Source organism: Solicola agrisoli, assembly GCF_049059935.1.
Lineage (GTDB): Bacteria > Actinomycetota > Actinomycetes > Propionibacteriales > Nocardioidaceae > JAURVT01.
Map to the genome: position 1 here is coordinate 1 of NZ_JBMGQR010000007.1, position 57001 is coordinate 57001.

52 protein-coding genes (1 of these 52 cut by a window edge) are annotated in these 57001 nt (G+C 73.4%); 19 read left to right on the forward strand and 33 right to left on the reverse strand.

Going from position 1 to position 57001, the window contains the following annotated elements; genetic code table 11:
* Nucleotides 1-462, forward strand: a 462-nt coding sequence (locus ACI6PP_RS04140; protein ID WP_421109358.1) for a dihydrofolate reductase family protein, incomplete at its 5' end; no start/stop codon positions are given.
* A gap of 155 nt (nucleotides 463-617) precedes the next feature.
* On the opposite strand, the gene ACI6PP_RS04145 is transcribed toward ACI6PP_RS04140, so the two are convergent.
* Together ACI6PP_RS04145 and leuA are read right to left on the reverse strand one after the other, a co-directional pair.
* Nucleotides 618-1058, reverse strand: coding sequence for a VOC family protein (locus tag ACI6PP_RS04145; protein WP_421109360.1), 441 nt, complete (start codon nucleotides 1056-1058; stop codon nucleotides 618-620).
* 82 nt (nucleotides 1059-1140) lie between these two features.
* A complete protein-coding gene (leuA, locus tag ACI6PP_RS04150; RefSeq protein ID WP_421109361.1) occupies nucleotides 1141-2859 on the reverse strand; it encodes a 2-isopropylmalate synthase in 1719 nt (572 codons plus the stop codon).
* A gap of 260 nt (nucleotides 2860-3119) precedes the next feature.
* Here leuA and ACI6PP_RS04155 point away from each other — a divergent pair, with 260 nt between their 5' ends.
* Together ACI6PP_RS04155 and ACI6PP_RS04160 are read left to right on the forward strand one after the other, a co-directional pair.
* Entirely contained in the window at nucleotides 3120-4001 is an 882-nt protein-coding gene (locus ACI6PP_RS04155; RefSeq protein WP_421109363.1) for a septum formation family protein, read from the forward strand.
* An 81-nt stretch (nucleotides 4002-4082) separates the two neighbouring features.
* The gene (locus tag ACI6PP_RS04160) at nucleotides 4083-5018 is read left to right on the forward strand and encodes a septum formation family protein (protein ID WP_421109365.1); all 936 of its coding nucleotides are present in this window, start codon (nucleotides 4083-4085) and stop codon (nucleotides 5016-5018) included.
* Between the two features lie 164 nt (nucleotides 5019-5182).
* Here the strand turns inward: ACI6PP_RS04160 and era are convergent, their stop codons facing one another.
* From era to ACI6PP_RS04185, 5 genes are read right to left on the reverse strand one after another with little or no spacing between them, the layout of a single operon-like run.
* Complete coding sequence (era, locus tag ACI6PP_RS04165) at nucleotides 5183-6109, reverse strand: GTPase Era (RefSeq protein ID WP_421109366.1); 927 nt, start codon at nucleotides 6107-6109, stop codon at nucleotides 5183-5185.
* Complete coding sequence (locus ACI6PP_RS04170; protein WP_421109368.1) at nucleotides 6106-6453, reverse strand: cytidine deaminase; 348 nt, start codon at nucleotides 6451-6453, stop codon at nucleotides 6106-6108. Before ACI6PP_RS04170 ends, era begins: the two co-directional genes overlap by 4 nt.
* Nucleotides 6428-7750 (reverse strand): hemolysin family protein, encoded by a 1323-nt coding sequence (locus tag ACI6PP_RS04175; protein ID WP_421109370.1) that lies wholly within the window; start codon nucleotides 7748-7750, stop codon nucleotides 6428-6430. The genes ACI6PP_RS04170 and ACI6PP_RS04175 overlap by 26 nt, the downstream gene beginning before the upstream one ends.
* Entirely contained in the window at nucleotides 7750-8232 is a 483-nt protein-coding gene (ybeY, locus tag ACI6PP_RS04180) for an rRNA maturation RNase YbeY (RefSeq protein WP_421109371.1), read from the reverse strand. Before ybeY ends, ACI6PP_RS04175 begins: the two co-directional genes overlap by 1 nt.
* A complete protein-coding gene (locus tag ACI6PP_RS04185) occupies nucleotides 8210-9196 on the reverse strand; it encodes a PhoH family protein (RefSeq protein WP_421109372.1) in 987 nt (328 codons plus the stop codon). The genes ybeY and ACI6PP_RS04185 overlap by 23 nt, the downstream gene beginning before the upstream one ends.
* 136 nt (nucleotides 9197-9332) lie before the next feature.
* Between ACI6PP_RS04185 and ACI6PP_RS04190 the strand changes: the two genes are divergently transcribed.
* A complete protein-coding gene (locus tag ACI6PP_RS04190; protein ID WP_421109374.1) occupies nucleotides 9333-10511 on the forward strand; it encodes a hypothetical protein in 1179 nt (392 codons plus the stop codon).
* On the opposite strand, the gene dnaJ is transcribed toward ACI6PP_RS04190, so the two are convergent.
* Nucleotides 10499-11647 carry a molecular chaperone DnaJ gene (gene dnaJ, locus ACI6PP_RS04195; RefSeq protein WP_421109375.1) on the reverse strand — a complete coding sequence of 383 codons (1149 nt, stop codon included), beginning with the start codon at nucleotides 11645-11647 and terminating at the stop codon, nucleotides 10499-10501. The two genes, ACI6PP_RS04190 and dnaJ, sit on opposite strands and share 13 nt — an antisense overlap.
* Nucleotides 11648-11693: 46 nt before the next feature.
* Nucleotides 11694-12716, reverse strand: a complete 1023-nt coding sequence (hrcA, locus tag ACI6PP_RS04200) for a heat-inducible transcriptional repressor HrcA (protein ID WP_421109377.1) — start codon at nucleotides 12714-12716, stop codon at nucleotides 11694-11696.
* A gap of 94 nt (nucleotides 12717-12810) precedes the next feature.
* Here hrcA and ACI6PP_RS04205 point away from each other — a divergent pair, with 94 nt between their 5' ends.
* Nucleotides 12811-13530, forward strand: coding sequence for an MBL fold metallo-hydrolase (locus tag ACI6PP_RS04205; protein WP_421109378.1), 720 nt, complete (start codon nucleotides 12811-12813; stop codon nucleotides 13528-13530).
* 49 nt (nucleotides 13531-13579) lie between these two features.
* Entirely contained in the window at nucleotides 13580-14425 is an 846-nt protein-coding gene (locus ACI6PP_RS04210) for a DUF3097 domain-containing protein (RefSeq protein WP_421109380.1), read from the forward strand.
* 15 nt (nucleotides 14426-14440) lie between these two features.
* Here the strand turns inward: ACI6PP_RS04210 and hemW are convergent, their stop codons facing one another.
* The 5 genes from hemW to lepA form a co-directional block, all read right to left on the reverse strand.
* On the reverse strand, nucleotides 14441-15652 hold the full coding sequence (gene hemW / locus ACI6PP_RS04215; RefSeq protein ID WP_421109382.1) for a radical SAM family heme chaperone HemW: 1212 nt from the start codon (nucleotides 15650-15652) through the stop codon (nucleotides 14441-14443).
* Nucleotides 15653-15684: 32 nt separating this feature from the next.
* Nucleotides 15685-17526, reverse strand: a complete 1842-nt coding sequence (locus ACI6PP_RS04220; RefSeq protein ID WP_421109384.1) for an AMP-dependent synthetase/ligase — start codon at nucleotides 17524-17526, stop codon at nucleotides 15685-15687.
* Between the two features lie 104 nt (nucleotides 17527-17630).
* A complete protein-coding gene (locus ACI6PP_RS04225) occupies nucleotides 17631-18875 on the reverse strand; it encodes an MFS transporter (protein ID WP_421109386.1) in 1245 nt (414 codons plus the stop codon).
* The gene (locus ACI6PP_RS04230; RefSeq protein ID WP_421109388.1) at nucleotides 18875-19522 is read right to left on the reverse strand and encodes an MOSC domain-containing protein; all 648 of its coding nucleotides are present in this window, start codon (nucleotides 19520-19522) and stop codon (nucleotides 18875-18877) included. Before ACI6PP_RS04230 ends, ACI6PP_RS04225 begins: the two co-directional genes overlap by 1 nt.
* A 10-nt stretch (nucleotides 19523-19532) precedes the next feature.
* Nucleotides 19533-21401 carry a translation elongation factor 4 gene (gene lepA / locus ACI6PP_RS04235; protein WP_421109390.1) on the reverse strand — a complete coding sequence of 623 codons (1869 nt, stop codon included), beginning with the start codon at nucleotides 21399-21401 and terminating at the stop codon, nucleotides 19533-19535.
* A gap of 194 nt (nucleotides 21402-21595) precedes the next feature.
* Here lepA and rpsT point away from each other — a divergent pair, with 194 nt between their 5' ends.
* Together rpsT and ACI6PP_RS04245 are read left to right on the forward strand one after the other, a co-directional pair.
* Entirely contained in the window at nucleotides 21596-21856 is a 261-nt protein-coding gene (rpsT, locus tag ACI6PP_RS04240) for a 30S ribosomal protein S20 (protein WP_421109391.1), read from the forward strand.
* A 171-nt stretch (nucleotides 21857-22027) separates the two neighbouring features.
* Nucleotides 22028-22510 carry a DUF5666 domain-containing protein gene (locus tag ACI6PP_RS04245; protein WP_421109393.1) on the forward strand — a complete coding sequence of 161 codons (483 nt, stop codon included), beginning with the start codon at nucleotides 22028-22030 and terminating at the stop codon, nucleotides 22508-22510.
* Nucleotides 22511-22519: 9 nt separating this feature from the next.
* On the opposite strand, the gene holA is transcribed toward ACI6PP_RS04245, so the two are convergent.
* From holA to ACI6PP_RS04270, 5 genes are all read right to left on the reverse strand, one after another.
* Nucleotides 22520-23506: a DNA polymerase III subunit delta gene (holA, locus tag ACI6PP_RS04250; protein WP_421109395.1), complete on the reverse strand. Its 987-nt coding sequence runs from the start codon at nucleotides 23504-23506 to the stop codon at nucleotides 22520-22522.
* A gap of 27 nt (nucleotides 23507-23533) precedes the next feature.
* Nucleotides 23534-25825, reverse strand: coding sequence for a ComEC/Rec2 family competence protein (locus ACI6PP_RS04255; protein WP_421109397.1), 2292 nt, complete (start codon nucleotides 25823-25825; stop codon nucleotides 23534-23536).
* Entirely contained in the window at nucleotides 25822-26754 is a 933-nt protein-coding gene (locus ACI6PP_RS04260) for a ComEA family DNA-binding protein (protein WP_421109399.1), read from the reverse strand. The genes ACI6PP_RS04255 and ACI6PP_RS04260 overlap by 4 nt, the downstream gene beginning before the upstream one ends.
* 242 nt (nucleotides 26755-26996) lie before the next feature.
* Nucleotides 26997-27854 (reverse strand): DegV family protein, encoded by an 858-nt coding sequence (locus ACI6PP_RS04265; RefSeq protein ID WP_421109401.1) that lies wholly within the window; start codon nucleotides 27852-27854, stop codon nucleotides 26997-26999.
* A 9-nt stretch (nucleotides 27855-27863) separates the two neighbouring features.
* Nucleotides 27864-28466, reverse strand: coding sequence for a MerR family transcriptional regulator (locus ACI6PP_RS04270; protein ID WP_421109518.1), 603 nt, complete (start codon nucleotides 28464-28466; stop codon nucleotides 27864-27866).
* 96 nt (nucleotides 28467-28562) lie between these two features.
* On the opposite strand from ACI6PP_RS04270, the gene ACI6PP_RS04275 reads away from it, so the two are divergent.
* Nucleotides 28563-28976, forward strand: coding sequence for a hypothetical protein (locus ACI6PP_RS04275; protein ID WP_421109403.1), 414 nt, complete (start codon nucleotides 28563-28565; stop codon nucleotides 28974-28976).
* 40 nt (nucleotides 28977-29016) lie between these two features.
* Nucleotides 29017-29598 carry a dienelactone hydrolase family protein gene (locus ACI6PP_RS04280; protein WP_421109404.1) on the forward strand — a complete coding sequence of 194 codons (582 nt, stop codon included), beginning with the start codon at nucleotides 29017-29019 and terminating at the stop codon, nucleotides 29596-29598.
* 7 nt (nucleotides 29599-29605) lie between these two features.
* Here the strand turns inward: ACI6PP_RS04280 and ACI6PP_RS04285 are convergent, their stop codons facing one another.
* The 4 genes from ACI6PP_RS04285 to ACI6PP_RS04300 form a co-directional block, all read right to left on the reverse strand.
* Nucleotides 29606-30487 carry a phosphotransferase family protein gene (locus tag ACI6PP_RS04285; RefSeq protein WP_421109406.1) on the reverse strand — a complete coding sequence of 294 codons (882 nt, stop codon included), beginning with the start codon at nucleotides 30485-30487 and terminating at the stop codon, nucleotides 29606-29608.
* Nucleotides 30488-30489: 2 nt separating this feature from the next.
* Complete coding sequence (gene leuS, locus ACI6PP_RS04290; RefSeq protein ID WP_421109408.1) at nucleotides 30490-32952, reverse strand: leucine--tRNA ligase; 2463 nt, start codon at nucleotides 32950-32952, stop codon at nucleotides 30490-30492.
* Nucleotides 32953-33105: 153 nt separating this feature from the next.
* A complete protein-coding gene (locus tag ACI6PP_RS04295; RefSeq protein WP_421109409.1) occupies nucleotides 33106-33381 on the reverse strand; it encodes a hypothetical protein in 276 nt (91 codons plus the stop codon).
* Nucleotides 33382-33397: 16 nt separating this feature from the next.
* The gene (locus ACI6PP_RS04300) at nucleotides 33398-35092 is read right to left on the reverse strand and encodes a sodium:solute symporter family protein (protein ID WP_421109411.1); all 1695 of its coding nucleotides are present in this window, start codon (nucleotides 35090-35092) and stop codon (nucleotides 33398-33400) included.
* Nucleotides 35093-35230: 138 nt separating this feature from the next.
* Here ACI6PP_RS04300 and ACI6PP_RS04305 point away from each other — a divergent pair, with 138 nt between their 5' ends.
* The gene (locus ACI6PP_RS04305) at nucleotides 35231-36364 is read left to right on the forward strand and encodes a PQQ-dependent sugar dehydrogenase (RefSeq protein WP_421109413.1); all 1134 of its coding nucleotides are present in this window, start codon (nucleotides 35231-35233) and stop codon (nucleotides 36362-36364) included.
* 22 nt (nucleotides 36365-36386) lie between these two features.
* Nucleotides 36387-37343: a UDP-glucose 4-epimerase GalE gene (galE, locus tag ACI6PP_RS04310; protein WP_421109415.1), complete on the forward strand. Its 957-nt coding sequence runs from the start codon at nucleotides 36387-36389 to the stop codon at nucleotides 37341-37343.
* A 1-nt stretch (nucleotide 37344) separates the two neighbouring features.
* Here the strand turns inward: galE and ACI6PP_RS04315 are convergent, their stop codons facing one another.
* The 3 genes from ACI6PP_RS04315 to ACI6PP_RS04325 are packed head-to-tail and all read right to left on the reverse strand — an operon-like array spanning nucleotide 37345 to nucleotide 40603.
* Nucleotides 37345-38028, reverse strand: coding sequence for a potassium channel family protein (locus tag ACI6PP_RS04315; RefSeq protein ID WP_421109417.1), 684 nt, complete (start codon nucleotides 38026-38028; stop codon nucleotides 37345-37347).
* 44 nt (nucleotides 38029-38072) lie between these two features.
* A complete protein-coding gene (locus ACI6PP_RS04320; RefSeq protein ID WP_421109418.1) occupies nucleotides 38073-39428 on the reverse strand; it encodes a TrkH family potassium uptake protein in 1356 nt (451 codons plus the stop codon).
* 11 nt (nucleotides 39429-39439) lie between these two features.
* The gene (locus ACI6PP_RS04325; RefSeq protein WP_421109420.1) at nucleotides 39440-40603 is read right to left on the reverse strand and encodes a benzoate/H(+) symporter BenE family transporter; all 1164 of its coding nucleotides are present in this window, start codon (nucleotides 40601-40603) and stop codon (nucleotides 39440-39442) included.
* Between the two features lie 43 nt (nucleotides 40604-40646).
* Between ACI6PP_RS04325 and ACI6PP_RS04330 the strand changes: the two genes are divergently transcribed.
* Entirely contained in the window at nucleotides 40647-41183 is a 537-nt protein-coding gene (locus ACI6PP_RS04330; RefSeq protein WP_421109422.1) for a helix-turn-helix domain-containing protein, read from the forward strand.
* 79 nt (nucleotides 41184-41262) lie between these two features.
* Here the strand turns inward: ACI6PP_RS04330 and ACI6PP_RS04335 are convergent, their stop codons facing one another.
* From ACI6PP_RS04335 to ACI6PP_RS04365, 7 genes are read right to left on the reverse strand one after another with little or no spacing between them, the layout of a single operon-like run.
* The gene (locus ACI6PP_RS04335; RefSeq protein ID WP_421109424.1) at nucleotides 41263-43014 is read right to left on the reverse strand and encodes an ABC transporter ATP-binding protein; all 1752 of its coding nucleotides are present in this window, start codon (nucleotides 43012-43014) and stop codon (nucleotides 41263-41265) included.
* A complete protein-coding gene (locus ACI6PP_RS04340; protein WP_421109426.1) occupies nucleotides 43011-44699 on the reverse strand; it encodes an ABC transporter transmembrane domain-containing protein in 1689 nt (562 codons plus the stop codon). Before ACI6PP_RS04340 ends, ACI6PP_RS04335 begins: the two co-directional genes overlap by 4 nt.
* Nucleotides 44696-45556 (reverse strand): siderophore-interacting protein, encoded by an 861-nt coding sequence (locus tag ACI6PP_RS04345; RefSeq protein WP_421109428.1) that lies wholly within the window; start codon nucleotides 45554-45556, stop codon nucleotides 44696-44698. Before ACI6PP_RS04345 ends, ACI6PP_RS04340 begins: the two co-directional genes overlap by 4 nt.
* Nucleotides 45546-46382: an ABC transporter ATP-binding protein gene (locus ACI6PP_RS04350; protein WP_421109430.1), complete on the reverse strand. Its 837-nt coding sequence runs from the start codon at nucleotides 46380-46382 to the stop codon at nucleotides 45546-45548. Before ACI6PP_RS04350 ends, ACI6PP_RS04345 begins: the two co-directional genes overlap by 11 nt.
* Nucleotides 46383-46389: 7 nt before the next feature.
* A complete protein-coding gene (locus tag ACI6PP_RS04355; RefSeq protein WP_421109432.1) occupies nucleotides 46390-47463 on the reverse strand; it encodes a FecCD family ABC transporter permease in 1074 nt (357 codons plus the stop codon).
* A 3-nt stretch (nucleotides 47464-47466) separates the two neighbouring features.
* On the reverse strand, nucleotides 47467-48528 hold the full coding sequence (locus tag ACI6PP_RS04360; RefSeq protein ID WP_421109433.1) for a FecCD family ABC transporter permease: 1062 nt from the start codon (nucleotides 48526-48528) through the stop codon (nucleotides 47467-47469).
* Nucleotides 48529-48583: 55 nt separating this feature from the next.
* Nucleotides 48584-49447, reverse strand: a complete 864-nt coding sequence (locus tag ACI6PP_RS04365; RefSeq protein ID WP_421109434.1) for a siderophore-interacting protein — start codon at nucleotides 49445-49447, stop codon at nucleotides 48584-48586.
* 126 nt (nucleotides 49448-49573) lie between these two features.
* On the opposite strand from ACI6PP_RS04365, the gene ACI6PP_RS04370 reads away from it, so the two are divergent.
* The 6 genes from ACI6PP_RS04370 to ACI6PP_RS04395 all read left to right on the forward strand — a co-directional run.
* Nucleotides 49574-51535 carry a M13 family metallopeptidase gene (locus ACI6PP_RS04370; protein WP_421109436.1) on the forward strand — a complete coding sequence of 654 codons (1962 nt, stop codon included), beginning with the start codon at nucleotides 49574-49576 and terminating at the stop codon, nucleotides 51533-51535.
* Nucleotides 51532-53685 (forward strand): phage holin family protein, encoded by a 2154-nt coding sequence (locus ACI6PP_RS04375; protein WP_421109437.1) that lies wholly within the window; start codon nucleotides 51532-51534, stop codon nucleotides 53683-53685. Before ACI6PP_RS04370 ends, ACI6PP_RS04375 begins: the two co-directional genes overlap by 4 nt.
* On the forward strand, nucleotides 53682-54461 hold the full coding sequence (locus ACI6PP_RS04380) for an MBL fold metallo-hydrolase (RefSeq protein WP_421109438.1): 780 nt from the start codon (nucleotides 53682-53684) through the stop codon (nucleotides 54459-54461). Before ACI6PP_RS04375 ends, ACI6PP_RS04380 begins: the two co-directional genes overlap by 4 nt.
* The gene (locus ACI6PP_RS04385) at nucleotides 54458-55069 is read left to right on the forward strand and encodes a DedA family protein (RefSeq protein ID WP_421109439.1); all 612 of its coding nucleotides are present in this window, start codon (nucleotides 54458-54460) and stop codon (nucleotides 55067-55069) included. Before ACI6PP_RS04380 ends, ACI6PP_RS04385 begins: the two co-directional genes overlap by 4 nt.
* A gap of 156 nt (nucleotides 55070-55225) precedes the next feature.
* Nucleotides 55226-56512 carry an MFS transporter gene (locus ACI6PP_RS04390; protein ID WP_421109441.1) on the forward strand — a complete coding sequence of 429 codons (1287 nt, stop codon included), beginning with the start codon at nucleotides 55226-55228 and terminating at the stop codon, nucleotides 56510-56512.
* A gap of 4 nt (nucleotides 56513-56516) precedes the next feature.
* Nucleotides 56517-57001 carry the beginning of a glutathione S-transferase family protein gene (locus tag ACI6PP_RS04395; RefSeq protein ID WP_421109443.1) on the forward strand. It continues 523 nt past the right edge of the window, so only the first 485 of its 1008 coding nucleotides appear in the window; the start codon lies at nucleotides 56517-56519; its stop codon lies beyond the right edge, outside the window.

The window sequence follows — 57001 nt, forward strand, 5'->3', positions numbered from 1 at the left end:
CTCTCACGCGACATCGACGGGTCCGCGCCGTTCGGGTACGACGTGTTCCGCCCGACGGTGGGCGCCGTCGTCGTCGGCGCCACGACCACGCGGTGGGTGCTGCGCCAGGAGGGCGGCACCTGGCCATTCACCCTGCCCACCTGGGTGTTCACCCACGACACCGGGATGCGGGTCGAGGGTGGTGACGTCCGCGTGGTGAGCGGGGACGTCACCGACCACCACGCCGCGGTGGTCGAGTCGGCCGGTGACCTCGACGTGTGGCTGATGGGCGGCGGCGCGCTCGCCCGGCAGTACGTCGACGCGGGCCTGGTGGACGAGGTGGCCGTCCAGTACGCGCCCTGCACCCTCGGCGCCGGCGCCCCCGTCCTCCCCACCCGCTCGGAGTGGGAGCTCGTCGACCACGGCCGCAACGGCGACTTCCTGTGCGCGCGGTGGCGCCGCGCGAGCAACCTCTCGACGTAGCGCGCGATACCTCTCGCTGACGGGTGCCCGGTCCCGCTAGACCGCAGTACTGCGGGTCTGGGCGCGCGGTGGGCAAGGCGCGGCGACCGAAGCCGGGCGTTCTCTGCCCTGCGAGCGTCGCCGCAACGCAGCCACTGGGATGCCCAGGCCCGCAGTCAGTCGAGGCAGAACTCGTTGCCCTCGGGGTCCGACATGACGATGAACCCGATCTCGGACCGGGCGGGGTCGGGCTCGAACCGCTCGCGGCGCGTGGCGCCGAGGGCGACGAGGCGGTCGGACTCGGCCTCGAGGGCCGCCATCCGCTCGTCGCCGCGCAGGTCGGGGGCGCTGCGGACGTCGATGTGCACGCGGTTCTTGGCGGTCTTGTCCTCGGGGACCTTCTGGAAGAAGATCCGCGAGCCGCGGCCGTCGGGGTCGACGATGGCCGAGGCGCGGTTGCGCTCCTCCTGGGGCACGCCCCAGGCGTCGAGGGCGTCGTCCCACGTGGCGAAGCCCTCCGGCGGGCTCTGCACCTGGTAGCCGAGGACCTCCGCCCAGAACGCGGCCAGCGCCGCGGGGTCGTCGCAGTCGTACGTCACCTGGATGTCTCGTGCCATGTCGTCGATCCTGCACCACGTCGGTGACAGGAACCGCCCATGTCGGACTCCGAGACCGCGACGCCCCCGGCGCCGACCTGTGTCAGGGGATGGTCGTGACGGTGGCCCGGTTGGCCGCCGACACCACCGCGCGCAGCGACGCGACGACGATGTTGGCGTCGATGCCGACGCCCCACACGATCTCGTCGCCCACCTCGGCCTCGACGTACGCCGCGGCCTGGGCGTCGCCGCCGGCCGAGAGCGCGTGCTCGGAGTAGTCGAGCACCCGGATGTGCGCGCCGGCCGACCGCATGCCGTCGACGAACGCGGCCACCGGGCCGTTGCCCTCGCCCTTGAAGGACTGCGGCTCTCCGCGGACGGTGAGGTCGACGGTCATCTCGTCGCGGCCGTCGGCCGAGACCTGCGAGCGGACGCCCTCGAAGGTGTAGGCGTCGGCGCGGTCGAGGTACTCGCCACGGAACGCGGCCCAGATGGCGTCGCCGCTCATCTCGCCGGCCTCGCCCTCGGTGAGCTGCTGGACGACCCGGCTGAACTCGATCTGCAGGCGGCGCGGGAGGTCGAGGTGGTGCTCCGAGCGCAGCAGGTACGCGACGCCGCCCTTGCCCGACTGGCTGTTGACGCGGATGACCGCCTCGTAGGAGCGGCCGACGTCGTGCGGGTCGATCGGCAGGTAGGGGGCCTCCCAGTCGATCTCCGAGACCGGGACGCCCTGCTCGGCGGCACGGTGCTCGAGGTCCTCCAGGCCCTTCTTGATCGCGTCCTGGTGCGAGCCCGAGAACGCCGTGTAGACCAGGTCGCCCGCGTACGGGTGGCGCGGGTGCACGGGCAGTCCGGTGCAGTACTCGACGGTGCGACGGACCTCGTCGATGTCGGAGAAGTCGATCTGCGGGTCGATGCCCTGGCTGAACAGGTTCATGCCCAGGGTGACGAGGTCGACGTTGCCGGTGCGCTCGCCGTGGCCGAACAGGCAGCCCTCGACGCGGTCGGCGCCGGCCATCAGGGCGAGCTCGGTGGCGGCGACGGCGGTGCCGCGGTCGTTGTGCGGGTGCAGCGAGATCGCGGCGTGCTCGCGGCGGCTCAGGTGGCGTCCGAACCACTCGATCTGGTCGGCGTAGGTGTTGGGCGTGGCCATCTCGACGGTGGCGGGCAGGTTGAGGATGATCTCGCGGCCGGCCTCGGGCTGCCAGACGTCCATCACGGCCTCGCTGACCTCGAGCGAGAAGTCCAGCTCGGCGCCGGTGAAGATCTCGGGCGAGTACTGGTAGCCGAAGTCGGTGTCGGGCAGGTACTGCTCGGCGTGCTTCATCACCAGCTCGGTGCCGCGGACCGCGATGGCGCGGCACTCGTCGCGTCCGACCCCGAACACGACGCGGCGGAACAGCGGGGCGACGGCGTTGTACAGGTGCACGTTGGCGCGCGGGACGCCGACGAGCGACTGGATCGTGCGCTCGATCAGGTCCTCGCGGGCCTGGGTGAGCACCGAGATCGTCACGTCGTCGGGGATCAGGCCGTCCTCGACCAGGTGCCGGACGAACGCGAAGTCGGTCTCGCTGGCCGACGGGAAGCCGACCTCGATCTCCTTGTAGCCCATGCGGACCAGGAGGTCGAACATCCGGCGCTTGCGGGCCGGCGTCATCGGGTCGATCAGGGCCTGGTTGCCGTCGCGGAGGTCGGTGGACAGCCAGCGCGGCGCGGCGTCGATCGTCTGCGACGGCCAGGTGCGGTCGGGCAGGTCGATCGGCGGGAAGGCGCGGTAGCGACCGAACGGCATGGGGCTGGGCTGCTGCGGGGAGATGCTCATGTGCGTGTCCTCGTCGGGTTCGAGATGACGGTGGCCGAAGGATGCTCGGTGGCCGGACACAGGACGAACTCCGCGACGAGGGGGTCCGGCCTGGCTAGGCGGCGACCTCGGCGCGGCAGCGAAGGAGGAGGCTGTGCTGCAGCATGATGTCGGCCAACGTACCAGGACGGCTCCCGCGGCGCCCACGCTCCTCCTCGCCCGTCGCTCGCCGGCCGTCGGCCTGACGCGCCGGGGTGTGCGGGCGTCCCTACGATGGGACGGTGCCCAGCCACGCCGCCCGACCACGACGACGTCTGCTCCCCCTGGTGGTCGGCGTCCTCGTGGCCGCCCTGGTGGTCGTGGCGGCCGTCGCCTTCGGGCTCGCTCGTGGTGATGGGTCGGACCCGACGACGGCGCCCCGCACCTCCGCCCCGACGACTCCCCCGGCCACCGCGGCGCCGGCGCCGGCCGTCGACGCCTGCTACGCGCTGCCCGCCTCGGCGCTGCAGTCCGCGCACGACGAGACGCCCGCCGTCGCGTGCACGGCCGACCACACGTCCCAGACGTTCGCCGTCGGCACGCTGACCGACGCCGACCTCGGCGACCCCGACGACGTCGACACCGGGCTCCTCGCGCAGCGGGCGGACGCGCAGTGCCGTGCCGCGCTGCCGGCCCACGTCGGCGCCGACGCGAGGACGGTGGCGCTCTCACGGCTGCGCACCGCCTGGTTCGTGCCCACCGAGGAGGACATCGCGCTCGGGGCGCGCTGGCTGCGCTGCGACGTGGTGTCGCTGCGGGATGAGAGCTCGCTCGCGCAGCTCCCCGACTCGAGCGAGGCGATGCTCTCCACCGCCGACAAGCTGGAGCGCTGGCGCACCTGCGCGCAGGCCACGCTCGGCCAGCTGCAGGCCGGCCAGGGACAGCGGATGTGCGCGCTCGACCACAACTGGCGCACGGTCGGCACCCGCAAGGTCGGCGAGGCGGCCGACGCGTGGCCCGGCGACGCCGCCGTCCGCGGACGCGTGCTCGAGCGCTGCGAGTCGCAGGTGCGCGAGTACGTCGACGACCCCCTGGCCACCGTCACGGTCGGGTGGCTGCCGCCCACGCAGGCGCAGTGGGCCGAGGGTGCCCGCTACGGCCTGTGCTGGGCCGAGACCGACTGAGCGCGCTCGCCCCTCCGCGACCCCGCCAGCACCTACACTGACGCGGTCACGAGTCCGCTCCAACCGGGGGAGCCCATCTCCATGCGATCCATCCACGCACGCGCGCGTCGACCCTGGCCGCTGGCCGTCGTGTGCGTCCTCCTTCTCGTCCTCGCCGCCTGCGGCTCGGCCGAGAACGCCGCGCTCGACGCCGAGGACTCCGCGTCCACGTCCGAGCCCACCGACGAGCCGACCGACGAGCCCACGGACGAGCCGACGACCGAGACCACGACGCCTCCCACCACCGCCGCGCCGACCACGCCGGCGCCGCCCGCCGCGCCGACCGTCGGCCAGTGCCGCAACCTCAACGCGCTCGACGTCCGCGCGCGGATCGCGACGCTCACCACCGCCCCGATCGCGTGCAGCACCAGCCACAACGCCCAGACCTACAAGGTCGGCACCCTCACCAACGCCATCTCCTCGGCGATCAGCGGCGGCAACCGGGTGACGATCTTCGCGGCCGCCCGCCGCACCTGCGAGCTCGACCTCCCGGCCTACCTGGGCGTCGACGACGAACGGCAGAAGCAGTCGCAGTTCGACTTCGTCATCTCGGTGCCCACCTCGAGCGAGGTGGCCGCCGGCGCCAAGTGGGTCCGGTGCGACGTCGTGCTCAAGAACGGCCAGACCAAGGCCGAGCCGCTGCCCGGCGCGAACGCCAAGAACGCCCTGCGCGGGTCGAAGGGCAACCCCTACCTGCAGTGCATCCGCTCGAGCAACATCAACCAGGCCTCCGGCACCTTCCTGTGCCGCGACGCGCACAACTGGCGCTCGGTCACGGCGATCAAGCTCGGCGTCGGCAGCAAGCCCTGGCCCGGCACCTCCGAGCTCACCAGCTCGGTGCGCGGCCGCTGCTCCACCGCCGTGCGCCGCTACCTCGACACCAGCGGCTCGTTCCAGTACGGCTACATCCTCCCCACCCAGGACCTGTGGAAGTACGGCGACCGATGGGCCGTCTGCTTCGCCAAGACGAGGAAGTAGCGACAGCAACCACGGAGCCGATCCGTCTGTTCGACACTGTCGATCCGCCCCGCCGACCGACGGTCAGGCGGGAGGTTCCGAGCGGATCGATGGTGACGAACTGACGGATCGGCGCCGGAGCGGCGGCCAACCACCGGCCGACGACCGCTGGAGTCGGCAGGACCCTAGAACCCCAACCGGCGAAGCTGGCGGGGGTCGCGCTGCCAGTCCTTGGCGACCTTGACGTGGAGGTCGAGGTAGACCGGGGTGCCGAGGAGGCGCTCGATCTGCCGACGGGAGTCCGCGCCGATCTTCTTCAGCCGGGCCCCCTTGGCGCCGATGATGATGCCCTTCTGGCTGTCGCGCTCCACGAACAGGTGGGCGCGGATGTCGATCAGGGGCTTGTCGGCGGGGCGGTCCTCGCGGGGGCCCATCTCCTCGACGACGACGGCCAGCGAGTGCGGCAGCTCGTCGCGGACGCCCTCCAGCGCGGCCTCGCGGACCAGCTCGGCGACGAGGGTCTCCTCGGGCTCGTCGGTGAGGTGCCCCTCGGGGTACATCACCGGGCCCTCGGGCAGCGACCTGACGAGCAGGTCGGCGAGCAGCTGGACCTGGTCGCCGGAGTGCGCCGAGACCGGCACGACCTCCTGCCAGACGACGCCGAGCTCCTCGCCGAGCGCGGCGATCTGGCCGATGTGCTCGGCGAGACGGTCGGGCTTGACCAGGTCGGTCTTGGTGGCGATGGCGAAGACCGGCTTGCGACGCAGCTTGGCGACCTCGCCCACCAGGTAGCGGTCGCCGGGGCCGATCTTCTGGTCCGACGGCAGGCAGACCCCGACGACGTCGACCTCGGCCCAGGTGGTGCGCACGAGGTCGTTGAGGCGCTCGCCCAGCAGCGTGCGGGGCCGGTGCAGACCGGGGGTGTCGACGAGCACCAGCTGCGCGTCGTCGCGGTGCACCAGCCCGCGGATGGCGTGCCGGGTGGTCTGCGGGCGGGAGGACGTGATGGCCACCTTGTCGCCCACCAGCGCGTTGGTCAGCGTGGACTTGCCGGCGTTGGGGCGCCCGACGAAGCACGCGAAGCCGGACCGGAACCCCTGCGTGGCGCTCACGTGGTGACGACCTGCTGGGGCCGGCCGGCGGGGTCGGCGAGGAAGACGCGGACGTCGGTCCCGCCGAGGTCGCGGACGGCGGCGAGGTCGGTGTCGGTCACCGCGGTGGCCTCGGTGGCGACGGCGGCTGCCTCGAGCCCGGCGGCCCCGGACGAGACGGCCATCGCGACGGCCAGGCCGAGCGCGGAGATGCGCAGCGACTCCAGCTCGACGGTGGCGGCGGTGTAGGTGCGGCCGTCGGTGTCACGGACAGCGGCGCCCTCGGGGGCGGCCACGCGGGCCCGGGTGGCCCGGGCGAGCGTGAGGATCTTGACGTCCTCAGGACTGTCGGTCGGCTGCGACATGGCCCCACCGTACCGAGGCGGCGTCGGCGTCGGTGTCGTCGGCCCGGCTGACGCGCACCGTGCCGATGCGGTTGCGGCGTCCCGACGGCGACTCGGCCTCGAAGACGAGGCCGGCGATCTCGACGGTGCTGCCCGGGATGGGCACCTTGCCGAGGTACTTGGCCATCAGCCCGCCGACGGAGTCGACGTCGTCGTCGTGCACCGCGACCCCGACCACCTCCTCGAGGTCGTCGACGTCGAACCGGGCGCTGAGACGGACGCTGCCGCCCGACAGCCGCTCGACGTCGTCGGGCGGGGCGTCGTACTCGTCGGTGATCTCGCCGACGATCTCCTCCAGGACGTCCTCGATCGTCACCAGGCCGGCGGTGCCGCCGTACTCGTCGATGACCACGGCGACGTGCATGCGCTGGGCCTGCATCTCGCGGAGCAGCGCGTCGACGGGCTTGGAGTCGGGCACGTAGAAGCACGGACGCATGTAGGCCTCGACGCGCTCGGTGGTCTCGGACTCGTGGTTGTCGAAGACGCGCTTGGTGACGTCCTTGAGGTAGACCATGCCCACGATGTCGTCGAGGTTCTCGCCGGTGACCGGGATGCGGGAGTAGCCGCTGCGCAGCGCGAGCGACATCGCCTGGCGCAGCGTCTTGTGGTGCTCGACGAACACCATGTCGGTGCGCGGCACCATCACCTCGCGGACGCTGGTGTCGCCGAGCTCGAAGACCGAGTGGATCATCCGGCTCTCCCCGGACTCGATCAGCATGCTCGCCTCGGCACGGTCGACCAGCTCGCGCAGCTCGGCCTCGGACGCGAACGGTCCCTCCCGCAGGCCCTTGCCGGGCGTCAGCGCGTTGCCGAGCAGGATCAGCAGCCGCGGGACCGGCCCGAGCACGCGCGTCGCGGCCGCGACCGGGCCGGCCGAGAGCAGCGCGATGCGCTCGGAGTTCTGGAGCCCGAGGGTGCGGGGGCCGACACCGATGGCCACGTAGGAGACGACGACCATGATCCCGGCCGCGACGAGCACCCGCGCCCAGGTGTCCTCCACGAAGCCGGCGACGACGAACGCGACCAGGACCACCGAGGTGGTCTCGGCGACCATGCGCAGCAGCAGGACCGTGTTGATGTAGGGCGCCGGGTCGTCGAGCACCTGGCGCAGACGGGCCGCTCCCCCGCGTCCCTCGGCGGCGAGCTCGTCGGCGCGGGCCTTGGAGAACGCCGACAGCGCCGCGTCCGCGCTGGCCAGCAGGCCGGCGGCGAAGGCCAGCACGATGGCCGTGCCGGCCAGCCAGACGTCGCCGGACATCAGGAGCTCGCGGCCTCGACGTCCCCGCCCTCGCGGGCGACCTGCCACTCGCCGAGCAGCCGGTCCTGCAGGCCGAACATCTCGCGGTGCTCCTCGGGCTCGGCGTGGTCGTAGCCCAGGAGGTGCAGGATGCCGTGCACGGTGAGCAGCCTGATCTCGTCGATCGTCTCGCGCCCGAGCCCGGGAGCCTGCTGCTCGGCCACCTGCGGGCACAAGGCGATGTCGCCGAGGTAGCCCTCGGGCGCCTCGGCGTCGTCACGGCCCGGGCTGAGCTCGTCCATCGGGAACGACAGCACGTCGGTGGGGCCCTGCTTGCCCATCCACTGCTCGTTGAGCACCGTGATGGTGTCGGGCTCCACCAGGCGCAGGCACAGCTCGGTGGCCGGGTGCAGCCGCATGCGCCGCATGGTGAAGCGGCACAGGCGGGTCAGCTCCTCGACGTCGACCTGCGCACCGGACTCATTGAGTACGTCGACGTTCACCGGCGTCCTCGTAGGTGTCGTAGGCGGCCACGATGCGGCCGACGAGCTTGTGGCGGACGACGTCGGTGCTGGTGAGTCGGGCGAAGTGGATGTCGTCGACCTCGTCGAGGACGTTCTGCACCACCCGCAGGCCGGACGCCTTGGGGCTGGGGAGGTCGACCTGCGTGACGTCGCCGGTGACGACCATCTTGGAGCCGAAGCCCAGGCGGGTGAGGAACATCTTCATCTGCTCCTGCGAGGTGTTCTGCGCCTCGTCGAGGATGATGAACGCGTCGTTGAGCGTGCGGCCGCGCATGTAGGCCAGCGGTGCGACCTCGATGGTGCCCGCGGTGAGCAGCTTGGGGATCAGCTCGGGGTCGAGCATGTCGTGCAGCGCGTCGTAGAGCGGCCGCAGGTACGGGTCGATCTTCTCGCTCAGCGTGCCGGGCAGGAAGCCCAGGCTCTCGCCGGCCTCGACCGCCGGACGCGTGAGGATGATCCGGTTGACCTCCTTGGCCTGCAGCGCCTGCACGGCCTTGGCCATGGCCAGGTAGGTCTTGCCGGTGCCGGCGGGACCGATGCCGAAGACCACCGTGTGGCGGTCGATCGCGTCGACGTAGCGCTTCTGGTTCAGCGTCTTGGGGCGGATCGTGCGCCCGCGGTTGGACAGGATGTTCAGGCTGAGCACCTCGGCGGGGTGCTCCTTGGTCTCGGTGCGCAGCATCGACACCGACCGCTCGATGGTCTCGGGGCTGAGTCCCTGGCCCGTGCGGATGATGGTGACGAGCTCGTCCACGAGGCGCTCGACGAGTGCCGCCTCCGGTGCCGGGCCACGGACGGTGATCGTGTTGCCGCGGGCGTGGATCTGGGCGTCGAACGAGCCCTCGATGATCTTGAGGAACTCGTCGGCGGGGCCGAGCAGGGACACCATCTGGATGCTCGTGGGCACCGTGATCGTGTGCTGAGGCTGGTCGTCGGTAGTCATCGGCACCCCGAGGGGCTGTGCTCCTGTCGCGTCGGTACTGGTTCGTCCCCATCGTACGCGGGGCCGTCCGGCGCGGGTACCGACTTCTCCTGCATCTGGTGGTGCCCGTGGCACACGGACGGTGGATGATGCGTGCATGGACGCGTCGGGGGGGCGCCGCGGGACGTCGGGCCCGGGGTCGCAGGAGTGGCAGCGCTGGCTGCTGCGCGCGCAGTCCGGCGACGGCGCCGCGGCGGCCGTCCACGCCCGTCGCACGCTCGACCGCGTGGCCGACGCGACGGACGCCGACCCCGAGGACGCGTGCTGGGCGCTGTACCTCGCGGTCGTGGCCGCGATCGAGACGAGCGACCTGCGCGAGGCGCACCGGGCGGTCCGTGAGCTGATCATCGCCGCCGACTCCGCCGGCGAGGCATGCCCGGCGTGGCGCTGCCTGGCCGAGGCGCTGCGGGCCCTGGCCGGCGCCACGGCCCGCGACACCGCGGTCGCCTACGACCTGGCGATCGACGCGAGCCTGCGCTGCGAGGACCAGCTCGCCGACCGTCGGCACGACCTGCCGCCGCACCACCGCTTCCTGCTGGGCCACACCGGCGTGGCCCTGGCGGCCTGCTGGGTCGAGCTGGGCGTCCACGACCTCGCCGAGCGCTGGATCGACCGCGTCGACGTGCTCGCCTCGCACGACCCGATGCGCTACCTCGAGGCCACCGCCACCCGTCTGCTGGGCGAGCTGCTGGTGCAGGAGGGCTGCGTCTCGCGGCTGCAGGGCGACGACGAGATGGCGCGCTCGCACTTCTCGCGGTGCATCGAGACCTTCGGCGCGGTGCGCGACATGCTGCCGCGCGACCGCCGCTACGCCAGCTACCGCGAGCGCGCCGAGGTCAGCATGAGCGCCCTGGCGATGGCGAGCGGACGGCGTCGCGCCGCCGACCGTCAGCTGCTGGAGGACCACGTCGGGCTGCGCACACGTCGCGAGAACCGCTGGTCGGTCTCGTTCGCGCACGCGGGTCTGGCGATCGCCGCGGACCAGGAGGGCGACCTCGAGGCCGCCGGCCGTCACACCGCCGAGGCCGTCGGCGAGCAGGCGGGTGTGCCGATGAGCCCGATGGCGGTGTTCCTGCTCACCGAGCACGCCGCGGCGGCCACCCGGCTCTCACCGGCGACCCCGGCCACCACCGCCCAGTCGATGGTGATCGACACCTTCGTGGCCGAGTGGAGCAACCGCCGCGAGACCCGTCTGCGCGCCGGCCGCCGCCGCGAGCAGCGCGCCCGCGAGCTCCGCGTCAAGGCCGTCGACGGCCCCGACGGTCACCGAGAATGAAAGGCGTCGCGGAGGCGCCCGAAGACGCCCTTGTGGGGTGAGCTGAACTCGCCGGCGACGCGGTCCTCGCCGCGCATCTCGGCGAGCTGCTCGAGCAGGGTGCGCTGGGCGTCGTCGAGGCGCTCGGGGGTCTGGACAACGACGCGCACGCGCAGGTCGCCGCGGCCGCCGCTGCGCAGGCGCGGCACGCCGCGTCCACGCACCACCATCTGCTCGCCCGACTGGGTGCCGGCGGCGACGTCGAGCGGGATCGTGGCCTCGACGTCCTCGGCGCCGGTGTCGGCCTCGAGGGTGGGCAGGTCGATCCGGGTGCCGAGCGCCGCGGCCGTCATGGGCAGCGACACGTCGCAGAGCAGGTCGTCGCCGTCGCGGGTGAACAGCGCGTGGCGGGCCACCTCGACCTCGACGTACAGGTCGCCGGGAGGACCGCCGCCGGGGCCGACCTCGCCCTCGCCGGCGAGCTGCACCCGGGTGCCGTCGTCGACGCCGGCGGGGATCTTGACCGACAGGGTGCGGCGCGAGCGGACGCGGCCGTCGCCGGAGCACTCCTGGCACGGGTTGGGGATGACGCTGCCGTAGCCCTGGCAGGTGGGGCACGGGCGGGCCGTGCGGATGTCGCCGAGGAACGAGCGCTGCACGTGCTGGACCTCGCCGCGGCCCTGGCAGGTGCCGCAGGTGACGGGCTGCGAGCCCTCGCGGGCACCGCTGCCCTCGCAGGTGCTGCAGAGGACGGCGGTGTGCACCGTGAGGTCGCGGGCGACGCCGAACGCCGCTTCGGACAGCTCGATGCTCAGCCGGATCAGGGCGTCCTGGCCCCGGCGGCTGCGGGTGCGCGGGCCCCGCTGGTTGCCGCCCTGGCCGAAGAAGGCGTCCATGATGTCGTTGAAGTTGAAGCCCTGGCCGGCGCCGGCGTACCCGCCGCCGCCGAACGGGTCGCCACCGCGGTCGTACATGGCGCGCTTCTCGGGGTCGGCGAGCACCTCGTACGCCATGCCGACGGCCTTGAACTGGTCCGGGTCGGCGTCGGGGTTGACGTCGGGGTGGAGGGTGCGCGCCTTGCGGCGGTAGGCCTTCTTGATCTCCTCGGGCGTGGCCTCGCGGCCGACCCCGAGCAGCTCGTAGTAGTCCTGCGTCATGCCTGCGCTCTCGTGAGGGGGTGGAGGAGGGTGGTCGAGGGTGTGGTCACGACGTGCTCAGCGTGTGACCGACGTAGCGGGCGACGGCGCGCACGGCGGCCATCGTCCCGGGGTAGTCCATGCGGGTGGGCCCGACGACGCCCAGGGTGGCGAGGGACTCGCCGGGCGCGCCGTAGCCGCTCGCGACCACCGAGGTGGTGGAGAGGTCGTGGTAGGGCACCTCGCTGCCGATGCGCACCGTCAGCAGGCTGGGCGACGACGCCTCGCCGAGCAGCTTCAGCAGCACGACGTGCTCCTCGAGGGCCTCGAGCACCGGGCGGATCGCGGTGTCGAAGTCGGAGCCGAAGCGCGCGAGGTTGGCGGTGCCGCCGACGGCGACGCGCTCGTCGGACTTCTCGTCCGAGAACGCCTCGGCCAGCGTGGTGACGACCGCGGTGACGACGGGACGGTCCTCGTGGCTGAAGGTCCCGATCAGCTCGGCCAGCCCGACGGCGGCGTCGCTGAGCTTCTGGCCGACGCACAGGGTGGCGACGCGCGAGCGCAGCTCGGCGACGAGCTGCTCGGACGGCGGGGTGCCGAGGTCGACGACGCGCTGGTCGACGCGGCCGCTGCTGGAGATGAGGACGAGCAGCAGGCGGGCGCCGTCGAGCGGGACGAGCTCGACGTGGCGGACGGTGGAGCGCGTCAGGCTCGGGTACTGCACGATCGCCACCTGGTGGGTGAGCTGCGCGAGCATCCGGACGCTGCGCTGCACGACGTCGTCGACGTCGACGGCGCCCTCGAGGAACGTCTCGATCGCGCGGCGCTCGGCGCCCGAGAGCGCGCGCACGGTGGCGAGGCGGTCGACGAACAGGCGGTAGCCCTTGTCGGTGGGGATGCGGCCGGCGCTCGTGTGCGGCTGCGTGATGAAGCCGTCCTCCTCGAGCGCGGCCATGTCGTTGCGCACCGTGGCCGACGACACGCCCAGCTGGTGGCGCTCGACCAGGGCGCGGGAGCCGACGGGCTCCTGCGTCGCGACGTAGTCCTCGACGATCGCCCGGAGGACCGAGAGCTTGCGTTCGTCCAACATCTCCGGCTCCCTCCGTGTGGTGCGGGCCCTGCGGCACGGCGGACCGCGACCCCGGGGTTGGCACTCGAAATGCCAGAGTGCCAGTCTAGCGAGCGTGACCGGAGGCGCGAAATGGACACGGCTCGCCGCGGGCGTACACGTCGGTGAGCTGGAGCGGGCCACGCTGCTCGCGGTCGTGGGCACCGAGGGCGTGCTGGTGCACGGTCCCGCGGAACCCGGCGACCTCGTCGGCCTGGTCGACGAGGGGGGCGTCCCGGTCGGTGTCGACCGCGTCACGTGGGCCACCCGTCCCGGTCTCGGTGCGCCCCTGCTGGTGCAGGAGGACGACCCGGTGGCGGGCGAGGCGGCACGGGTCGTCGCGTCCGTGTTCGCCGTCGACCTCGGTGGCGTCTACGTCGAGGCGGTGCACCCCGGACGGGGCGCCACCGGTGCCGACCTCGTCGTGTCGGTGCCGCTGGCCGACGTCGTCGCGACCGGCGACCTCGTCCGCAACCCCGGCCCTCCCGGCTACGGCGCGGACTGCTGGCCGCTGGAGTACCCGGCGACGCTCGACATGGTGCTCGGCGCGATGACGGCGCGGACGGTGGTCGTCCCCGGCCGCGGACCCGTCGTCGACCGCGAGTTCGTGGAGGACCAGCGCCAGGAGGCGCTCGCCGTGGCCGAGCAGGTCGACGTCCTCGCGTCGCGCCGCGTCGACCCCGCCGACGCCTACGCGCAGGGCACGTGGCCGTACGCCGAGGCCGAGCTCGAGCAGGCGCTCCCCCGCGCGCTCGCGCAGTGGGTGCCGCGCCCGCCCGCGACGCACTCGCACTGACGGTGTGTCGCCGCCGGGCTCTGGCGAGCCCGCGCCGTACCGTCGTCCGGTGAGCCACGACCGCTACGGAACCGACGTCCTCGCCGGCGACTGGAACGCCCCCAAGGGCGGGCGCGCCCAGCGTCAGGAGGCTTCCCGCGACCTCGTGGTCGAGGAGGTCACCACCGACTTCTGCGGCGCGGTCGTGCGCACCGACCGCGACCTCGACACCGTCGAGCTCGAGGACCGCAGGGGCCGCCGCCGCACGTTCCCGCTCGGGCCCGGGTTCCTGCTGGAGGGGCGCCCCGTCGTCCTGCACGCGCCCGTCCCCAAGGGCCCCTCGGCGCCCACCCGCACGGCGTCGGGCTCGGTGGCCGTCGCCGGCGCCCGCGCCCGGGTGGCGCGCGCGAGCCGCATCTACGTCGAGGGTCGCCACGACGCCGAGCTGGTCGAGAAGGTGTGGGGCGACGACCTGCGGATCGAGGGCGTGGCGGTGGAGTACCTCGAGGGCGTCGACGACCTCGGCGACCACCTGAACGCGTTCGGGCCCGCCCCCGGCCGCCACGTGGGCGTGTTGGTCGACCACCTCGTGCGGGGGTCCAAGGAGAGCCGCATCGCCGCGTCGGTGATGCGCGGGCCGCACGGCAAGCACGTCAAGATCGTCGGCCACCCCTACGTGGACGTGTGGCAGGCGGTGAAGCCCGATCGCCTCGGCATGACGGCGTGGCCGGTCATCCCGCGCTCGGTGCCGTGGAAGCACGGCGTCTGCCAGGCCCTCGGCTGGCCCCACCGCGACCAAGCCGACATCGCCCGCGCGTGGAAGCGGATCCTCGGCACCGTGACGTCCTACGCCGACCTCGAGCCCGCCCTGCTGGGACGTGTCGAGGAGCTCATCGACTTCGTCACCGTCGACTGAGCTGCGCCGGCCCCTCTAGGGCAGCAGGCGCCGGACGACGGCGTCGGCGAGCAGGCGTCCGCGGCGGGTGAGGACGAGAGTGTCGGCGGAGACGTCGACGAGGCCCTCGTCCACCAGGCCGGGGACGGCGGCGCGGCCGTCGGCGTCGACAGCATCGAGCCGGAGCCCGTCGCGCAGGCGCGAGCGCAGCAGGACGTCCTCGACGTGACGGGTGTCGGCGTCCAGCGCCTCGTGGGCGTGCGCCGGGCTGAGCCCGGACGCGAGCCGCTGCGCGTAGGCGGCGGGGTGCTTGACGTTCCACCAGCGGGTGCCGCCGACGTGCGAGTGCGCCCCGGGCCCGAAGCCCCACCAGTGGTCGCCGCGCCAGTACAGCTCGTTGTGGCGGCAGCGGGCCGCGTCGTCGCGCGCCCAGTTGGACAGCTCGTACCATCCGAACCCGGCCGCGCCGAGGAGGTCGTCGGCGAGCTCGTAGGCGTCGGCCATCTGGTCGTCGTCGGGCACCGGCACCTCGCCGCGGGCGACGCGGCGGGCCAGCGCGGTGCCGTCCTCGACGATGAGCGCGTAGGCGCTGACGTGGTCGGGCGCGCACGCGAGCGCCGACTCCAGCGAGGCGCGCCAGTCGTCCAGGGACTCCCCGGGCGTGCCGTAGATCAGGTCGAGGCTGACCTGCTCGAACCCCGCCTCGCGGGCCCAGCGGACGGCCTGGGGCACGCGCTCGGGGTCGTGGGTGCGGTCGAGCGTGGCCAGCACGTGCGGCACGGCGGACTGCATGCCGAAGGAGATCCGGGTGAACCCGCCCTCGCGCAGCCGGGCCAGCGACGCGGGGTCGACGCTGTCGGGGTTGGCCTCGGTGGTGACCTCGGCGCCGGGCGCGAGGCCGAACGCGTCGTCGACCGCCGCCAGGACCGAGACGAGGTCGTCCGCGGCGAGCAGCGTGGGCGTCCCGCCGCCGACGAAGACGGTCTCCACGCGCGGCGCCCGGTCGCCGAGCACGCGACCGGCGAGGGCCACCTCGTCACGGACGGTCGACGCGTACGTCGTGCGCGACGCGCCCGGTCCCAGCTCGTCGGCGGTGTAGGTGTTGAAGTCGCAGTACCCGCAGCGCACCCGGCAGAACGGCACGTGCACGTAGACGCCGAACGGCCGGCTGCCGAGCTCGTCGAGCGCGGACGTCGGGAGCGTCCCGTCAGCGGGCAGCGGCTCGCCCGCGGGCAGGACGGAGGGCATGCCCCCAGTGTGTCACCGGGGGCACGCCGCTCTCAGCCGGCGTAGAAACCGTCGAGGGTGTCCTTGTAGTTCGCCTCGACGACGCGGCGCTTGACCTTGAGGCTGGGCGTGATCTCGCCGGACTCCACCGAGAGGTCGTGGGTGAGGATCTCGAACTTCTTGACCTGCTCCCAGCGGTTCAGCTTGGCGTTCAGCTCGGCGACGTAGCCCTCGATCACCTCGCGCATCGCGCTGGAGGTCACGACGGTCTCGTAGTCGACGCCCTCCTGGCCGTTGCGCGAGGCCCAGTCGGCGACGGCGTCGGCGTCGAGCGTGATGAGCGCGCTGACGAAGTTGCGGTCGTTGCCGTGGATGATCATCTGGCTCGCCAGCGGGCAGACGCCCTTGAAGATGCCCTCGACGTGCGACGGCGCGACGTACTTGCCGTTGGACGTCTTGAACAGGTCCTTCTTGCGGTCGGTGATCTTCAGGAAGCCGTCGGCGTCGATCTCGCCGATGTCGCCGGTGGCGAGCCAGCCGTCACCGACAAGCGCCTGCTCGGACTCCTCGTCGAGGCCGTGGTAGCCCTGCATGACCCCCGGGCCGCGCAGCAGGATCTCGCCGTCCTCGGCGATCCTGGCCTCGGTGCCCTCCATGGGCAGGCCGACGGTGCCGAACTTGTAGTTGTCGGGGTGGTTGACGAACGACCCGGCCGAGGTCTCGGTGAGCCCGTAGCCCTCGAGGATGAGGATGCCGGCGGCGTGGAACCAGCGGGCGACGTCACCGGACAGCGCGGCCGAGCCGGAGATGAAGAACCGGACCCGTCCGCCGAAGCGGTCGCGCACCTTGGCGAAGACGAGCTTGTCGGCCAGGCCGTGCTGCACCTTGAGCGGCAGCGGGACGGACTCGCCGGCCAGCCGGCGGCGGGAGACCTCGCCACCGACCTTGACGGCCCAGTCGAAGATCTTGGCCTTCGGGCCGCCCTCGCCCTGCGCGGTGGCGACGATGCGGCCGTAGGCCTTCTCGAAGATGCGGGGCGCGGCGCCCATGAAGGTGGGCTTCACGACGGCGAGGTTCTCGACGATCTTGTCGACGCGGCCGTCGATGGCGGCGGGGAAGCCGATCTGCAGCTGCGTGGTGAGCAGCACCTTGCCGAACGAGTGGGCCATCGGCAGCCAGCGGTACTCGAGGTCGTCGATGGACATGAACCCGCCGGCGGCGACGGCGGCGCCCTCGTAGGTCCAGCTGTCCTGGGCGATCCGCACGCCCTTGGGACGGCCGGTGGTGCCCGAGGTGTAGATCAGGGTGGCCAGGGAGTCCGGACGGGTGCCCGCGACGCGCTCGGAGACGACGTCGGGGTTCGCGGCGAGGTGGTCGGCGCCCTGGGCGAGCACGGAGTCGAGCGTGACGACCCAGCCGTCCCCGGGCTCGACGACGCCGTCGATGAGGATCACCTTGACGACCGAGCCGAGGTCGTCACGGCGCTCGCGCAGCTTGGCGACCTGGGTGTCGTCCTCGGCGAACACGACGCGGCTCTCGGAGTCGGCCAGGATGTAGGCGACGTCGTCGGCGACCGAGGTCGGGTAGACCGTGGTGGTGGCGGCGCCCGCGGCGTTGATCGCGAGGTCGGCCAGGATCCACTCCCAGCGCGTGCCCGAGGCGATGGCCACCCGCTGCTCGGGCTCGACGCCCAGCGCCACCAGTCCGGCGGCGAGCTCGCTGACGCTCTGGCCGGCCTGGCCCCAGGTGATGGACGTCCAGCCCTCGCCGTCGGGGTAGCGGAACGCCTCGCGTCCGGGCATGTCCTCGACCCGGGCGTAGAACATCTCGGCGACGTTGCGCGCGCGGGAGTGGATCAGCGAGGGGTCGGGGCTGGCGGGGGCCGTGGTCGTCATGACGGCGGTACCTCACGTCGTAGCAGGGGTGTGACCGGAAGTGGTGAGGGTCACGTTAGTGGACGAAGGCTACCGGGCGGTAAGGGTGACGTCACCCGAAGCGCTCAGACGACGTGGGCGTAGCGCTCCCGCGTGCTCGCCGTCCATCGGATGACGGGCAGGAGCGCGAACCCGAGCAGCGCCAGCAGCACGCCGAGGACCACCCAGCCGGGGGCGCCGAGGCCCACCGGCAGCAGGACGATGACGGTGGGCGCGAGCATGGCCGCCAGCGAGAAGCCGGTGCTCGCCATCCCCTGGTACTGCCCCTGCGCGTGGTCCGAGGCCATCTCCTGGCTGAGGTAGAAGTGCGCCGCGGCCTGCATCAGCTCGCCGAGGACGTGCATCAGCGCGGCGACGACCAGGAGCACCACCGCGAGGCCGACCGATCGTCCGCCGGCGGCGGCGAAGGCCAGGCAGGCGACCAGCAGCGCGATGCCCGAGAGGCTGACGGTGCGCGCGGCCGTCGTCACCGAGGTGACGCGCGTGCTCGCCCCCACCTGGAAGAGCACCACCACGACGGTGTTGACGATGAAGAGCACCGAGACCAGGACGCGCGGCGCGTCGGTCTGCTCGGTGACCCACAGGGGCATGCCGACGTCGAGGATCGCGTACTGGACGGCCATCGCCGACATGAGCAGCGTCATCAGGACGTACGGGCGGTCGCGGAAGACCGTGGTGATGCCCACCGCGCGCTCGCGCGGCACCGGGGGGACGTGCGGGTAGCGGCGGGTGATCCAGGCGGCGCCGAGGCAGCTGGCGGCATTGCCGAGCAGCACCGCGACGTAGGCCTCGCGGGTGTCGAGGTGCAGCGCGACACCGGCCACGCCGCCGCCGACCGCGAGGCCGACGTTGGTGACCGAGCGCAGGTACGCGCGCGTCCGGACGCGGTCGTGACCCTTGACGCTGCTGGCGATCAGGCCGGCACGCACGGCCGCCGACCCCCGGTCGAGCACCAGCGCCACCGACATCGCCACGACGAAGGCCCACCACGTCGTGGCCACCACCAGCACGCCGAACGCCAGGCCGGCGAGCGCGAGCAGCCAGATGAGCAGCTCGCGGCCGCCGCGCCGGTCGGCGAGGTGGCCCAGCGGGATGCCGGCCAGCAGGCCGAACAGGCCCGCGATGGTCAGCCCCACGCCGACCGACGTCGCGGACAGGCCGACGATCCGCGTGAAGTACAGGACGCTCGCGACCATGAACATGCCGCTGCCGGTGGTGTAGACCAGCGTCGCGGCGGCCATCGTCCGCGCCTCGGGCAGCTCGGGCAGCAGCCGCCGCCAGGATGGTCCGCTCCCCCGAGCGTCGGCCATCAGGGCCGGCTGGCGAGGTAGCGGCGGGCGTTCGCGTGGCCCTCGGGGTCGGCGCGCTCCTCCTCGAGCAGGCGGGGCAGCAGGTGGCGCTCGCCGGTGACGGCGCGGAACATCAGCCCCACCGTCACGTCGTGATGTCGCTGCTCGACCACCTGCACGTCGTCCCCCGCCCTCGGCTCACCGGTCTCGACGACCCGCAGGTATGCCCCGGGACGTCCCCTCTGCGTGAATCGTCGTACCCACTGTGGCTCGCCGGTAAACCCCGCGAAGACCGAGCAGGGCATCCGCACCGACGCCACCTCGAGCACCGCGGTGCCGATCCGCCACCGCTCGCCGATCCGTGCCTGGGTCACGTCGACGCCACGGGTGGTGAGGTTCTCCCCGAACGTGCCCGGCGTGAGGGGGCGTCCGAGCTCGTCGGCCCAGTCGTCGAGGTCCTCGCCGGCGAAGGCGTACACCGCCTTGACCACCCCGCCGTGGTGTCGGCGGTCGGCCTGCTCGTCACCCTCGAGCCCGAGCGGCCCGACGCGGACGGGACCACCGACCGGTCGCTTGTCGATCGCGCTGCGTCGCAGGGTGCCCCACGGCACGTCCTGCGCCGCCGCGACGTTGACCGACGCGACGTGCGGGGTGGTCGTCCCGCTCACGCGGCGGCGGTCACTTCTTGCCCGACTTCTCGCCGCCGTCCGTGGTGGACAGCGCGGCGATGAACGCCTCCTGGGGGACCTCGACGCGGCCGACCATCTTCATCCGCTTCTTGCCCTCCTTCTGCTTCTCGAGCAGCTTGCGCTTGCGGGTGATGTCGCCGCCGTAGCACTTGGCGAGGACGTCCTTGCGGATCGCGCGGATGTTCTCGCGGGCGATGATCCGGGCGCCGACGGCGGCCTGGATCGGCACCTCGAACTGCTGGCGCGGGATCAGCTCCTTGAGCTTCTGGGCCAGCGAGACGCCGTACGCGTAGGAGCTGTCGCGGTGGACGATTGCGCTGAACGCGTCGACGTTCTCGCCCTGGAGCTTGATGTCGACCTTGACGAGGTCGGCGGCCTGGTCGCCCGAGGGGTCGTAGTCGAGCGAGGCGTAGCCCTTGGTGCGGCTCTTGAGCGCGTCGAAGAAGTCGAGGACGATCTCGGCCAGCGGCAGCGTGTAGCGGATCTCGACGCGGTCGGCGGACAGGTAGTCCATCCCCTGAAGCATGCCGCGGCGCTGCTGGCACAGCTCCATGATCTGGCCGATGTAGTCGCTCGGGCTCAGCAGCGTGGCCTTGACGATCGGCTCGAAGACGCTGTCGATCTTGCCCTCGGGGAACTCGCTGGGGTTGGTGACGGTGTGCTCGGTGCCGTCCTCCATCACCACCCGGTAGACGACGTTGGGGGCGGTCGAGATCAGGTCGAGGTTGAACTCGCGCTCGAGCCGCTCGCGGACGATCTCCATGTGGAGCAGGCCGAGGAAGCCGATGCGGAAGCCGAAGCCCAGGGCGCCGGAGCTCTCGGGCTCGTACTGCAGCGCGGCGTCGTTGAGCTGCAGCTTGTCGAGGGCGTCACGCAGCGTCGGGTAGTCGTCGCCGTCCATCGGGTAGAGCCCGGCGAACACCATCGGGTTGGGGTTGCGGTAGCCGCCCAGCGGCTCCTCGGCGCCGTGCACCGCCGAGGTCACGGTGTCGCCGACGCGCGACTGCCGGACCTCCTTGACGCCCGTGATCAGGTAACCGACCTCGCCGGCGCCGATCTGCTTGGCCTTGGTGGGCTCGGGCGAGATGACGCCGACCTCGAGCATCTCGTGCACCGCGCCGGTGGACATCATCTTGATCTTGTCGCGGTGGGTCAGGGAGCCGTCGAAGACGCGGACGTAGGTGACGACGCCGCGGTAGGTGTCGTAGACCGAGTCGAAGATCAGCGCGCGCGCCGGTCCGTCGGGGTCGCCCTTGGGCCCGGGGATCTGGTCGACGATCGCGTCGAGGAGGTCCTCGACGCCCACGCCGGTCTTGGCCGACACGCGCAGGACGTCCGACGGCTCGCAGCCGATGATGCCCGCGAGCTCCTCGGCGTACTTCTCGACCTGCGCGCCGGGGAGGTCGATCTTGTTGAGCACCGGGATGATGTGCAGGTCGGCGTCGAGCGCCAGGTAGAGGTTGGCCAGCGTCTGGGCCTCGATGCCCTGCGCGGCGTCGACGAGCAGCACCGCTCCCTCGCACGCCTCCAGGCTGCGGCTCACCTCGTAGGTGAAGTCGACGTGGCCGGGGGTGTCGATCAGGTTCAGCACGTACGTCGTGCCGGCGTCGGGGCCGGTAGTGCGCGTGAACGGCAGGCGGACGGCCTGGCTCTTGATCGTGATGCCGCGCTCGCGCTCGATGTCCATCCGGTCGAGGTACTGCGCCCGCATCGCACGGCCGTCGACGACGCCGGTGTGCTGCAGCATCCGGTCGGCGAGCGTGGACTTGCCGTGGTCGATGTGGGCGATGATGCAGAAGTTGCGGATGATCGCGGGGTCGGTGGACCCGACTTCGGGCGCGGCAGGGGTCTTGACCATGGTGCTCCCCATCCTCCCATGCGTCCCCGAGCCCCGACGACGCTCGCCCGACCCGGGCACCGACGGATGGATGACGGGACCTCGGCGGGTGGGACGATTTGGGGCCCGGCGGGCGTCCTTGGTAGTGTGAGCGGTCGCGCCTCCGGTGGAGGCGACCCACCCGTACTAGATCGAGAACGACGAGGCCTGCACCCGTGGCGAACATCAAGTCGCAGATCAAGCGCAACCGACAGAGCGAGCTCGCGCGCGAGCGCAACAAGTCGGTCCGCTCGGCGCTCAAGACCGCCGCGCGTCGTTTCGACGAGGCCGTCGCTGCCGGCAACGCCGAGGACGCCGAGAAGCACGGCCGCGAGGCCCGTCGCAAGCTCGACCAGGCCGCCTCGTCCGGCGTGATCCACAAGAACCAGGCGGCCAACAAGAAGTCGGCCATCGCCAAGAAGGCCGCCTCGCTCTGACCCGTCGGCGTCGCTGCGTCGACGCCCGCGCACCACGGCACCGCTCCCCCGGGGGCGGTGCCGTCGTCATGTCCTGACGCTCACACCGACCCCACAGCCGTGCCCCAGCCGACGCACCGGCCGGCCCGCCAGAGTCTCTCCCAGACCACCTCGACGCACCCAGGAGAGACGATGAACGAGCAGCCCGACACCACCACCCCCTCCGGCACCCCGCAGCACCCTGGACGCACCCGGATCGGGGCGGCCGCAGCCGCCGCGGTCCTGCTGCTGGGCGGGTTCGTCGGCGGCTACGTCGTCAACGGCGCCACCGGCAGCGCCGCGGCGAGCACCAGCGCGCAGGCCGGGCAGGGCGGCCCGGGCGGGTCGGGCGGCGGCCCCGGTGGATCGGGCTCCATGACGTCGGGCACCATCACCGCCGTCGACGGCGACACGGTCACGCTCGAGACCACCGACGGCAGCACGGTCACGGTGACCACCGACTCCGACACCACCGTCACCACCTCGACCGAGGGCACCGTGTCCGACCTGGCCGCGGGCGACACCGTCCAGGTGCAGGGCGAGGAGTCGGACGGCTCGGTGACCGCCACGAGCATCAGCGAGGGCACCGGCGCCATGGGCGGTGGCACGCCCCCGGGCCAGGGCTCGTCGAGCTAGGTCGCGCGGTCAGCCGCGGCAGTCGATCACGGTGAGCACCATCTGCTCGAGCGCGTGGTCGGGGTCGCCTGCGCCGCCCTTGACGGCGAGGTCGGCGTGGGCGACGGCGGTGATCGCGGCGGCGAGGCCGTCGGCGTCCCAGCCGCGCAGCTGACGGCCGAGCACCTTGAGCCGGAACGGCGGGGTGCCGACCTCTCGGGCGAGGTCGGCCTCGCGGAGCCCGCGGTCGCGTGCGGCCCCGTACCGGGCGAGGGAGCGCAGACCCGAGGCGAACGCGCTGGTGACGAGCACCGACGCGACGTTGTTGGAGATCGCCCACCGCAGCTGCTCGAGGGCCTCGGCCCGCTTGCCCTCGACGGCGAGGTCGGCGATGTCGAAGCCCTTGACCTCGGCCCGGCCGCCGAAGTACTGCCGGACCAGCTCGATGCCCAGCCGGCCGCGCTTGCCGTCGACGTCGGTGGCGGCCGCCACGAGCTGGTCGGCGGCACCGGCGAGGGCGCGCAGGTCCTGCCCGACGGCGGAGACCAGGTGCCCGGCCGCCTCCTCGGTGATGGAGCCGCCCAGCTGCCGGACCTCGGCGACCACCCACCCGGTGAGCTCCCACGGCTTCGGGCCGCCGGTCCTGACCTCGGTGACGGCGGCGCACTTGCGCAGCTTGTCGAGCAGCCCCTTGCCCTTGTTGCCGCCGCCGTGCGACAGCACGCACGCGACGTCGGGCGAGGGGTTGCCGGCGAACTCGAGCAGCTCGTCGTGGCTCGCGGCCGGGAGGTCCTCGAGCTCGCGCACGACGACGCCGCTGGTGTCGGAGAACAGCGAGGGGCTCGTCAGGGCGGTGAGCTCGCCCGGCGTCATCGACGACGCCACGACCTCGGCGACGTCGGCCTGGGCCGCCTCGGCGGCGATGCCGTCGATGGCGGCCTTGACCGCCCGCTCGGACAGGAACTCCTGCCCGCCGGTCACCAGCAGGACGCGTCCGAACACCGATCGAGTGGCCATCGCGGCACATCGTGCCACGCCCCACCGTCAGCCGACGACGCCGCGCACCTCCCCGTCGTCGAGCACCACCGCGACGTCGCCGTGGAGGTCGGTGCGCAGGTCGGTCATGCCCAGCCGGTGCAGGAGCCGCAGGGTCTTCGGGGCCGGGTGCCCGTAGGTGTTGTCCTCGCCGGCGCTCACCGTGGCGAGCCGCGCGCCGGTGGCCTCGAAGAACCGGCGGTCCTGGCGGGAGCTGCCGTGGTGCGGCACCTTGAGCACGTCGGCCCGGAACGCCGACGCGGGGTGCTCGCGCAGCAGGGTGGCCTGCGCGGCGGGCTCGATGTCGCCGGTGAGCAGGATCCGCACGCCACGCACGCGGACCAGCAGCACCAGGCTCGCGTCGTTGGCGGCGCCGCCCTCCCCCGCGGCGCTGACCGGCGTGGTCGACGACGGGCCGAGCACCTCCCAGCTGACGTCGCCCACCGCGCCGCGGGACCCGTCCGCGACGCGTCGGCTCGGCACGCCCGGCAGCGCGGGACCGCCCGAGGGGCCGACGCCCACGACCCCGACCGGACGGCCGCGCGCCACCCCGTCGAGACCGTCGACGTGGTCGGCGTGCCCGTGCGTCAGCAGCACGGCCGCCACCTGCTCGACGCCGAGACGGTCCAGGCAGCGGTCGACGTCACGCGGTTCGGGCCCGGCGTCGACGACCACGGCGGTGCCGCCGCCGGCGTCGAGCACCGTCGCGTCGCCCTGGCCGACGTCGCAGGCCACCATGACCCACCCGTCCGGTGGCCAGCCGACCGACACCGGGCGCAGCAGCACCACCGTCACGGCGCCGACGAGGAGCACGACGAGCCAGCGGCGGCGGAGCAGCGGCCGCGCGCAGACCGCGACCAGCACGCAGCCGAGCGTCAGGGCCACGAGCACCGCGGCGCCGTCGCCCGACTCCACCGAGGCCCCCGGCAGGGCGGCGCAGCGGCGCCCGACCTGGCAGATCCACCCGGCGGGCAGGCTCGTCAGCAGGCCGACCAGGCGGCCGGCCGGGGACGACACGAGGTCGACGAGCCCGCCGAGGAGACCGAGCACCGTGGCCGGCCCCACGGCGGGTGCGGCGAGGAGGTTGGCCGCGACCGCGACGACGGACACCTGGCCGGAGACGGCCGCGACGACGGGCGTGCAGGCCAGCTGTGCCGCCATGGGCACCGCCAGCGCCTCGGCCGCGAACCGCGGCATCCATCGCGAGAGCGCGTCGCGCCAGGGCGGCGCGAGCACGAGGATGCCCGCGGTGGCGCTGACCGACAGCACGAACCCGGCCGTCCGGGCCAACCAGGGGTCGACCAGGAGCAGCAGCACCACGGCCCACGCCAGGGCGCGCATGCCGCGGCGACGTCCGCCGGAGCCGAGCCCGGCCAGCGCGACCAGGCCCATCGCCGCGGCACGGACGACGCTCGGCTCCGGGCGCGCGAGCAGCACGAACCCCACCGTGCCGAGCAGGCCCACCATCACCTGCAGCCGCGGCGGCAGCCGGCACCACCGCGCGACGACCAGCAGGAAGCCGACGACGAGCGTCAGGTTGGTCCCCGACACGGCGAGCAGGTGGGTCAGGCCGCTGGTGCGGAAGTCGTCGGCGAGGTCGTCGGGGAGCCCGGAGTCGTCACCGTGGACCAGCGCCGGGACGAGGCCGGAGACGTCCGCACCGCGTCCCTGCACCGAGGCGGTCACCCCGTCGCGCAGGTGCTGCGCGCCGTCCCACCACCAGGCCGGGTCGGCCACGGGCGTCGGGCGGCCCGTGGCGTCGAGGTCGGCCGACGCCGCGCTGTCGTCGGACGGGCCGACGCGCACGCGTGCGTCCACCTGCGCGCCGACCTCGAGACCGCGCCAGTGCTCGTCGGCCCAGACGACGACGGGCGCGCGGACGTCGACGACCGAGCCGCGGGTCGCGATGCGACGCACGCTCGCCTCGAGCACGACGAGCTCGCCGTGGGGTGAGCGCACGTCCCGCGGGTCGGAGGTCACCTGGAGCCGCACCGTCGCGACGGCCCGCTGCTCGGCCGCGTCGACGACCGGCCCGGCGCCGATGGTCGCGACCCGTGCCGCACCCACCAGCAGCACGCCGGCGCCCACGACGACCGCCATCGCGGCCACCCGGTGACCTCGGCTCACCAGGCGGGTCGCGAGCAGGACGAGCACGACCGCGGAGGCGACGCTCGTCCGAGGCGGCAGCGACACCACCGTGAGGGCAGCCATCCAGCACGCGACGGCGGGCACCACCATCCGGTGGTCGGGACGGACGACGCGGCGGACGGGCGGGGGTGCCGGTCGGACCGCCGCGCTCACACGCCCACGAGGTCGCGCAGGTCGGCCATCCTGGCGTCGCCGATGCCGCGCACCTCGAGCAGCTCGTCGACGCTGGTGAAGCGTCCGATGCTCGCTCGGTGGTCGAGGATCGCCTGCGCGGTCACGGGCCCCACGCCGGGCAGCGTGTCGAGCTGCTCGAGCGTGGCGGTGTTGAGGTTGACCTTGCCCGCCGGGGCCGCGCCAGATCCGGCCGTGCCGTCGGTGGGCGACCCCGAGGGCGCAGGGGCCGCGGCCACCGCGGGGAGGCCGACGACGACCTGCTCGCCGTCCGCCAGCACCCGAGCCAGGTTGACCGAGCTCAGGTCGGTGCCTCCGGGCGCTCCCCCGGCGGCCTCGAGGGCGTCGGCGACGCGGGAGCCGGCGGGCAGCGTGACGATGCCGGGCCTGCGGACCTTGCCGGTGACGTCGACGACCACCTGGCCCGACGCGGTCGCGCCCGTCGACGCCGGATCGGGTGCGGGTGCGTCGGTGGGGGCCGATCCGAGGACGTCCGCGGCGTCGGCGTCGTCCGGTGCCCCGGTGGACGCGCCGACGGGCCGCACCTCGCCCGGGCGGGACGCGTCCACCCACCAGGCGGTCAACCCGAGCGCGAGCAGCACCACGACGAGGGCCACCACCACGTGCTGCACCCGGACCGGACGGTCGCCGACCAACGCCTGCCGCGCCAGGTGGAGGCGGTCGCGCGGCGCGAGGGACGCACCAGGCGGGTCGACGTGACGGTGCCGGCCGACCAGCACCGGCCCCCGCGCGTCGACGGGCGGGAGCACCGACGTCCGGGGCGCGTCCGGCGGCGGGCGGTCCTCTCCCGGCCCCTCGTCCGGCAGACCCAGCTGCGCACCGAGCGCCTCGAGCCGCCGGCGGGCGAGGTCGCTCGGCGGGTCGGGGTGGCGGCGTCGGGAGAGGTCCACGCCGCGACGCTAGGTCGGTCCGTCGCCCCTCCGCACCCACCGTCGACGGATCTGTGGACAACCCCGCCGCGGCCGACCGCCGGTGGACGCGGAGCGGGCCGAACCACCGACCGAGGCACGGCGGGCGCGGCGTCCCGCCTGCACCACCCGTCCCACTCGGCACGGAGATCTGTCCCGGCACCCGGGAAGACCTCCGGGTGCGGGGACGGTTTCCCAGGTATACCTGGGAAACCGCAGCGCGGTCAGGGGGCGGGGCGGCCCGACACGGTGACGGCGAGCATGCCGGGGCCGACGTGGGCGCCGATGACGGCGCCGACCTCGCTGACGGCGACCTCGTCCAGGCCGAGGCGCTCGGCGAGGTGGTCGGCGACCTCCGCGGCGCGGCGACGGTCGGCCAGGTGCTGGACGGCGAGGTCCACCTCGTGCTCGCAGGCCGTGGCGGCCTCGACGGCGAGGTCCTCCAGGCGCGCCAGCGCCCGCTGCGCGGTGCGCACCTTCTCCAGCGGCACGATCGCTCCGTCGCGGAGCCCGAGCAGCGGCTTGACCGCGAGCGCCGAGCCGACCAGGGCGGCGGCCGCGCCGATCCTGCCGCCGCGACGCAGGTGCTCGAGGGTGTCGACGTAGAGGAACGCCGACGACGCACGTCCACGCGCGCCGGCCGCCGCGGCCATCTCCTCGGCCGTGCCGCCCGCGTCGCGGACGTCGGCCGCGGTGAGGGTCGCGAACGCCGTGCCCATGCCGACCTGGCGGCTGTCGACGGCGTGCACCGGCACCCGCGCGTCGCGGGCGGCGAGCACGGCGGAGTCGAACGTCCCCGACACCTCGGCGCTCAGGTGCACCGAGACGATCGCGGCGAACCCCTCGTCGGCCAGCGACGCGTAGAGCCGCGAGAACGCCTCGGGAGTCGCCCGCGAGGTGTTGACGGGCGTGCCCGCGCGGAGGGCTGCGGCGATCTCGTCGGCGTCGACGTCGACGTCCTCGGTGCGGACCTCGCGTCCGATCACCACCTGCAGCGGCACGACGACGACGTCACGACGCGCGGCCACCGACGCCGGCAGCGACGAGGTCGAGTCGGTCACGATCGCCGTGCGGGACGCCATGGGCGCAGGCTAGGCCATGCCTCTGCCGTGGGTGACGTCCTGGTGCGCCAGGCGGCGCAGCGCGAGGATCAGCGGCTCGTGCAGCACGGTGCCGAGCACCGCCGCCTCGACCGACGGCTCCCCTGCCGCGTCCTCGACCGCCGCCACCTCGTCCTCGGCCAGACCCCTGACGTGCGCGGCGTAGGATCGCAGGCGGTCGCCGTCGAGCGGGATCCCGGCCTCCTCCAGCCCCGCGAGCGCGCGCTCGAGCTGGGCGGTCGCGGGGTAGGCGGGGTCGAAGACCTGGCCGAGCGACTCCAGCGCCGCCCGCGCCCGCGGCAGCCCGGGGTCGTCCGGCGCACCGTGCGGCGGCAGGGCCCCGAGCGCCCGGCCGAGCGCCTCGTACCGGTCGGCGTCGGTGTCCTCGACGGCGTCGACCACCCGACGCACCTGGGCGAGCGACAGCCCCGCGACCTGCACGAGCACCCGGACCAGGCGCAGGCGGTGCAGGTGCGTCTCGTCGTAGGTCGCCTGGGTGGGCCCGCTCGCCACGCCCGCGGGCAGCAGGCCCTCGCGCAGGTAGAACTTGACGGTCGCGCGGGGCACGCCCGAGCGCTCGACCAGCTCGGACATCCGCACGAGCGACTCCTTCCGACGTCCTCTTGACGATTGGAGAGTATCACTGTCCAATATGGATACCTTCACTGTCCAAACCACCGAGGAGCCGACATGACCCCGAGTGACAGCCTCTCCGCCGGCATCGTCCTGCTCACCGTCGTGGCCATCGAGTCCGGCGGCGTCCTCCTGCTGCGCATCGCCACCGGCGGCACGCGGGTCAACGAGCTGCAGCGCACCTTCTTCCGTGCCGGCCACGCCCATGCCGGCATGTTCGTCACGCTGGGCCTGGTCGTCCTGCTCCTGGTGAACGTCGCCGACGTCGCCTCGCCGTGGCGCGATCTCGGACCGACGCTCGTGCTGTCGGCGGCGATCGTGATGCCGGCCGGGTTCTTCCTCTCGGTCATCGGCCGCGACCCGCAGGCACCCAACCGTCTGCGGCTCCTCCTGCCGGCGGGCGGCGTCGTCCTGGCGGTCGGGCTCGTGGTCTCGGCGGTCGGCCTGATCGGTGCCGGGGTGGCCGCCTAGGAGCCTGGCCCCTGTCGGTGGCGGCCCCTACGGTGTGGACATGGTCCAGGTCGCGCTCTTCCACTCCGTCCTCGGCGTCCGCACCGGGGTCCTCGACGCAGCCAGCCGGCTGCGCGACGCCGGTCACGAGGTGCTCGTGGTCGACCAGTACGACGGGCGGGTGTTCGACGACTACGAGGTCGCGTCCGCGCACGCCGGCAGTGTCGGGTTCCCCGCCCTCATGCAGGTCGCGCTCGACGCCGTCGCCGACCTCGACGACGGGTTCGTCGCCATCGGCTTCTCCAACGGCGGCGGCATGGCCGAGCACGTCGCGCTCCACCGGGCCGTCGCCGGCGTCGTGATGCTCTCGGGCACCCTGCCGCTCGAGCTGCTCGGCGCCGAGGCGTGGCCGTCCGGCGTGCCGGCGCAGATCCACTACGCCGTCGACGACCCGTTCCGCCAGCAGGCGTGGGCCGACTCCGTCGCGACGTCCGTGCGCGCCGCCGGCGCCGAGCTCGAGGTCTTCGACTACCCCGGTGCCGGGCACCTGTTCACCGACGAGACCCTCCCGGACGAGCACGACCCCGAGGCCGCCGAGCTGCTCTTCGAGCGGGTCCTCGACTTCTGCGCGCGCCGCGTCTGAGCCGCGCTCAGCCCAGCACCCGCACGAGGTGCTCCTCGAGTCGCGCGGCCGAGATCTCGTCCGGTACCCCGACGCCGGAGTCGCGCCACGGCGCGGTGACCTTCGACGGGTCGGGCAGGTGGCCGACGACGTCCATCACGTCCCAGTACCGACGACCGTGCGCGCCACCGTCGGCGCGCAGCAGGTCGTAGGCTCGCGCGAGGGCGTCCGCGACGTCCGGGCCGTGGAGCATTGCCAGGTAGGTGCGGGCGTGCGCCACGTCCAGGTCGGCCGGGCCCCAGGACGTCTCCACCCAGTCCACGACGCCGCTCACCTCGCCGCCCTGCCAGAGCACGTTGCCGAGGTGGAGGTCGCGGTGCAGGAACACCCCGGGGGCGGCAGGCGGCTCGTCCTCGAGCACCGCGAACGCCGAACGCCAGGCATCGGGACGTCCCGCCCACGTCGGCACCACCTGCTTCTGCTCGCCCGCCCACGACTGGTAGGCGCGCGGACGCTCCGGCGGCACGACCGCGTGGACGTCGGCGAGGAGCCGGGCCAGGCGGTCCACGAGGTCGGCGTCGTCGCGTCGCAGCTCCAGCGCACCCGGCAGCCGGGTCATCAGGTGCGACGGGACGCCGGTGCGGAGGCCGTCGGCGTCGAGCGCCAGGCTCGCCGGCGCCGGCACGGACGTCGTCGCCAGCACTCCCTGCACCCACGACTCACGCGCCAGCAGCGCCGACGCATGGGTGCGCCACGGCTCGCGGGTCATCTGCCGCAGCACCACGTCGGTGCCGTCCTGGCACGCGATCGCGAGCATCGTGGACGTCCACCCGCCGACGAGCGGGTCGACGGAGGCCACGGGGCTCCCGGTGGCCTCCTCGACGAACGCCCGCGCGGCCGGCGACAGCATGCTCAGACGACGATGTTGACCAGCTTGGGCGCGCGGACGATGACCTTGCGCACGGGCTGGCCGTCCACGAACCGCTGCACGTTCTCGTCGGCCAGGGCGAGTCGCTCCAGCTCGGCGTCGTCGACGTCGGGTGCGACCTCCAGCTTGGCGCGCACCTTGCCCTTGACCTGCACCACGCAGGTGACGGTGTCGTCGACGAGCAGCGTGTCGTCCACCTGCGGCCACGCCACCTGCGACACCGACGGCTCCTGGCCCAGCGCGGCCCACATCTCCTCGGCCACGAACGGCGCGAACAGGCTCAGCAGCACCGCGACGGTCTCGGTGGCCTCGCGGACGGCGGGGTCGGACGGCCCGGCGCCGGTGTCGATCGCCTTGCGCGTGGCGTTCACCAGCTCCATCACGCGCGCCACGACGACGTTGAAGCGGTGCGAGTCGAGCAGGCCCACGGCGTCGTGCACGGTGCGGTGCGTGACGCGGCGCAGCGCGACGTCACCGCTCGAGGGGTCGGCGCCCACCTCGCTCGCGACGTCCTGCGACAGGCGCCACGCGCGCTGCAGGAACCGCAGCGACCCCGCCGGCGACACGTCGGCCCAGTCGATGTCGTCCTCGGGCGGGCCCGCGAACACGATCGTCAGGCGCACCGCGTCGACGCCGAACTCGTCGATCTGCTGGCCGAGGTCGACACCGTTGCCCAGCGACTTGCTCATCGCCTTGCCCTCGTTGATCACCTGGCCCTGGTTCATCAGGGCGGTGAAGGGCTCCTCGAAGTCCACCATGCCGAGGTCGTGCAGCACCTTGGTGAAGAAGCGGCTGTACAGCAGGTGCAGGATCGCGTGCTCGACGCCGCCGACGTACTGGGCGGCCGGCATCCACCGGCGCACGGCCTCGGGGTCGAACGGGCCGTCGGTGTAGTCCGGCGAGCAGTAGCGCAGGTAGTACCAGGACGAGTCGACGAAGGTGTCCATCGTGTCGGTGTCGCGGCGCGCCGGTCCCCCGCAGGACGGGCAGGTGGTCTCGACCCAGTCGGTGGCCGCGGCCAGCGGCGAGGTGCCCTTGGGCGCCAGGTCGGCGCCGCGCAGGTCGGGCAGGCGGACGGGCAGCTGGTCGTCGGGGACGGCCACCTCGCCGCACGACTCGCAGTGCACGATCGGGATCGGGCAGCCCCAGTAGCGCTGCCGGCTCAGCAGCCAGTCGCGCAGCCGGAAGTTGACGGTGCGCTCCCCCGAGCCCTCGGCGGCCAGGTGGTCGACGACCCGGGCGATGCCCTCGGCCTTGGTCGAGACGCCGTCCAGGATGGGCGAGTCGACGTACGCGCCGTCGCCCGCGGTCGCGACGCCGCTCGTGGCGGGGTCGTCCTCGCCGGGCACGTCGATGACGGTCCGCACCGGCAGGTCGAAGGCGCGGGCGAAGTCGAGGTCGCGCTGGTCGTGCGCGGGCACGGCCATGACGGCGCCGGTGCCGTAGTCGGCCAGGACGTAGTCCGCCGCCCAGACCGGCATCTTCTCGCCGGTCAAAGGGTTGATGGCGTGCACGCCCAGGAACACGCCCGACTTGGGACGGTCGGTGGCCTGCCGCTCGATGTCGGTGGCGCGGCGCGTCTGCTCCAGGTAGGCCTCGAACGCCTCGCGCTGCTCGGGCGCGCACAGCTCGGTGGCCAGCCTGGCGTCGGGCGCGACGACGAAGAACGTCGCTCCGTACAGGGTGTCGGGACGGGTGGTGAAGACCGAGATCGGCTCGTGGCCCTCGATCTCGAAGCGGACGTGCGCGCCCTCGGAGCGACCGATCCAGTTGCGCTGCATCGCGATGACGCGGTCGGGCCAGTCCAGGCCCTCCATGTCGTCGAGCAGGCGCTGGGCGTAGTCGGTGATCTTGAAGTACCACTGGGTCAGGTCGCGCTTGGTGACCACCGACCCGCAGCGCTCGCACAGGCCCTGCACGACCTGCTCGTTGGCCAGCACGGTCTGGTCCTTGGGGCACCAGTTCACCGGTGACGACTTGCGGTAGGCCAGGCCGCGCTCGTGGAAGCGCAGGAACAGCCACTGCGTCCAGCGGTAGTACTCCGGGTCGGACGTGTGCAGGCGACGCGTCCAGTCGAAGCTCAGGCCGTAGCGCCGGATCGACTCGGCCTGGGTCTCGATGTTGGCGTAGGTGTACGTCGCCGGGTTCTCGTCGCGCTTGATCGCGGCGTTCTCGGCGGGCAGGCCGAAGGAGTCCCAGCCGATGGGGTTCAGCACGTTGTAGCCGCGCAGGCGCCAGTAGCGCGCGAGCACGTCGTGCAGCGCGAACACCTCGCCGTGGCCCATGTGCAGGTCGCCCGACGGGTACGGGAACATCGTCAGGGCGTAGCGGCGCTCACGCGTCTGGTCGGCGTCGTCGGCGTCGTAGGGACGCAGGTCGTCCCAGACCCGGCGCCACCGGTCCTGCACCTCGACGACGTCGTACGTGGCCTGCTGGTCGGCGTTCACTGATCTCCCTTGATCTGCACGGTCTGCACCGTCCTGTCCTGTCCCGGGCACAAAAAAGCCCCTCGGTCAGAGGGGCGGCCGCACTGTCGTGGAGATCAGTGCGGCTGAGGAAGGAGCAGGGTGCGCATGGGGCGATGCTAGCGCACCGCCGCCTCACTCCCCCCGGCGCTTCGCCTGCTCCTCGGCCTCGAAGTCGTCGGGCACGACCACCGGACGCAGGCGCGCCCAGGTGATGAAGAGCGCCGCGACGACGACCATGCCGAGGCCGCCCCACAGGTTGATGTTGAGCCCGTCGCCGCGGGCGAGCTCGGCGTCGGTGGCGTTGAACAGGCCGAGCAGCACCAGGATGACGCCGTAGGTGCCGAGCAGCGCGCCGATGATCGAGCGGATGTCGAACGCGCCGGCTGTCTTCTTCTTCTCGTCGGGCATGTGCGGGCTCCTCGGCTCAGCGGAAGACGATGTTGAGGACGATGATGATGACCAGTCCGACGCCGGCCAGCTTGGTCGGCGACTGGTACCAGGGCAGCAGGTGCGCGTCGGGGTCCTGCAGCGACTCCTTCGGCGTCAACGAGTACACCAGCCCGTTCAGCTCCGACTCCACCCTGGGCCGCGTCACGAGGCTGACCACGACGCTCACCACGATGTCGACGACGAACGCGGCGGCCGCGGCGACGAAGCTCGCGCCCTGCCCGCTCAGCGAGATCGCGCCCGTGCTCAGCGGACCCAGCGTCCCCTCGGCGAGCACCGCCACGAGGACGGCGGCCGCCGTGCCGGAGACGAGCCCGACCCAGCCGGCCGTGGCCGTCATCCGCTTCCAGAACATGCCGAGGATGAAGGTGGCGAACAGGGGCGCGTTGAAGAAGCCGAACAGCGTCTGCAGGTAGTCCATCAGGTTGCTGTAGCCGGAGGCGAAGATCGCGGTGCCGATGGCGATGATCGTCGCCGCGACGGTCGCGAGGCGTCCGACCAGCGTGTAGTACGCGTCGGGCTTGTCCTTGACGACGTACTGCTGCCACAGGTCGTAGCTGAAGACGGTGTTGAACGCCGAGATGTTGGCCGCCATGCCGGCCATGAACGAGGCGAGCAGGCCCGCGATCGCGACGCCGAGCATGCCGTTGGGCAGCAGGTCGCGCATCAGCAGCAGGATCGCGTCGTTGTAGGTCACGCCGGTGTCGTCGCCCGCCTTCAGCCCCTGCATCTCGGGGATGACGATCGCGGCGATGATGCCGGGGATGACGACGATGAACGGGATGAACATCTTGGGGAAGGCGCCGATGATCGGCGAGCGGCGCGCCGCCGACATCGAGTCCGAGGCCATCGCGCGCTGCACCTCGACGAAGTTGGTCGTCCAGTAGCCGAAGCTGAGCACGAACCCCAGGCCGAAGATCAGGCCGATCACCGACAGCAGCGGGTTGTCGATGCCGGTGAGGTCGGTGGCGGGCCAGGCCGACAGCTGCTCGGGTCCGGGCTGGACCCGCTCGGTGATGCCGTTCCAGCCGCCCACCTTGTGCAGGGCGATGATCGTCAGCGGCGTCAGGGCCGCGACGATGACGAAGAACTGCAGCACCTCGTTGTAGATCGCGGCCGAAAGCCCGCCCAGCGCGGTGTAGCTGAGCACGATCGCCGCGGCGACCACCAGCGACACCCACAGCGGCCAGCCGAGCAGCCGGTTCACGATGGACGCGAGCAGGTACAGGTTGATGCCGGCGATCAGCAGCTGGGCGATCGCGAAGCTCAGCGCGTTGACGAGGTGCGCGCCGGTGCCGAACCGGCGGCGCATGAACTCCGGCACCGAGCGCACGCCCGAGCCGTAGTAGAAGGGCATCATCACGACGCCGAGGAACAGCATCGCCGGGACGGCGCCGATCCAGAAGTAGTGCATGGTCGCCATGCCGTACTGGGCGCCGTTGGCCGACATGCCCATGATCTCGACGGCGCCGAGGTTGGCCGAGATGAACGCCAGGCCCGTCACCCATGCCGGCAGCGAGCGGCCCGACAGGAAGAAGTCGATGCTCGACGACACCTGACGGCGTGCGACCAGGCCGATGCCGACCACGAACACGAAGTACAGGGCGATGATGACGTAGTCGAAGACGTTCGCGTTCAGCTGGAACGTGTCGCCGGCCGCAGCCAGGGTCATGCGGTTTCTCCTCGGGCTTCGTGACCATTTGTTGCGCGGAGCAACGGGGACGTTACACCTGGTCCGTACCGGTCGGTAAGGGGCACCGGCGCCCCGCGTCGACCGGCGGCGGTTGGGCCGTCCCGGCAGACTTGATCCATGAGCCGCCCCGCACGACTCGACCGCCGCCAGCTGTTCTCCCTGCTCGCCGTCGCGGCCGTCGCGGGGTGCTCGAGCGGCGGCGGTGACGGCCCGCAGGGCACCGATCCCTCCGACCGCGCCACGACCACCTCCCCGAGCCCCTCGACCGACGTCGGCGCCACCGCGACCGGTCCGGCCGACCCGCAGGTCGCGGGCACCGTCGCCACCGGCATGACCACCCCGTGGGGCCTGGCGTTCCTCGCCTCGGGCGACGCCCTCGTCTCCGAGCGCGACACCGGCCGGATCGTCCGCGTGACGCCCGAGGGCGGGAAGACGCCCGTCGGCACGGTCGACGGCGTCACCGACGACACGAGCGAGGGCGGTCTCCTGGGCATCGTGCTGTCGCCCGACCAGTCCGAGCTCTACGCCTACTACACCGCCGCCGACGACAACCGCGTCGTGCGCATGAGCCTGTCGGGCGACTCGCTGGGCAGCCCCACGGACGTCATCACCGGCATCCCGCGCAACTCGTTCCACAACGGCGGGCGCCTGCGCTTCGGCCCCGACGGCCAGCTGTACGTCAGCACGGGTGACGCCGGCGCCGAGGGCGACGCCCAGGACCGCGACGCGCTGGCCGGCAAGATCCTGCGCCTGACGCCCGGCGGGGAGCCGTCCGAGGGCAACCCGTTCGACAACGAGGTCTTCTCCTGGGGGCACCGCAACGTCCAGGGCCTGGCGTTCGACGACGCCGGCCGCCTGTGGGCCTCGGAGTTCGGCAACCAGCGCCGCGACGAGCTGAACCTCGTCGAGGCGGGCCGGAACTACGGCTGGCCCGAGGTCGAGGGACGCGCCGACGACGACCGCTTCGTCAACCCCAAGGCCACCTGGGCCACCGACGACTGCTCGCCCTCGGGCATCGCGATCGCCAGGAGCACGGTGCTGGTGGCGGGCCTGAAGGGCCGGAGCCTCTACGCGGTGCCGGTCGACGGCACCGACGCCGCGGAGCCGCAGCGCCTGTTCGAGGGCGAGTACGGCCGCCTGCGCACGATCGAGCCGGCGCCCGACGGGTCGCTGTGGCTGACCACGAGCAACACCGACGGCCGCGCCGACCCCGGGCCCGACGACGACCGGATCCTTCGCATCACCGTCTGACCTCGTCGCTAGGCTCGCCCGCATGACCTGGCTCGTGACCGGCGCTGCCGGCTACATCGGTTCCCACGTCGTCGCGGCCTTCACCGCGGCGGGCACGTCCGTCGTCGCGCTCGACTCGCTCGCCAGCGGTCACCGCGACTTCGTGCCCGACGACGTCCCGTTCCACGAGCTCGACGTGCTCGACGCCGCGGGCGTCGAGGGCGTGCTGCGCGAGCACGACGTCGTGGGCGTCGTCCACCTCGCGGGGTTCAAGTACGCGGGCGTCTCGGTGCAGCGTCCGCTGCACACCTACGAGCAGAACGTGACGGGAACCGCGCGGCTGCTCGAGGCGATGGCCGCCGCCGACGTCGAGAACATCGTCTTCTCGTCCTCGGCGGCCACCTTCGGCACGCCCGACGTCGACCTCGTCACCGAGACCACCCCCACCTCGCCGGAGTCGCCCTACGGCGAGAGCAAGCTGATCGGCGAGTGGCTGCTGGCCGACCAGGGCCGCGCCACCGGCCTGCGGCACACGAGCCTGCGGTACTTCAACGTCGTCGGCTCGGGCTCGCCCCACCTGTACGACTCCAGCCCGCACAACCTGTTCCCGCTCGTCCTCGAGGCCGTGGCCCAGGGACGCACGCCGCGCATCAACGGCGACGACTACGCCACCCCCGACGGCACCTGCGTCCGCGACTACGTCCACGTCGCCGACCTCGCGACGTCCCACGTCGCCGCAGCACGGGCGCTGGCCGACGGCCGCACGCTCGAGCCGGTCTACAACCTCGGCAGCGGCGACGGCGTGTCGGTGCGCGAGATCATGTCCGCGGTGGCGCGGGTGACGGGCGTCGACTTCGAGCCCGAGATCGGCCCCCGTCGTCCGGGCGACCCCGACCGCATCGTCGCCAGCGGCGAGCTCGCCGCGCGCGACCTCGACTGGCAGATGCGCCACACGCTCGACGACATGGTCCGCAGCGCCTGGGAGTCCGCGCCGCGCTGACCTACTTCTCGAACGTCGAGGCGCAGAAGTTCTCGATCTGGTCGGTGGTGCCGCTGATGATCAGCTCGTCGTACGGCTCGACGACGGTCTCCGGCCGCGCGTAGGTGAAGTCCTCGCCGCGGCGCTTGATGCCCACCACCGTGACGCCGAACTTCGAGCGCAGCCGGGAGTCCTCGAGCGTCCTGCCGCTCACCTGGCCGGGAGCGCGCGTGCGGGCGATGGCGAACCGGTCGTCGAACTCCATGAAGTCGATCATCGAGCCGGTGACCATGTGGGCCACCCGCTCCCCCATCGCAGACTCCGGGTAGACGACGTGCGTCGCGCCGACCTTGTCCAGGATCGTGCCGTGCTGCTTGTTGATCGCCTTCGCCCAGACCTCCTCGATGCCGATCTCGACGAGCGCGAGCACCGTCAGCAGGCTCGCCTCGACGTCGGTGCCGATGCCCACGACGGCGCGGTCGAACTGGTCGACGCCCAGCTGGCGCAGGACGTCGGCCTGGGTGGAGTCGGCCTGGACGACCTGGGTGAACTCGTGCGACCAGCGCTGGACGAGCTCGGGGTCCTCGTCGATCACCAGGACGTCGTGGCCGAGGGCGCGCAGCGACGTGGCCACGGCGGTGCCGAACCGGCCGAGGCCGATCACGGCCACCGGGTGGTCGCCGGCGTGCTGCTCGCGCTTGCCCATGGGTGCTCCTCGTCAGGTGGTGGGTGTGTCGACGTCCGGTCGGCTCAGCCGATGATCGGGCGCTCCTCGGGCAGGCGGTAGCGCCGGGGAGTGCTGCGCAGCGCGAGCGCGGACGCCGCGGCCACGGTACCGACGCGCCCCACGAACATCAGCACCATGAGCACGCCCTGGGCGTCGTAGGGCAGGTCGTAGGTGATGCCGGTGGACAGCCCGACCGTCGCGAAGGCCGAGGTGACCTCGAACAGGACGGCGTCGAGCTCGTAGGAGGTCATGGTGAGCAGGAGCAGCGTCGAGACGGCCACGAGCATCACCGACAGCAGGGCGATGCACAGCGCCTGGCGGAGCGTGGACGCGCCGATGCGGCGGTTGCCGATGGTCACGTCGTCGTCGCCGCGGATCTCGGCGAGGATCACGAAGGCGAGCAGCAGGAACGTGGTGATCTTGATGCCGCCGGCCGTGCTCGCGCTGCCGCCGCCGATGAACATCATCACGGTGGCGACGCCGAGCGTCTCGGGCCTGACCTCGCCCCAGCTGAAGCTGTTGAAGCCGCCCGAGCGGGGCATGACGCCGCCCTCGATGCCGGTGACGAGCTTCTCGACCAGACCGGTGCCGCCGATCGTCGCCGGGTTGTTCCACTCCGACAGCAGGAACAGCACGACGCTCAGCACGAGCAGGCCGATCGAGCCCCAGACCGTCAGGCGGGTGTGGATCGTCCAGCGGCTCGGGCGCCGCCAGCCCGTCCAGAGCTCGGCCATCACCGGGAAGCCCAGGGCCCCGACGAACACGCCGAGCGAGATGGTGCCGATGATCCAGACGTTGCCGGCGAAGCCGACGAGGTTGTCGGACTCCAGGGAGAACCCCGCGTTGTTGAACGCGCCGACGGAGTGGAACACGCCGTGCCACAGTGACGTCGCCCACGAGTCGTAGTAGCCGCGGTAGGCCACGGTGAGCACGGCGGCGATGACGGCCTGGAAGGCCAGCATCATCACCGCGACGCGGCGCAGCAGCTGGCGCAGGCCACCGGGGTCGACCAGGCGCATCTCGGCCTGGGCGAGCATCCGGGTGCGCATGCCGAGCCGGCCGCCGACGGCCATGCCGAGGACGGTGGCGATGGTGGTGATGCCGAACCCGCCGACCTCCATCAGCACGAGGATCACGCCCTGGCCGAACGGCGTCCAAAAGGTGGCGGTGTCGACCGACGCGAGGCCGGTGACGGTGACCGCCGACGTCGAGGTGAACAGCGCGGGCATGACCACCGGTGAGTCGTGGTCGGCCCGCGAGATCGGCAGCATCAGCAGGGCCGAGCCGATGACGATGCCGGCGAAGAACAGCAGCGGCAGCAGGCGGACGGGGTGCGCGACGGCGCGCACGCCCTTGCTCCACCCCGCCTGCCACGACACGAGTGACGAGGCTACAGCGTCGGGCGGGGCAGCACGGTGCGCACGAGAAGACCGGCGGCGAGCGCCCAGAACGCCGCGCCCACGCCGAGCACCGAGAGCCCGGAGGCCGCCACCAGGAACGTCACCCCGGTCGCCTCAGGACGCTCGGTGCCGTCGAACGCCGACGACAGCGAGGCGACGAGCGTCCCGAGCAGGGCGAGACCCGCGGCGGCCTCCACCACTCCCGGTGGCGCCGCGGCCACGACGACCGCCAGCCCGGCCGCCACGGCGCCGATGACGACGTACGTCCAGCCGGCCGCCTGCGCCGCCCGCCAGCGGCGCGACGGGTCGGGGCCGGCGTCGGGCGAGGCGGCCAGGGCGGCGCTGATCGCCGCGAGGTTGACCGCGTGGACGCCGGCCGCGGCGCCGACGACGGTGCCGACGCCCGTCACCGCCATCGCCGGCCGCCACGGGACCGTGTAGCCGAACGACGCCATCACCGCGACGCCCGGCACGTTCTGCGAGGCCATCGTCACGACGTACAGGGGCAGTGCGATGCCGACGACCGCCTGGACGGTGAGCGAGGGCGTCGTCAGGCTCAGCGACGGCAGCAGCTCCGACGCCGCGGGCGCGTCGCCGCCCGCGACGAGGGACCCGACGACGACGCCGAGCGCGACCACGAGCGAGCCGGGCACGGCCCACCGCGGCGCGACGCGGAGCAGCACCAGCCAGGTCGCCACGACGGGCGCGACGAGCGCGGGCCGGTCGACGAGCGACAGGGCCGGCGCGAGGCACAGCGGCAGCAGCACGCCGGCCAGCATCGCCTGCGCGAGCGGCCGCGGGATGGACGCGACGAGCGACCCGAGCCGCGGCCACGCCGCCGTCAGGACGACGAGCGCGCCGACGACGACGAACGCGCCGACCGCGGCCGGCCACCCGCCCGCCACCGCCCCGGTGGACGCGAGCAGCGCCGCGCCGGGCGTCGACCACGCCAGCGTGATCGGCATCCGGTACCGCCAAGACAGCCAGATCATGCCGGCGGCCTGCACCAAGCACATCGTCAGCAGGCCGGACGCCGCCTGCTCGGCGGTCGCGCCGACGGCCCGCAGCCCGGCGAGCACGACCGCGAACGAGCTGGTGAACCCGACGACCGCGGTGACGACGCCCGCGAGCACCGACTGCGTCCGCTCCTGCATGCCGCCTCCTGCTGTTCTGTAAACAGAACGATAGCCTGGTCCGATGACTGGCACGCACCCCGCGGTCGGGGCCCGGCTGCGCGAGGTGCGCCGCGCGCGCGGCCTGAGCCTGTCGCGTCTCGCCGCCGAGGCGGGCGTCGGCAAGGGCACGCTGTCAGAGATCGAGGGCGGCACCCGCAACCCCACGCTGGAGACGCTCTACCGCCTGGCCGGACGGCTCGCCGTCCCGCTCGCCGACCTGCTGGCCGAGGGCGCCGGCAGCACCGTCGCCGACGAGGTCACCACGGTGACGCTGCTCGACGCCCGGTCGGACGACGCCGGCACCACCGTCGAGGTCTACCGGCTCCTCCTCGACGCCGGCGGCACCCGTCGCTCCCCCGCCCACGGCGCGGGCGTCGTCGAGCACCTCACCGCCACCCGCGGCGCGTTCCGCGTCGAGGTGGGCGACGCGGTGCTGGACGTGGCGACGGGCACCTCGGCGCGGTGGACGTCCGACGTCCCCCACGCCTACACCGCCACCTCCCCCCACCCCGCCGAGGCCGTCCTCGTCATCACCACCCCCGCGCCACCGGCGCGTTGAGGTCCGAGCTCGTCAACGCATCGACCGCTGGTGCGTTGGACACCTCGGACCTCGAGCGCGGGTTTGCGCCACTCGGCGGTCAGGTGTCGGACCAGGCGGACCAGAGGCGGGCGTAGCGACCGCCGGCGGCGACGAGCTCGGCGTGGGTGCCCTGCTCGACGACGCGGCCGGCGTCCAGGACCACGACGCGGTCGGCGGTGGCGGCCTGGGTGAGGCGGTGGGCGACGACGATGCTGGTGCGGCCCGCGGTGGCGGCGGACGCGGCGGCCTCGAGGTCGTGGGCGCCGGCACTGCCGGCCTCGGCGGTGGCCTCGTCGAGGATGACGACGGGCGGGTCGACGAGCACGAGGCGGGCCAGGGCGAGCTGCTGGGCCTGCGGGGCGGACAGGTCGTGGCCGCCCTCGCCGACGACCGTCGCGAGTCCGTCGGGCAGCGCGGACACCCACGACGTCGCACCCACGAGGTCGAGCGCGGCGAGCACCTCGTCGTCGGTCGCGTCGGGACGGCCGAGCCGGGCGTCGGCGCCGAGCGTGCCGGCGAACACGTGGACGTCCTGGCTGACGAGCGCGACGTGGCGGCGCAGGCCGCGGTCGCCGAGCTCGTCCTGGGGGACGTCGCCGACGCGGACGGTGCCGTCGGTGGCGAGCACCTGGCCGGCGACGACCGACGCGAGGGTGGTCTTGCCCGCGCCCGTGGCGCCGACGAGCGCGACCTTCTCGCCCGGACGCACCTCGAGGTCCACCTCGTGCAGGACGAGCGGGCCGTCGTCGTAGGCGTGCGAGACCTTGGCGACCACGACGCCGGAGTCGCGCGGCACGGACGCCTTGGCGGGCTCGTCCGGCAGCGGCATGTCGATGACGCCCACCAGCCGCGCCAGGCTCGCCCCGGCGGACTGGATGGAGTCGAACGTCATCATCAGCGTGCCCAAGGGGCCGAAGAGCCGGTGGAAGAACCAGGCTGCGGCCGTGGCGGCGCCGACGGTGATCGCGTCGGCGTCCACGAGCCAGAACCCGGTCACGAGGATCGCCGACAGCGCGAGCAGCTCGGCGCGGTTCATCGACCCGCCGAACCGGGTGAGGAGGTGGAACACGTCGATGGAGATGTCGCGGGCCTCGGCCGACCGCTCGTCGACGCGGGCGACGTGCTGGGCCTCGGCGCGGTAGGCGCGCAGGGTGTCCGCCCCGCTCATCGCCCCGACGAGGGCCTGGGCCCGCTCACCCAGCGCCCGTCGCTCGGCGGCGTACATCGGCCCGGACCGCGGCAGGTACCAGCGCACGCCGTGGACGTAGACGGGCAGCGCGAGCAGCCCGGCCAGGCCGAGGCGCCAGTCGAGCCCGAAGATGCCGCCGAGCGTCACGACCGTCACGGCCGCGGCCTGCACCACCTGGGGCACCGTCGTGCTGATCGCCTGGGTGACCACGGAGACGTCGTCGCCGACGCGGCTGAGCAGGTCGCCGCTGCCGGTGGCCTCCACCTCGGTCGAGCGGAGCCGCAGGGACCGGGTGACCACCTGCTCGCGCAGGCTCGCGAGCACCGCCTCGGCGACGCGCGACATCAGCATCACGCCGACCGTCAGCGTGGCCCCGGCACCGACCGCCGAGACGACGAGGAGCACCACCGTGCGGGGCAGCGCCTGCGTGCCCGCGCCGTCGAGGGTGTCGTCGACGAGGCCGCCGAGCACGAGCGGCGCCATCAGGCCGAACCCGGCCGAGGCGACGAACGCGACGACGGTGACCGCCGCGGCCAGTCGGTGCGTGCGCAGCGCCCGCCCCAGCCCGGCCGCGGTCTGACGGGCGTCGGCGACGGGCATCAGCGTGCGCGGAGCCGTCACCGGGTCACCGCCGCGCGGTAGGAGTCGGTGGCCAGCAGCTCGTGGTGGGTGCCCTCGGCCACCACCCGGCCACCGTCGACGACGACCACGCGGTCGCAGCGGTCGAGCACGGCGGGGCTGTGGGTGGCGACGAGCGTGGCGGCGTCGGGGTCGGCGTGCCGCAGCCGCACCAGCCCGTCGGCCACCTGGGCCTCGGTGACGGCGTCGACGGCCGACGTCGGCTCGTCGAGCACCAGTACGGGCGGGGACGCGAGAAGCGCGCGTGCGAGTCCGAGCCGCTGGCGCTGGCCGCCGGACAGCCCGGCGCCGCGGTCGGTGAGCCGGCGCTCGAGACCGTCGGGGTGCGCCGCGACGACGTCGCCCGCGCCGGACGCCGCGAGCGCGAGGTCGCGCTCGTCGGCGGACGCCTCGGGGCGCCCGAGCAGGAGGTTCTCGCCGACGGTGCCCTCGAACAGCTCCACCTGGTGGGCCTCGACGAGGACGGACGCGCGCACGTCGGCGAGGCGCAGCTCGGCGAGCGGCGTGCCGGCCACGAGCACCCGGCCGCCCACCTCGGCGGGACGGGCGCGTCCGGCGAGGACGGTGGTGAGCGCGTCGGTGTCGCTCTGCGCGTGGGCGACCAGGCCCACCAGCTCGCCGCGGGCGAGGTCGAGGTCGAGCGCCGTCAGCGAGCCGTAGGTCAGCCCGCGCAGGCTCAGCGGCGCCCCGCCGCCGGGGGACGCGGTGCCGTCGGACGACAGGTGCGGCAGCGACTCCACGGCGGCCAGGCGGCGCGCGGACGCGAGGGCGGCGGCGACGGCCGTCAGGCAGGCCCCCACCATCGCCACCGGCTCGGCGACGAACTGCGCCAGCCCGATGACGGTGATCAGCTCGCCGATGCTGATCCGGCCCTGCAGCGCGAACCAGCCCGACGTGCCGGCGACGACGGCGAGGAACAGGCCGCTGAGCAGGGTGGAGGCGCCGAGCGAGACGCCGCGCCAGGTGGCGGCGCGCAGCGTCAGGGCGAGGGTCTCCTGGCTCGAGTCGACGTAGCGCCGGGCGGCGTGCTCCTCGGCGCCGATCCCGCGCAGCGCACGTCCACCCTGGACGAGGTCGGTGGCGGCGGCGGTGGTGCGGCCGAGCGAGGCCTGCTGGTCGGCGGTGCGGCGGGCGACCAGCGGCGTCGTCAGCTGGACGACGCCGAGCACCAGCGGCACGCCCACGAGCACGACGAGGCCGAGCAGCACGTCGATGCGCAGCAGCACGACGGCGCTGATCACCAGCCCGGCCACGCCGGCGACGACCCACGACACCGCGGGCACGGCCTCGACGGCGCGGTCGGCGTCGGAGGTGGCGAGCGTCAGCATCTCGCCGGGACGCAGGTCGGTGTCGAGGTCGCGCGGGTCGAGGACGCGCCGGGCGACCTCGACGCGCAGCAGGTGCGTCTCGTGCATCTCGGCGGCCACGATGAGCCGCGCACCGAAGCGCCAGGCGTAGGTGAGCACCGCGAACAGCACCACCATCGCGCCGATGCCCACGAGCAGCGCGGTGCCGTCGCTCGGTGCGACCGCGCGGTCGACGACCTGCCCGATGACGACGGGCACCATCGCCTCGCAGAGCTGGTGCAGGCTCACCAGCACCATGCCCAGCGCGATGCGCCGGCGCTGGCGCCAGAAGGCCCGCCGGAGGAGTCCGCCGCCGGTCAAAGCCCGGCGGCCTCGAGGCGCCGGTCGACCTCGTCGCTCAGCTGCTCCTCGTCCAGGCCCTGCTTCTCGCCCTCGGCGTAGACGGTCTCGAGGTCGATGCCCGACTGCTCGTAGCGGCGCATCCACTCCTCGGCCTGCGCACGCCAGTAGCCGACGATGCCGTAGGTGCCGCGCGGGAGCCCACACTCCTGGCGCAGGTGGCGCTTGGCCGCGCGGGTGGCGGCGGCCTCACCCGCGACGTAGACGTAGCCGGGACCCTCGGGCAGCGAGGTCGAGGCGACGATCTCGCCCAGCCTGCTGGTGCGGCCGAGGTCGGGCGTGTGGTGCCAGGTGACCGCGTCGCCCAGCTCGGCGAGCTCGTCCTCGGGGCCGTGCACCTCGACGTGCGCCGTGGTGCGGACGCCGTCGGGCGCCTCCTCGATCATCCGGCCGATGGCCGGCAGCGCGACGACGTCGCCGTACAGCACCTGCCAGGTGGCGTCGGCCGGGCGGGCGTACCAGCTGGTGGTGGTGGAGACGCCCACGGTCTCGCCCACGCGGGCCGACTGGGCCCAGGTGGTGGCGACGCCCTCGTCGTGGACGACGACGTCGAAGGTGATGGTGCCGGTGACGGCGTCGAAGCGACGCACGGTGTACCAGCGGGTGTGGGAGTAGGCGTCGTCGCCCTCGGGCACGTCGTCGGGGTGCACCACCGAGCCGTCGGCCCGCGGCACCCCCAGCAGGAACGCCTCGTCGGGGACGCCGGTGGTGCTCCAGCCGGCCATCAGCGGGCCGCCGACCTCGAGTCGCACGAGGTGGGGGCTGAGCCGCTCGGTCCGCAGGACCTCGGCCAGGGAGTAGGTGAGCTCACGCGCCATCGGCGAGCACCTCCGTCCGGTCGGTGTGGGTGGCGTGGTGGCGCCCGATCGGCACCACCATCGGGGTGCGGGACACCGGGTCGGGCACGACGCGCGACGCCATGCCGAACACCTGGGCGACGGTCTCCTCGGTGACGACGTCGGAGGGCGCTCCCTCGCCGACCACGCGGCCGTCCTTCATGGCGATCAGGTGGTCGGCGTACCGGCAGGCGAGGTTGAGGTCGTGCAGCACGATGACGATCGTGGTGCCGGCCCGACGGTTCAGGTCGGTGAGCAGGTCGAGCACCTCGACCTGGTGGCTGACGTCGAGGTAGGTGGTGGGCTCGTCGAGCAGCAGCAGGTCGGTCTGCTGGGCCAGTGCCATCGCGATCCAGACGCGCTGGCGCTGCCCGCCCGACAGCTCGTCGACGGGACGGTCGGCGAGCTCGTGCGTCTCGGTGACGGTGAGGGCGTCGGTGACGGCCTGGTCGTCGGCGGCGGTCCAGCTGCGGAACCACCCCTGGTGCGGGTAGCGGCCGCGGCCAACGAGGTCGGCGACCTTGATGCCCTCGGGCGCGACGGGGTGCTGGGGCAGCAGCCCGAGCATGGTGGCGACCTTCTTGGTGGGCATCGAGTGGATGCTCTCGCCGTCGAGGACGACGGTGCCGGCCGACGGCGACAGCAGCCGCGCCATGCCGCGCAGCAGGGTGGACTTGCCGCAGGCGTTGGCGCCGACGATGACGCTCACCTGCCCGGGGGGCACCTGGACGGTGAGGTGGTCGACGACGTGACGGTCGCCGTAGCCCAGGCAGACCTTCTCGGTGCCGAGCGCGTGTGCACGGGTCATGGGGGTCCTATCCGCCGCGGCCGACGCGGTTGGTCGTGACGAGCAGCCAGATCAGGTACGGCGCCCCGACGATGCCGGTGACGACGCCTACGGGGAGCTGGGTGCTCGGCAGGGCGTGCTGGGCGACGAGGTCGGAGGCGAGCATCATCACCGCGCCCACCACCATCGCGGGGACGAGCGCCAGGCCGACGTGGCCGACCAGGCGCTTGGCGATCGGGCCGGCGACGAACGCGACGAACGCCACCGGTCCGGCGGCGGCCGTGGCCACCGCGGCGAGCGCGACGCCGACGACCATCAGCGACAGCCGCGCACGCTCGACCGGGACGCCGAGGGCCTGCGCGGCGTCGTCGCCGAGTCCGAGCTGACGCAGGTAGCGCCCGAGCAGCAGCGTGAGCGGGACGAGGACCGCCAGGCACGCCGCGAGGACGCCGACGGCCTGCCACGTGGAGGCGTTCAGGCTGCCCGTCAGCCAGACGAGGGCCTCGGCGGCGCTGGTGATCTCCGCACGGGTGATCACGTAGGAGACCACGCTGCTGAGCATCGCGCCGATGCCGATGCCCACCAGGACGAGCCGGTAGCCGGTGACGCCGTTGCGCCAGGACAGCACGTAGATCGCGACGGCGGTGGCCAGCGCGCCGACGAACGACAGCAGCGAGACCGCCGCTCCCCCGAGCCCCAGCACGATGATGCCGATGACGGCGGCGGCGCTGGCGCCGAAGGAGATGCCGATGATGTCGGGCGAGGCGAGCGGGTTGCGCACCAGCGTCTGGAACACGATGCCCGAGAGGCCGAACGCGGCACCGGTGAACACGGCGAGCACCGCACGCGGCAGCCGCAGCTCGCGGACGATGAAGTCGCTGGCCGGGTCGCCGGCACCGAACAGGGTCCTGACCACGTCGAGCAGCGGGATCCGGAAGTCGCCGAGCGACAGCGCGACGCAGAACAGCACGAACAGCACCGCGAGCAGGGCCCCGGTGACCGACACGACGCGCGCGTGCCGACGCCGTCGACCGCCGACCACCGCGTGGGTGGACTTCGGCGGGGCCACGAGGCCGAGGGGCGAGCGGTCGAGGACGGCCATGGCTCAGAGCTCCGCGAGCTTGCGACGACGGACGAGGGCGATGAAGAACGGGGCACCGACGATGGCCATGACGATGCCGACCTGCAGCTCGCCGGGCCGCGCGACCACACGTCCGATGACGTCGGAGACGAGCAGCAGGATCGGGGCGAGTAGCGCCGAGTACGGCAGGATCCAGCGGTAGTCCGGGCCGGTGATGATCCGGGCGAGGTGCGGCACCGTCAGCCCGAGGAAGCCGATCGGGCCGGCGACCGCGGTGGCCGCGCCGCACAGCAGCACGACGGCGAGCGCCGAGACGATGCGGGCGGTGGCGATCCTCTGGCCCAGGGCGCGGGCGACGTCGTCGCCGAGCGAGAGCGCGTTGAGCAGACGGCCGGTGACGAGCGCGAGCACGACGCCCACCGCCACGAACGGGGCGATGTCCCACAGCTGCGCGGGCTTGGCCGCGGCGAGCGAGCCGACCGTCCAGAACCGGAAGCGGTCGAAGGTCTCGACGTCGGTGAGCAGGACGGCGGTGGTGACCGAGACGAGCGCCGCGCTGACGGCCGCGCCGGCCAGGGCCAGCTTGACCGGCGTGGCGCCCTCGCGTCCGATCGAGCCGATCGCGTAGACGCCCACGGCCACCACGGCGGCGCCGACGAACGCGAACCACACGTAGCCCGAGGCGGCCGAGACGCCGAAGACGCTGATCCCGATGACGACGAACAGCGCGGCGCCGGCGTTGACGCCGAGCAGGCCGGGGTCGGCCAGGGGGTTGCGGGCCACGCCCTGCATGACCGCGCCCGAGAGGCCGAGCGCGACGCCGACCATGACGCCGGCGATCGTGCGCGGGATGCGCAGGGTGCGCACGACCAGCTGGTCGGTGTCGGTGGGGTCGGTGTTGCCCAGCGCGCCGAGGACGTCGGACATCGTCAGCGGCCGGCTGCCGTAGCGGACGCTCAGCAGGCACGCCGCCAGCAGCGCCACCGCCAGCACCACGAGCCCGACCGCGAGGGCAGGGGTCCCCGCTCGGCGCTGGGGGCGCGGCGACAGCGTGGCTGCGGCCGACGGGCGGACGGACGTCGACATGACTCGGTAAGGCTAACCTAACGATTCTCGGGGCCTCAACGGCCCGTGGCGCGGGTCACGCGACGGCGCCGGCGGCCGGCGTCTGGGCCGCCGCGGCCTCGGCCGCGGCGTTCTGCTCGGCCTTCCACGCCCGGAAGCCCTCCTCGGTCTCGCCGGAGCGCCAGTAGGCCGACACCGAGAGCATCGAGCGGTCGACGTCGCGCTCGCCGAGCAGGAACGGGCGCACGGTGCGCATGACGCGCGACTCGCCGTGCACGAAGGCCTGCACCGTGCCGTCCGGCCAAGGCATCTCGCGCACGGCCTGGTCCAGGAGCGCCACCGGCGGCGCGTCGCCCCGGAACAGCCAGGTGACGTCGAGGTCGCCGTCGGAGACGAGCTCGATCGTGTCGTCCGCGCTCTCGACCTCGAGCACCGCGCGGACGGGGACGTCGGCCGGGATCTCCTCCAGCGCCGCCGCGATCGCGGGCAGCGCGGCGTCGTCGCCGACGAGCAGGTGCCAGTCGGCGTCGGGCGAGGGACGGTAGGCGCCGCCCGGGCCGACCAGGAACAACGCGTCCCCGGGCTGCGCGGCGGCGGCCCACGGGCCCGCCACGCCGCTGTCGCCGTGCACCACGAAGTCGATGGTCAGCTCGCGCGCCTCGGCGTCGACGTCGCGCACCGTGTACGTGCGGACGACGGGCCACGCCTCCTGCGGCATCGTCGCGCGCACGACCTCGATGTCGACCGGGTCGGGGTAGGTGTGGTCGGGGTGGAGGAACCAGAGCTTGACGTAGCGGTCGGTGAAGCCCTGGTCGCGCTCGACGAACGCGTCGAACCCGGGACCGGTGACGACCACGCGGCGCAGGTGCGGGCTGAGGTCCTCGGTGCGGACCACCTCCCAGCGCTGCGGCGCGGGTCGGCGTCGAGGTGCAGGTGCCATCGGGACGGTGCCTCCTAGAATCAGGTCTGCTGCACCGCTCGCACCGCGGTCAGCGTGACTTAGGGCAGCCTAACACCACCTCGGTGAGGCTCCCCTGCCCTCAGCTCCTCGCTCGAAAGGCACCTCGTGCTCCGCTCCGGCATCGACCACACCCACGTCGACCCCGCCGTCCGCGTCCAGGACGACCTGTACCGCCACGTCAACGGCGGCTGGCTCGACACCGCGCAGATCCCCGCCGACCGCGCCACCGCCGGCTCGTTCGTCACCCTCGTCGACGAGGCCGAGGCCCAGACCCGGGCGATCATCGAGGAGGGCCGCGACGCACGCGCCACCACCGACGACGCCGAGCTGGCCAAGATCGGCGCGCTGTACGCGAGCTTCATGGACACCGACCGCGTCGAGGAGCTCGGTGCGGCTCCCCTGGCCGACGACCTCGCCCGCGTCGAGGCGATCGGCGACGTCGCCGGGTTCGTCCGGACGCTCGGCGGCCTCGAGCGCACCGGCGTCGCCGGCGTCATCGGCATGTACGTCGCCCCCGACCAGGGCGACCCCGAGCACTACGTGGTCAGCGTCCTGCAGGCCGGGCTGGGCCTGCCCGACGAGTCGTACTACCGCGAGGACGGGTTCGCCGACGCCCGCGCCGCGTACGAGAAGCACGTCGCGGCGATGCTCGACCTCGCCGGCGTCGACGACGCACCCGCCCGCGCCGCCCGCATCCTGGCGCTGGAGACGCTCGTCGCGCAGCAGCACTGGGACCGCGTCGCCTGCCGGGACGCGCAGAAGACCTACAACCCCACGACGTTCGACGAGCTCGTCGCGGCCGTCCCGTCATTCGACTGGGCGACGTGGGCCGACGCCGCCGGCATCGAGCGGTCGGTGCTCGACCGCGTGGTCGTCCGTCAGCCGTCCTACCTGTCCGGGCTCGACACCCTGCTCACCGACGAGCACCTCGAGGCCTGGCGCGACTGGCTGCGCTGGCAGGTCGTGCACTCCGCCGCCCCCTACCTGTCGTCGGCGTTCGTCGAGGCGAACTTCGACTTCTACGGCCGCACGCTCAGCGGCACCGACGAGCTGCGCGCCCGCTGGAAGCGCGGCGTCGGGTTCGTCGAGCGCACGATGGGCGAGGCGGTCGGCAAGGTCTACGTCGCCCGGCACTTCCCGCCCGCGGCCAAGGAGCGCATGGACGCGCTCATCGTCAACCTCGTCGACGCCTACCGGCACAGCATCGGCGACCTGACGTGGATGTCGCAGACCACCAAGGCGCGCGCGCTGGACAAGCTCGAGGCGTTCACGCCCAAGGTGGCCCACCCCGTGCGCTGGCGCGACTACTCCGCGCTCGAGGTGCGCGACGACGACCTGCTCGGCAACGTCCGCTCCGCGCTCGCGTTCGAGCTCGACCACGAGCTGTCCAAGCTGAAGGGGCCGGTCGACCGCGACGAGTGGTACATGACGCCGCAGACCGTCAACGCGTACTACAACCCCACGATGAACGAGATCGTCTTCCCGGCCGCGATCCTGCAGCCGCCGTTCTTCGACGCCGAGGCCGACGACGCCGTCAACTACGGCGCGATCGGCGCGGTGATCGGCCACGAGATCGGCCACGGCTTCGACGACCAGGGCTCGCACTACGACGGCACCGGCAAGCTGTCGAACTGGTGGACCGACGACGACCGCGCCGCCTTCGACGCGCTCACCCAGCGCCTGGTCGACCAGTACGGCGTGCTGTCGCCCGAGGGCACCGACGGCCGCACGGTCAACGGCGAGCTGACGATCGGCGAGAACATCGGCGACCTCGGGGGGCTGTCGATCGCGTACAAGGCCTACGCGCTCGCGCTGGACGGCGCCGAGGCGGCCGTCATCGACGACCTCACCGGCGACCAGCGCTTCTTCATGTCGTGGGCGCAGGCGTGGCGCTCCAAGGTGCGCGACGCCGAGTCGATCCGCCGGCTCACGGTCGACCCGCACTCGCCGCCGGAGTTCCGCTGCAACCAGGTGGTGCGCAACATCGCCCCCTTCTACGACGCGTTCGGGGTCGGCGAGTCCGACGAGCTCTGGCTGGACCCGGCCGACCGCGTGACGATCTGGTGAGCCCCTCCCGCGGGCCGCTGCGGCGCCAGCTGCAGCTCATCGGCGTCACCCTCGGCGACTGGCGGCCCACGTGGCCGCGGGTGCGCGGAGTGGCCCGCGGTTTCGTCACCTCGTTCCTCGCGCTCGCCGTCAGCCTCTGGGCGCTGCCGGGCGCGCAGGTCGAGGGCGCGACGGCGGTGGCGTCCCTCGCCGTCGCCGTGCTCTTCCTCGGCGCGTTGTTGCGCCCGGTGCTGGTGAGCCTGACGGTGCTCGCGGGGTCGCTCGGCATGCTGCTGGCCGGCATCCTCGCCCAGGCGCTCGTGCTCGGCCTCGCGCTCAGCATCGTCCCGGGGGTCCAGCCGTTCTCCTGGCCCGAGATCATCGTCGCCTCGTGGGCCGCGGCGGCCGTCGCGGCGGGCGTCAACTGGCTCTTCGACGCCAGCTCGGACGACGCGTTCCTCGGGCAGGTGCTCGGCCGCGTCGTCCGACTCGCGCACGTGCACGACACCCCCGGCCCGGGGCTGCTCGTCGTCCAGCTCGACGGCGTCAGCGAGCCGCTCCTGCGCCAGGCCATCACCGCCGGCGCGATGCCCACCCTGTCGCGGTGGCTGCGCTCGGGCGAGCACGTGCTGCGCGGCTGGCACACCGGCCTGCCCGCCACCACCCCCGCCGGCCAGGCGGTGCTGCTGCACGGCGACGTCAGGTCGGTGCCGTCGTTCCGCTGGTACGACAAGGAGCAGGGGCGGATGGTCGTCGCGAGCCACCCGGCCGACGTGGCCGAGGTCGAGCGGGGCCTCAGCGACGGACGCGGGCTGCTCGCCGACGGCGGCACCAGCGTGTCCAACCTGTTCTCCGGCGACGCCCCCACCCGTCTGGTGACGATGAGCGACGCGCGCCTGCCGTCGTCCGACCGCGGCGCGGCGTCGTTCTTCACCTCGCGCAGCGGCTTCGTGCGCTCGATCGTGCTGTTCCTCGGCCAGATGGTCACCGAGTGGCACCAGGGACGCCGCCAGCGCCTGCGCGACGTCCAGCCGCGGGTGCGCCGCGGTGGCGTGTTCGTGCTGCTGCGCGGCCTGACGACCGTCGTCCTGCGCGACCTCAACGTCTCGATCGTGGCCGAGCAGATGGCCCGCGGCACCCGCTCGGTCTTCGTCGACTTCGTGGACTACGACGAGGTCGCCCACCACGCCGGACCGAGTCGACCGGAGTCGATGCGCACCCTCGAGGGCCTCGACCGCGTGCTCCAGTTCTTCGAGCAGGTCTCGGCCGAGGTGGCCCGCGACTACACGATCGTCGTCGTCTCCGACCACGGCCAGAGCCAGGGCGCCACCTTCCTCCAGCAGGACGGACGCACGCTGAGCCAGGTCGTCGAGGCGCTCGTCGCCGGCGGCGGCAGCGTCACCACGGGGGACGACGGCGCCCGTCCGTCCGAGCCGTGGGGCCCGGCGAACGTGCTGCTCACCGGTGCCACCCGGTCCAACCGCGTGGTGGGCGCCGCGGCCCGGTCGGCCCAGCGTCGCCGCCACGGGGAGGGCTCGCGCGACGAGCTCACCGTCGACCGGCGCCGCGACGTCTCCGAGCCCGCCGACGTGGACCAGGTGGTGGTGGCCGCGTCGGGCAGCCTCGCGCACGTCTACCTCGCCGACGAGCCCGGACGCATCGCCCGCGACCGCATCGACGCGCGCTGCCCCGGCCTGGTCGAGGGGCTGGCCGCGCACCCCGGCGTCGGGCTGGTGGCGGTCCGCACCCCCACGGGCTCGCTGCTCGTGGTCGGTGCCGACGGCTGGCGCGACCTGCGCGACGGCGAGCCCGTGGACGGCGCCGGCGTCGACCCGCTGCTCCCCTACGGCCCGCGGGCGGCCGCCGACCTGTGCGACCTGGACCGTCGCGACCACGTCGGCGACCTCGTGCTCCTCGGCCGCTACGACCGCTCGCTCGGCGAGGTCACCGCGTTCGAGGAGCTGGTGGGCTCGCACGGCGGGCTCGGCGGCGAGCAGACGCAGGCGCTGCTCGTCCACCCGTCCGGCTGGGACCTGCCCGGCGCCGAGGAGTCGCGCGCGCTCACCGGCACCGAGGTGCACGCCGCGCTCGTCGGCTGGCTGGACCAGAACGGGCTGCGGACCGCTCCCCCGGCCGCCGTCGAGGCACCCCGCTCGCAGGTGTCGCGGTGAGCGACCTCGCCGTGACCTGGTGGGGCCACGCCACCTGCACCGTCGAGCTGGACGGCGCACGCGTGCTCACCGATCCGTTGCTGCTCGACCGGCTCGCCCACCTGCGCCGGTTCGCCCCCACGCCGCCGGACGAGGCGCGGACGGCGGACGTCGTCCTCGTGTCGCACCTGCACCCCGACCACCTGCACGTGCCGTCCCTGCGCCTCGTCGCCGACGGGGCCGTGTTCGTCGTCCCCCGCGGCGCGGCGGGCTACCTGCAGGCGGCCGGCGTGCCGTCCGAGCGGGTGCTCGAGGTGGTGCCCGGCGACCGCGTCGACGTCGCCGGGGTCGACGTCGAGGTGCTGCCGGCGGCGCACGACGGCCACCGCCACGTGCTGTCGCGCGTCACGGCACCGGCGCTCGGGTTCCGGCTCGCGCACGGCCGGCGGACGCTCTGGTTCCCCGGCGACACCGGGCTGACCGACGACATGCGCGACGTCGACCCGGTCGACCTCGCGCTCGCGCCCGTCGGCGGGTGGGGGCCGACGCTGCCCGTCACGCACCTGGGGCCGGCGGAGGCGGCCGTCGCCGTCGGCCGCGTCGGCGCGACGCACGCCGTCCCCGTCCACTACGGCACCTTCTGGCCCCGCGGGATGACCCGCCTGCAGCGACACCGCCGGCTGTTCACCGAGCCCGGCACACGCTTCGCCCACCAGCTGACGCACCGGTCGCCGTCCACCCGCCCCTGGGTGCCGGGCCACGGCGAGCGGCTCGTCCTGCCGGCGGTGACCCCGTGATCGACGAGGGACTCGGGCTCGTCGCGCTGCTCAGCCTGTTCGGCGCCGTCGCATTCGGCGCCGTGGTGCCCGTGGTCCCCACCGGCGCAGCCGTCAGCGCCGCGGCCGTGCTCGCCGAGGGCACCGCCCCGTGGGAGCTGGTGCTCGTCGTCCTCGTCGGAGCAGCCGGCGCCTACGTCGGCGACGTCATCACCTACGCCGCGCTGCGGGCCGCCGGAGAGCCGCTGGCGCACCGCGTCGGCTGGCTGAACCGCGACGACCCCGACGGCGCACTGGCCCGCACCACCGCCCGGATCGAGCAGAACGAGGTCCGCGTCCTGCTGCTGTCGCGCCTGGTGCCCGGCGGACGCATCCCGGTGCTGCTCGCCGCCGCGCTCGGCGGCTACCCCTGGTACCGGTTCGCCGTCGCCGACGTCGGCGCCGCCACCTTGTGGTCGGTGGTCTACGCCGCCGTCGGCCTGCTCGGCGACGCCCTGTTCCCCTCGGCCCGCGACGCGGTCGTCGCCGCCGTCGTCCTCGCCGTCCTCGTCACCGTCGCCCTCCAGCTCCTCAAGCGCCTCACCTCCCGCTCCCCCTCCCACCCCGACTCCCCCACCCACCCCGCCTGACCCCGCGATCCGCCGGTTCTGCAGGGCCCGTCCGCCGGTTCTGCTGCCCCCGTCCGTCGGTCCGGCACGCAGGCGACGGCCGAAGCGACGGACGGCTCCCGTCGAAGTGACGGACGGGACCGGCCGAAGTGACGGATGGCGGGTTAGGTTCCGGGGGTGACGACCGACCGCAGCGACCCGCGCACCTCGACCGACCTGCACCGCGTGCAGCGCCGGACGGTGGGGGTGCTCGCGGCGGCGCAGGTGGTGGGCGGGATCGGCTCGGGGTCGGGCCTCTCGGTGGGCGCGCTGCTGCTGGCGGACATGTCGGGCTCCTCGGCCGTCGCCGGGCTCGCGACGACGATGCTGACGCTCGGTGCCGCCGCCGGCTCGATGCCGCTGGCCCGCCTCGCCGCCGCCCGCGGACGACGTCCCGGGCTGGCACTCGGGTGGGCGCTGGCCGCGACGGGCGGCGCGGTGGTCGTCACCGGGGCGGCCCTCGGGTCGGTGCTCCTCGTGCTCCTCGGGCTGGCCGTCAGCGGCATCAGCAGCGCCACCAACCTGCAGTCGCGCTACGCCGCCACGGACCTCGCCGAGCCGAGCGACGTCGGACGGTCGCTCGGGCTCGTGGTCTGGTCCACGACGATCGGCGCGGTGCTCGGCCCCAACCTGACGGGCCCCGGCGCCGCGGTGGCCCGGTCCGTCGGCCTGCCCGACCTCGCCGGGCCGTTCTGCTTCTCGGTGGTCTCCTTCGGGGTCGCGGCGGTCCTGATGCTGCTGGCCCTGCGTCCGGACCCCCTCGTCCTCGCGCGCACCCGCGAGCCCGCCGCCGCGCCCGGCACCACGGTCGTGCGCCACGGGTTCGCCGACGCGTGGCGCACCGTCCGCGCCAACCCGACCACCTCGGCGGGCGTCGCGACCGTCGCCACCGCGCACGCCGTCATGGTGTCGGTGATGGCGATGACGCCGGTGCACATGCAGGACCACGGGGCGGCGCTCGAGATCATCGGGCTGACGATCAGCCTGCACATCGCCGGCATGTTCGCGCTCTCCCCCGTCATGGGCTGGCTGGTGGACCGCTGGGGCGCCACCCGCACCGCCGTCCTCGGCCAGGTGGTGCTGCTCGTCGCCGTCGCGGTCGCCGGCACCGCCGGGGCGTCCGAGGTGCGGATCACCGTCGGCCTGGTGCTGCTCGGCCTGGGCTGGTCGGCGTCGCTGATCTCCGGGTCGGCGATGGTGGCCTCGTCCGTCGACGGACCCGAGCGCACCGCCGTCCAGGGCCTGTCGGACGTCGCGATGAACCTCGCCGGGGCGCTCGGCGGCCTGCTGGCCGGCGCCGTCGTGGCGCTCGCGGGGTTCGAGGTGCTCGCCGTCGCGGCGGGCGTCCTGGTGGTCCCGCTCCTGGTCCTGCACCTGCGGCGCGGGCCCCTGACCGGCGTCGGGGCGGCGCGGTCGGCAGACTAGGGCCATGTCCTCCACCGAGACCGACGACCACACCACCGGCGGGCGCTACGTCAGCTCCGGCGAGGAGTTCGACCGCGACACGAACTACATCGGCACCCGCGTCACCCGGGACGGACGGTTCGGCTACCCCGTCGAGGCCGGCCGCTACCGGCTCGTGGTCGCCAACGCGTGCCCGTGGGCGCACCGCTCGATCATCGTGCGGCGCCTGCTCGGCCTCGAGGACGTCATCTCGATGGGCGTCTGCGGCCCCACCCACGACGAGCGCAGCTGGACCTTCGACCTTGACGAGGGCGGCGTCGACCCCGTCCTCGGCATCCCCCGCCTGCAGGACGCGTACCTCAAGCGCTTCCCCGACTACCCCAAGGGCATCACGGTGCCGGCGATCGTCGAGGTGGCCACCGGCGAGGTCGTCACCAACGACGTCCCCACGATCACCCTCGACCTGTCGACCGAGTGGACCGAGCACCACCGCGCCGGTGCGCCCGACCT

Excerpts from the sequence above, each read along its gene's own strand:
- ACI6PP_RS04160 (WP_421109365.1), top strand. The coding sequence starts at position 4,083 with ATGCGATCCATCCACGCACGCGCGCGTCGACCCTGGCCGCTGGCCGTC.
- hrcA (WP_421109377.1), bottom strand. The coding sequence starts at position 12,716 with ATGTTGGACGAACGCAAGCTCTCGGTCCTCCGGGCGATCGTCGAGGAC.
- ACI6PP_RS04285 (WP_421109406.1), bottom strand. The coding sequence starts at position 30,487 with ATGCTGTCGCCGGCCGCGCGGGCGTTCGTCGAGGAGGCCACCGGGAGC.
- ACI6PP_RS04300 (WP_421109411.1), bottom strand. The coding sequence starts at position 35,092 with ATGACCCTGGCTGCGGCCGGCGACACGTTCCAGCTGAACGCGAACGTC.
- ACI6PP_RS04305 (WP_421109413.1), top strand. The coding sequence starts at position 35,231 with ATGAGCCGCCCCGCACGACTCGACCGCCGCCAGCTGTTCTCCCTGCTC.
- ACI6PP_RS04170 (WP_421109368.1), bottom strand. The coding sequence starts at position 6,453 with ATGTCGCAGCCGACCGACAGTCCTGAGGACGTCAAGATCCTCACGCTC.
- ACI6PP_RS04175 (WP_421109370.1), bottom strand. The coding sequence starts at position 7,750 with ATGTCCGGCGACGTCTGGCTGGCCGGCACGGCCATCGTGCTGGCCTTC.
- galE (WP_421109415.1), top strand. The coding sequence starts at position 36,387 with ATGACCTGGCTCGTGACCGGCGCTGCCGGCTACATCGGTTCCCACGTC.
- ACI6PP_RS04270 (WP_421109518.1), bottom strand. The coding sequence starts at position 28,466 with ATGTCCGAGCTGGTCGAGCGCTCGGGCGTGCCCCGCGCGACCGTCAAG.
- dnaJ (WP_421109375.1), bottom strand. The coding sequence starts at position 11,647 with ATGACGCAGGACTACTACGAGCTGCTCGGGGTCGGCCGCGAGGCCACG.
- ACI6PP_RS04345 (WP_421109428.1), bottom strand. The coding sequence starts at position 45,556 with ATGGCGCGTGAGCTCACCTACTCCCTGGCCGAGGTCCTGCGGACCGAG.
- ACI6PP_RS04315 (WP_421109417.1), bottom strand. The coding sequence starts at position 38,028 with ATGGGCAAGCGCGAGCAGCACGCCGGCGACCACCCGGTGGCCGTGATC.
- holA (WP_421109395.1), bottom strand. The coding sequence starts at position 23,506 with ATGGCCACTCGATCGGTGTTCGGACGCGTCCTGCTGGTGACCGGCGGG.
- lepA (WP_421109390.1), bottom strand. The coding sequence starts at position 21,401 with ATGGTCAAGACCCCTGCCGCGCCCGAAGTCGGGTCCACCGACCCCGCG.
- ACI6PP_RS04145 (WP_421109360.1), bottom strand. The coding sequence starts at position 1,058 with ATGGCACGAGACATCCAGGTGACGTACGACTGCGACGACCCCGCGGCG.
- ACI6PP_RS04365 (WP_421109434.1), bottom strand. The coding sequence starts at position 49,447 with ATGGCACCTGCACCTCGACGCCGACCCGCGCCGCAGCGCTGGGAGGTG.
- ACI6PP_RS04220 (WP_421109384.1), bottom strand. The coding sequence starts at position 17,526 with ATGACGACCACGGCCCCCGCCAGCCCCGACCCCTCGCTGATCCACTCC.
- ACI6PP_RS04295 (WP_421109409.1), bottom strand. The coding sequence starts at position 33,381 with ATGCCCGACGAGAAGAAGAAGACAGCCGGCGCGTTCGACATCCGCTCG.
- ACI6PP_RS04275 (WP_421109403.1), top strand. The coding sequence starts at position 28,563 with ATGACCCCGAGTGACAGCCTCTCCGCCGGCATCGTCCTGCTCACCGTC.
- ACI6PP_RS04225 (WP_421109386.1), bottom strand. The coding sequence starts at position 18,875 with ATGGCCGACGCTCGGGGGAGCGGACCATCCTGGCGGCGGCTGCTGCCC.
- ACI6PP_RS04280 (WP_421109404.1), top strand. The coding sequence starts at position 29,017 with ATGGTCCAGGTCGCGCTCTTCCACTCCGTCCTCGGCGTCCGCACCGGG.
- ACI6PP_RS04355 (WP_421109432.1), bottom strand. The coding sequence starts at position 47,463 with ATGGCCGTCCTCGACCGCTCGCCCCTCGGCCTCGTGGCCCCGCCGAAG.
- leuA (WP_421109361.1), bottom strand. The coding sequence starts at position 2,859 with ATGAGCATCTCCCCGCAGCAGCCCAGCCCCATGCCGTTCGGTCGCTAC.
- ACI6PP_RS04330 (WP_421109422.1), top strand. The coding sequence starts at position 40,647 with ATGACTGGCACGCACCCCGCGGTCGGGGCCCGGCTGCGCGAGGTGCGC.
- ACI6PP_RS04245 (WP_421109393.1), top strand. The coding sequence starts at position 22,028 with ATGAACGAGCAGCCCGACACCACCACCCCCTCCGGCACCCCGCAGCAC.
- ACI6PP_RS04190 (WP_421109374.1), top strand. The coding sequence starts at position 9,333 with ATGGACGCGTCGGGGGGGCGCCGCGGGACGTCGGGCCCGGGGTCGCAG.
- ACI6PP_RS04360 (WP_421109433.1), bottom strand. The coding sequence starts at position 48,528 with ATGTCGACGTCCGTCCGCCCGTCGGCCGCAGCCACGCTGTCGCCGCGC.
- ACI6PP_RS04185 (WP_421109372.1), bottom strand. The coding sequence starts at position 9,196 with ATGACTACCGACGACCAGCCTCAGCACACGATCACGGTGCCCACGAGC.
- hemW (WP_421109382.1), bottom strand. The coding sequence starts at position 15,652 with ATGCCCTCCGTCCTGCCCGCGGGCGAGCCGCTGCCCGCTGACGGGACG.
- ACI6PP_RS04325 (WP_421109420.1), bottom strand. The coding sequence starts at position 40,603 with ATGCAGGAGCGGACGCAGTCGGTGCTCGCGGGCGTCGTCACCGCGGTC.
- ACI6PP_RS04265 (WP_421109401.1), bottom strand. The coding sequence starts at position 27,854 with ATGGCGTCCCGCACGGCGATCGTGACCGACTCGACCTCGTCGCTGCCG.
- ACI6PP_RS04350 (WP_421109430.1), bottom strand. The coding sequence starts at position 46,382 with ATGACCCGTGCACACGCGCTCGGCACCGAGAAGGTCTGCCTGGGCTAC.